Source organism: Comamonas sp. BIGb0124, assembly GCF_003752175.1.
In the GTDB taxonomy this organism is placed as follows: Bacteria; Pseudomonadota; Gammaproteobacteria; order Burkholderiales; family Burkholderiaceae_C; genus Comamonas_F.
Genome location: NZ_RJVF01000008.1, coordinates 455,088 through 511,709, shown reverse-complemented (window position 1 = coordinate 511,709; position 56,622 = coordinate 455,088). Strand labels below are relative to the sequence as shown.

Below are 56,622 nucleotides of genomic sequence, written 5' to 3'. Positions count from 1 at the left end.
GCGCGGCCTCTGTTCGCTGCCGTTTGTGCGCCATTCGGACGGCGAGACGGTGTATTTTCCGTCCAACCTGGTCGAGAACCTGTACGTCAGCAACGGCATGAGTGCGGGCAATACGCTGGCCGAAGCCCAGGTGCAGTGCCTGTCCGAAATCTTCGAGCGTGCAGTGAAGCGGGAGATTCTGAGCGAAGAGATCGCGTTGCCCGACGTACCTGCAGACGTGCTGGCGAAGTACCCCGGCATTCTGGCCGGCATCAAGGGCTTGGAGGAGCAGGGCTTTCCGGTGCTGGTAAAGGATGCATCGTTGGGCGGGCAGTATCCCGTGATGTGCGTCACGTTGATGAATCCGCGAACCGGCGGCGTGTTTGCCTCGTTCGGCGCCCATCCCAGCCTGGAGGTGGCGCTGGAACGCAGTCTGACCGAGTTGTTGCAAGGCCGCAGTTTCGAGGGACTGAACGATCTGCCGCGGCCCACTTTCAACAGCCATGCGGTGAACGAGCCCTATAACTTCGTCGAGCATTTCATCGATTCCAGCGGTCTGGTGTCCTGGCGTTTCTTCAGCGCCAAGTCCGACTTCGAATTTGTGGAGTGGGATTTTTCCGGCCAGGGCGAATCCTCGAACGCCGACGAAGCGGCCGGCTTGTTCGGCATTCTCGAAGAGATGGGGAAAGAAGCGTACGTGGCGGTGTACGACCAATTGGGTGCGACGGCCTGCAGAATCCTGGTGCCGGGTTACTCGGAGGTCTATCCGGTGGAAGACCTGGTATGGGACAACACCAACAAGGCGCTGCTGTTCCGGGCCGATGTTCTGAATCTGCATCGCCTGGACGATGCCGGCCTGACGGCTTTGCTCGAGCGCCTGGAGAACAACGAGCTCGACGAGTACGGCGACATCGCCACGCTGATCGGCATCGAGTTCGACGAGAACACGGTCTGGGGGCAGTTGACCGTGCTGGAGTTGAAGCTGTTGATTCGTCTCGCGCTCAAGCAGTTCGACGAAACACAAGAGCTCGTGGGCGCTTTCCTGCAATACAACGACAACACGGTCGATCGGGGGCTGTTCTATCAGGCCTTGAGTGCCGTGCTCGAGGTGGTGCTGGACGACGACATGGATCTGGACGATTACGTCGTCAACTTTCGCCGCATGTTCGGCGACCCGCGCATGGACGCGGTCATCGGATCGGTCGACGGCAGCGTGCGTTTTTTTGGACTCACGCCGACCAGCATGAAACTGGAAGGCCTCGACAGGCATCATCGCCTGATGGACAGCTACAAGAAACTGCACACGGCGCGCGCTGCAGCGAAGCAAGCCGCCAACGCGTGATCTCGATGGGGGTCGATCGTCCGGCTCATCGGGTCTCGGTCTTCATGTTCAAGACCTGTGTGAGCCGGTGGCAGGTCAATACACGGCCTTGGGTTCCAGCTGTCTGATCTGCTCGGCCTTGATCGCGTACGGCGCGGCCTGCACCTCGCGCTGCTGGCTGCGGTAGAGCGCCACCAGGTTGTCGAGCAGGGGCAGAAGGCGGGGCGACTGCGGCCCATCGGCCCGCTCGGTCAGGGCCAGCGCGCGCAGGAACTGTTGTTCGGCCTGGGCGAAACGCCGCCGGCGGTAGTCCTGCCCGGCCATGAAGTTCAGCGCCTGCGCCTGGCCCAGCAAGGCCTCGGGCACGTCGCCATGCGATTCGTAGATGCCCAAGGCCTTGCGGAACAGGGCCAGGGCCGGCTCGGCGTTCTGCCTGGCTTCGTTCATCTGGGCCAGATTGGCCACGATGCGGGCGGTCTCCAGGCTCAGGGCGTTTTTTTCCTCCACGATCGCAAGCGCTTGCGCCATGAGGGCTTCGGCCTGCGTGTACGCCTTGCGCTGCAGGTGCCACAGGCCGAGTTCGTTCAAGTGACTGGCCAAGGCCGAATCGCGTTCACCTTGGGCTTCGAGCAGCGTCACCGCCCGTCGATGCAGGGGTGCAGCCTCGTCGTACAGACCGGCCTGGCCCAGCACGCTGGCCAGACTGGAGAGGGTGCGCAGAAGCGCTGCGTCATCGACCGGTTGCCGGCTTTCACGCTGGCGCAGCGCCTCTTGCAGCGAACGCCGCGCGGCATCGAGCTGGCCCTGGCTTTGTTCGAACTGCGCCTGCTGCTCCAGCGCATCGGCCCGCAGGGCGGGGGGCAGCTCGCCTGGGGCGGATTGCAGCAGACGCTGGTTGTAGCGCGCGGCCTCGGACGGCTGCCCCTGGTCGGCATACAGTCTGCCGAGTGCCTGAAGCGCTTGCCGCCGCACAGCCGTGACTTCGGCGTCGGCGTCGGCGTCGGCATTGGCATTGGCATTGGCATTGGCATTGGCAGGCACCCGATCCGCAGTGTCCAGCGCCTGCCGGTAGGCATCGATCGCCTGTGAAGGCGGGCCCGACGATTCCAGCGCCCGCCCCAGATTGAGCGCCAATGCGGCGGTATTGGCTTCAAGTCCCTGGCCGCTTTGGCTGGTGCTCAGGGCCTGGCGCAGCAGATCGGCGGCTTCGCCGTCGTGGCCTTGCTTCTGGCGGATGAGGGCCAGCAGATTGAGGCTGCTGGCCACAAACGACTGGTTCTGTCCCTGGCCGGCACGGGCCTGCTCGAGCGCAGAACGTGCCGATTGCTCGGCCTGCGGCCAGTCGCCGGCGCGATAGGCCTGCTGGGCTTGATCGTAGTGCCGTTGCCAGACCTGCATGACATCGACCGGGGCCTTGGCCTGGGCCTTGCCCGGCGCGCCGGCCGCGGTTGCCGAGAACAAGGCCAGGCTCGCGACGAGCAGGGTGGGACCCAGCCAACTCAGCGGTGACGCAGAAGAATGCGCGAGACGAAGCCGTGTGCAAGCCCGCGCGGTGGGGTCGTGTCTCATCGGCCGGCCTGCCGGGATGCCTTGCAATGCCGCTCGACATGCGTCAGGGCGGCAGCAAACGCGGCTCGTGCGCCGGCGTCGACGTGGCTTTCCTCTTCGGGCGACAGTTGCACGTCATCCAGTTGCGCAATGAAGTCGCGCCAGTGTGCGGCCCGTCCATCGGCATGCGGTGCCAGATGGCGAGCGCCGAGACGGCCGTCCAGTCCCAGCCTGCCGGCCGCTTTCAGCAGAAACGCGGCCCCGATGTTGGAGCCCTCGACGGTGTAGAGCCACCCCAGTGCGGTGGGCACGTGATGTTGCGCGGCGAAGGTGAACGACGGCGCAGGCTGATCGGACGGCGGCGCGGCGCCGAGGTCATGCAGGTCCTGCTCGATCAGCGCCAGTCGGCTGCGTTCGGCCAACTGGGGCAGCAGCGCGTTGAGCGCTGGGTCGACAAACAGCGCCTGCACGTCGCGGTGCAGTGCGTATTGGGTCTGCAGGAAAGCCGTGTAACGCTCTCGGTCGGCAAAAGGCTGGAAATCCATGATGCGTTTGTCCAGCCGTTCGTGGATATCGCGGGTGGCGTTTTTGAGCCGGGCGCGACGGCTCGAGGTGGCGGACAAAGCCGCTGCGGATGAAGCGGCGGAAGGTGTGGGATGTGTCATGGTATGAACGGACAAGGAAGAAAAAGGGACGCCAAGGGGACAAAGCGAACGAGCGCGAGCGGCGTCAGAACGTCTTGTTGAAACCCAGGGTGATGCGGTTCTTTTCGTAGTCGTAGGCGTGCGGAATGCTGCTGCGGTTGTTGCGGTATTCGTAGGTCAGCATCGGCGTGAAGCCTTGCCAGGCCCAGCGCGGCGCGGTGACGTTGAGGTAGACGCTGCGCTCGTGGTCGCGCTGGCGTTTTCCGAAGAACGCATAGGTTTCTTCTGCACGTTTCTGGCGGTAGCCGTAGGCGAGGTTGACCGTGAACCGGTTGCCGAAAGCCTTGAAGACGCCAATCCGGGCGATCCGCTCGCCGTAGGCAAACACACGGTTCTGGGCATCGCTTTCGCGATACAGCAGATTGGCGTACAGCACCCAGTCGGGCCGCAGCGCGTAGCTGCCGAACAGGCCGACACCCCGCAGGTCGCCCTGCAGATAGCCGAAATGCGAGCTGAAGTCGCGGTGCTTGTAATCGAGGCTGGCCTCCAGTTGAAAGCGGCGGCTCAGTTGCTGACGCCAGCTGGCGCGTATGCCGGCCGCGCGATAGGCGGTGTAGCGGCCTTCGCGGTCATATTCGAAAGAGGGCAGCAACTGGAATTGCGTGCGGGCCGAGCTGTACTGGTAGCCGAGGTAGTTGACCGATGCCAGGTTGTCGTAGCTGTCCTGGTTGGCGTAGTGATTGCCGTAGTTCAGGCTGCGCAGCACCACGCCGTGGTGGCCGGAGATGGGCCAGAGCTTGTTGATGCTGGCCTCGAAGTAGACCCCGCTGTCGCCGACTTTTTTTCCGGGATTGTTCTGGAAACAGGCACCGTTCCAGTTCAGTGCGCATGGATTGACGACGGTGTTGGCGTTGTTCAGGTTGTCTTCGCGAGCCCAAGCCAGGGTCAGGGAGAATTGCGGCCGGGTGCGGTTTTCAAGGGCCGTGGTGTATTCCTGAATATGGCGTCCGATGACGGGCGGCAAGGCCTGCGCCTGGAGCCGCTTGAAGACGTCCTGCGCCTCGCGCAATTGGTTGTCGACAAACAATGTACGGCCCAGATCGATTTCACTGCGTGTGAACCCCGGGCTGGCCTGCACGACCTTGCGGTAACTTTCGATGGCCGCCTCGTAATCTCCCTTTGCGGCGTCATGGCTGGCCTCGACAAAATCGAACAGCGATGGATCGTGCTGAGGATCGCGTGCATAAATACGAAGCAAGCGGTCGGCCCCGAACCAATCCTGACGGTTGACGGCATTCAGGACTTCCAGGCTCAACTGCTGCAGGCGGTCTTTGGGGTTTTGCGTCAATGCCCGCAGGGCGGATTCATAACTGCTGCCTGCACGCCGCGAGGTTTCGGTCGGTGTGTCGATCTTGTTGGATTGCTGGACACGGCTTTGGTTGTTTTGCCATAACCGGTCAGCAGTGTCCTGCTGGTTTTGAAAGACACTGGTGTTGGGAATGTCGATGGCGGGCGGTTGGGGCGCCGTTCCGGTCTGTGCGTGGGCCCATGAAAGCAAGCTGAAGGCGATCCATGTGGCGCCGATGGCCATCGCTGTCGACGAGGCCGAGCGAGATCCACCTGAGGAACGGAAAACGGAATGGCGCAGAAAAAACATGGTGCGAGAGGCGATGAATAGCCTAAATGAAAGAACCTGCCCGCAGGCAGGTTCTGGAAATCACGCGACACATGGGGAAATGAGGCACGTGATTCAGCCGGGATTTCTAGAGAAAACCGGGCTTACTTGGCCACACCGCCGAAGCCTGCGACATAGCTGGTGCCACTGGTGCCGTTGGCGACGCCGGCAATGGCACTGGTCGTGCCGCTGCTGTAGAAATGACCGCTGGAGTTGCCCGTGCCGCTGGCGCCGTTGCCGCTCAGGCTCGAGCTGCCCGAGAACGTGCCTGTGCTGGAACTGGCGGCAGAAATTCCAAGTGCATAGCCGGAACCAGACAGCGTGCCCGTCAGCGAACCGTACCCGGCTGCCAGCGTCAGATCACCCTGCAGGGTGGTGATGGTCGCGCTGCCATCGAGTGCCAGGAGGCCAGCCGTTGCATAGGTGGTGGCGGTGCTGGGAACGACGAAGCCGGTCTGGTCGCCCACGGCGAAGCCGGCGTGTGCACTGCTGGTTCCTGCACCTTCGGTCGCGATGCCGAAATACACTTCCTGGGTGATCGCCGGCACCTTGAACCAGTTGAAATTGGTGCTGATGGTGCCGCCGTCTTCCACATGGCTGTAGCCGTTGAGCTGGTATTTGGCAAAGCTGTAGCCGCCGTACGACGTGGGGTTGTTCGTGTTGGTGTAGGCCAGAATGCCGCCCAGGTTGATGATTTCACCTGCCACCACGCCGACACCCGGCTTGCCCGAGGTATGGGGGCCTGCATTCACGTCCGAGGCGCCCACATACACGATGTTGTTCGATGGATCGGTCGTGTCGCTGACGACGGTTTGAGCTTGGGCAAAACCGGCGGCCAGCAAGGCGGCGAACATCAAAGTCTTTTTCATGTCGAAATACTCCTGAAGATGTGTGCATATGCACGAGAGGGTTTGGGATGTCTTTCCTTTGTCGTGACGACATGGGGATTAGACGGTTTCATCGTGGCGTGATTCCGGATGCGGCGCAAGAAATTTATTTATCCATATCGCTGGTCGAGTTATTCATTTTTTGGCAAAAGATAACCCCGCATGCGGAATCGTCCGCATGCCTGAAAGGTGAATATAAATACCCGTTTTTTGTTTACTGTTCTTCGGTGAAGGCGATCGAGAAATCCCAGCCTTCTTTTTCGGCGACGCGGAAGTAATAACTCGTATGGGCAGCTTGGCCTTCAGTCGTGAAGGTCACGGTTTCCCCTCGCCTGATGACTTGACCATTCGATAGTCCGCTGAACGACGGTGTTGCCGTGCTGCCGCTGGTCGTCGTCCTCGCCGCGAGATCGACGATGGTGTAGTCACGGTCAAAGGCTGTCAAAGAGAATGTCCGCGCGTTCACCAGATCGGTCGCCCCGCTGTGCCGCGAGGTGCTTTCGAGCGGGAAGAATTTTTGGGTGACGGCGGGGGAAACCCCGCTTTCCAGCAGAAGACTGGGGTAGTTGGCCCGCCCGACAACCGAGAAAGTAGCCGTTTGGGTGTCCGAGTAAGCGATGTAGTCGCTCACCATGAATTGCATCTCGTAATCACCCATGGTCTTGGTCTGAGAAGTCGATGCCGAGTAATAGGCCGTCTTGGTGCCGTCTGTCGCCGTGATCGAGTCTTGCGACGAGTGGTCGGTGAGTTGGCTGCCTGCCGGTTGCCGGGTGATGGTGAATGTGTAAAAAAGCGGGCTGTCCAGGTCGGGATCGAAATAGGTCGCCGTCGTGCCTTGAAGATAAACTGCGCCGTCGGAAGCACTCAGGATGAAAGGCTGGTCCGTCTTGCCTGCGACCGACGATCCATTGATCTTCAAACTCGACGCCACTGGCGCCTGGTTGACGCGCTTGGCGAAGACACTGGCATTCGATAGGGCGTTCGCGACTGTGCTGACTCCGCCATTGGAATCGCGCAGTTGCATCTGGATGGCGTAGAGACCGGGCTTGTCGGCTACGACGTAGGGCTCCGAACTGGCGGTACCGGCGTTCTGCAGCGTCGCGGTGCTGCCGTCCGGACGGTCGACCAAGGTCCACAGGTAGTCGAGCCGATCGCCGTTGCCATCGGTGCCGGTGCCGGTGAATCTGATGCTGTCGCCGACCATCACTCTGGAGAGGGTGGTCGTGACGCCGCTGGCGACGGGCGCTCTGTTCGCGCCGGTCTTGATGGTGTAGGTGGCGCTTGCAGCGACGCTTTCCTGGGCGCCGTCGGAGACGACGAGCTGCACCTGATAAGTCGCGGCGGTGCCCGAGGTCAGCACCAGGGTGTTGCCGGTGACGGTGAGTTGGTTCTCGGGCGAGGCCGTGTTCCAGTAGGTCCACTTCCGCGTGAGGGTGTCGCCATCGACGTCATACGAACGGGTGCTGGTGGCGCTGCAGTAGGCGGCGATCTCGCATTCGAACACGCCGGTGACGGGGCCGATGACGGCCACCGGTGCGGTGTTGACGGCGCCGGCAGGTTGGGTCACGACGATGCTGATCCGCTGGGTGGCGGCGATGTTGTCGTCGTAGACGGTGAAGTCGATGTAGTAGGTGCCGACCGCGTCCGGCACAAAGGTGGCCCGCGCCGTGTTGGCGTTGCTGAGGGTGGCGGTCGAACCGTAAGGCTTCACCAGAGCGCTGTTGTCGCGGTAGGCAGGGAAGGCCCAGCGGTAGTGCAGGGCGTCGCCGTCCGCATCGGTGGTGCCGCTGCCGTCGAGCACGACGGTCTGGCCGCGTTCGATGGTGGTGGGATAGCTCAGCGAAATGACCGGCGCACTGTTGGTGCTGCCGACCGTGATGGTGGCCAGGGCTGCTTCGCTGACCTTCTCGCCCTGGCTGACGACCAGCGAGGCGCGGAAGATGCCGACCGTCGTGGGCAGGAAGGTGGCCACTGCGCGGGTGGCGTTGCTCAGCGAACTCGCATCGCCGTCGGGGCGTTCGGTCAGCGTCCATTGGTAGGTCAGGCTGCTGGCGAGGGCGCCGGTGGGCGCGACGCTGCCGCTGCCGTCCAGGGTGACGGTGGTGCCGCGCGTCACGCTCTGGGTGGCATTGGCGACGATGGCAACGGGCACGTCGGTGGTCGCTGCGATTCGGACGGTGGCCGTTGCGCTGGCCTTGCTGTCGACGACTTGCAGGGTGGCCACGTAGGTGCCCGGGCGGTCGGGCGTGAAGGTGGGTTTGGCGTCCGTGGTGCTGGACAGCGTGGCCGTGCTGCCGTTGGGGACGGTCGAGAGCGACCATTCGTAGCTCAGGCTCCCGCCGTTGGGCGTCGTGCTGGCACTGCCGTCGAGGGTCACGGCCGTGCCGATGTTCACACTGCTTGCATCGGCCGTGGCGACGGCCGAAGGCGGGGTGATGACCGTGGTGGTTTCGTCGCCGCCCCCACCGCCGCCGCAGGCGACGAGCAGCAAGGCGCTGGCGCTGACCAGCCCTGCCATGAAGTTACGGAATAAAGGTTGCATGATGTCTGGCCCTCCTGGGGTGATGGGGCCGGCCGGGGTTTGTTTCCGGCCGGTCTGCGATGAAAGATCGACAAAAAATCGGATGCTCATGTGCCGTTTGCGCCAGGCAGCGATCCGACAGCGATGGGGGCATCAATAACGCAGGGTGACGCTCAGGCGCGCCGTGCGGCCGGGTGCGGGGATCAGTCCCAGGCCCAGCGAGTCGAGGTAGTAGCGGTCGGTGAAGTTGTCGAGGTTGAAGTCGACGCTGACGTTCTCGCTGGCCTCGTAGCTGGCGAAGAAATCGAACACCTTGTACGAATGCCACGGCACCACGGGCAGGAAGCTGCGCGAGGTGTCGTCGTTGTACTGCGGCGTGTTGGTGCGCTGCCCCATGAAGATGGCGCGCAGGCCCAGGGTCAGGCGTTGCTGGAACAGCCGGGTGCCGAGCGTGAAGTTGCCGTGCCAGTTGGGCGGCACCATGTTGTTGACGTAGCTGCCGGCGATGCCGTAGTCGTTGCAGGCTTTGACGCGATAGCTGCCGGTGTGGCAGATCTCGATTTCGTTGTACTTGGTGGCGCCGAACTCGGTGAATGCCCAGCCGAGATCGTAGGAGCCCGAGAACTCCAGACCGTTGAAGGTGGCACCGTCGATGTTGCGCATCACCAGGGCGTTGGAGGCCGAGCTTTCGCTGCCGCCGCTCTCCCACAGATTGGCGGTGGTGCGGGTCAGATAGTCTTTGGTGTGATTGCGGAAGTACGCGAATTTCAGGCGCAGTTTGTCTGTGCTGGTGAAAAGGCCGTCTTTCAGGTAGTTGGCGCCGATTTCCTTGTTGCGGGTGTGCTCGGGCTTGAGGATGACATCGGGCTGGGCCGTGACCGAGAAGCCCTGGGTGCTTTCGAACAGGCTGGGCATGCGGTAGGCCTCGGCATAACGGCCGTAGAACTGCAGGCCGCGGTTGCCGGGCTCCCAACTGATGCTGGCCACCGGTGCCGTGCCGCTTTTCTTGTTGCTGTTGGGGATGGGGTCGCAGGCGCCGTCGCCGTTGCTGTCGGTGCACGACGGGCTGGTGGTATCGGCGAGAACGACATCGCGGTCGTCGTTCGACTTGAACCGTGCGTAGCGCAAACCGGCATCCAGAATCACCGTCGAAATCGGCTTGTACTGCCAGGCGGCGAAGGCGCTGTACTCGTCGCGGTCGCCCGCATGGCCGGCCGATAGCGCGGCGCTCGGCGTGTTGAGCGTCAGGGGCGTGCTTTTCATGTCCTCCCATTGGCCCGACACGCCGTAGCGCAGTTGACTCTCGCCCCATTGGCCGTGCCTGAAGCTCGAGGTGTTTTCCAGATCCAGGCCGGTGCGGTTGTAGGTCTGGCGTTCGTTGTTGTAGAGATCGGGTTCGGTGTCGCTGGGGCTGTTGTTGGTCGATCGGGTGTGGGTGCGCCACAGATTGGCGCGCAGATCCATCAGCGGGTTGTCTTCGGGATTCCAGCGGTAGCGGCTGACGTAGGTGTCGACCGTGACTTCGCTGTTGCGCGGCTGCGAGACGGGATAGAAGTTGGCGAAGCGGGTGATCTGCGACGGCATGATCTCGCTGTATTCGCTGCTGTAGCGCAGATAGCTCAGCTCCAGCTCCTGGTCGTTCGGCAGATAGGTCTTGCCCTTGAGCAGGCCGGTCTTGCTTTCGAAGTTGGTGCCCGGAATGCGTTCGCCCGCCTGAAAAACCGATGCCCCCTGCACGGTGGGATAGACCGCGGTGTAGAAGGGCGTCCGCACGGTGTCGGATGTGTCGACCCATGCGCTGGGGCCGTGCGTGCCGGCGTAATAGTTGCCCTGATGGCGCTCGGCGTAGGCGCCGACCAGGTCGATCTTTTCCCAGCGCTTGGCCGCGGCGAGGCTGCCGGCCCAGCTCTTGGGCTGGAGCGTGGAGGGGCGATCCATGCCCTCGGGGTAGCCCCATTCGGTGGGCAGCGCATGGCTGCCCGAGCACAGGCTGGCCGTGGCGCAGTCGGTGCGGTAGACCGGGTTGGCGCCAAAGGTGCCGCCGGTGTAAAGACCTGCCGGTGTGCCGGCTTCGACGGGCGAACCGCTGTTGTTGCCGATCGCCGTGCCGCGCAGGCGGATGCCGAAATCCTGGCCGGGCCGGATGATGTCGTCGGCATCGAGGGTGCGCATGCTGACCAGGCCGCCGGTTGCACCCGTTCCCTGCGCAGACAGCGTGGGCCCCTTGTCGATCTGGATTCCGCCGATCAGGTCGGGGTCGATGTAGCTGCGCGAGGCAACGCCCGAGTAGCCCCGGTAGACCGTGGTTTCTTGCCGCGCACCGTCGACGAGGATGGGCACGCGGCCTTGGCCCTGCATGCCGCGGATGTTGACGTCGAGCCCGCCGCTGTTGCGGTTTTCGCCCACCAGCACGCCGGTCGTGCCCTTGAAGATGTCGCCGACCGACGTGCCGCGCGATCGTTCGATGTCGTCGCGCGACAGGTAGCTCGAAGATCCGGCCTTGCGCCAGGCGTCGTCCTTGCGTTCGTCTTCGAGCGAGGTGGCGCGGACTTCGACCGTCCCCATCGTGACCGAGGCCTCACGACCGACACCCGACGCCTGGCCCGGATCGGCAGGCGATCCGTACTCGAGCACGAACCCGGATGCGGTCGACCGTGCGACCAAGCCCGTGCCGGCCAGGATGCGGGTCAGACCCGCCTGCGCCGACGCGCTTCCCTGCAAGCCCGGAGACGTCTTGCCCTCGACTTGCTCCGGCATGAAGGACAGTGCCAAGCCGGCCTGGCGAGCGTATTGATTCAGCGTCGCGCTCAGCGGGCCCGGCGGGATGTCGAAGCGCGACACGGCCGGGCCGCCTGCCGCAGTCTGCGCCTGGGCACCGGCCGGAAGCCCGGCCAGGCAGGCACAGATCGCAAGCGTCAGCGAACCGAGCAGGGCAGTCGGCGCTCGGCTGGGACGGGCAGCCCGAGATGGACGGCGCCGCTGCGCAAAGGGCGAGGGGCCGAGGGTTGGTCGTATGTGCATGATTTTTGGGTCTCTTCATACACATGCCGAACGAGCCGGCCAAACCCGACAAAAAAAGATCGAAAAATCTGAATTATTTCGAAGCTCTTCTGACGTAAGCCCACAAAGCCGTGCGCGTGACGACCTCGATCGGCAGGGCTTCCACCAGCAGCGCGAGCAGTCGCGTGGTGTCGGCCAGCCGGTAAGTGCCAGAGACACGGACATTCACCAGGTCGTCGTCCCATCCGAGATAGCCCGGCCGATAGCGGCTGACCTCGGCCAGAAAATCCGTCAGCTTCATGTCGTCGACCACCATGATTCCGGAGGTCCAACTGAACGGATCCAAGCCCTGCCCATGATTGGCCAATCCCTGCCTTTGCACGCCGCTGCGCGTGATGAACCACGTGCTGTCGGCCTGTGCCAGGGTGGCCGTGCGCGTGATCGACGAGTCGCGCCATCCGGGGAACATGCGCACCGTGCCGTCCTGGACACTCAGCCGGCTCGACGCCTGCCGAGGCAACAGTCGAACCGCGAAGTCTGCCCGCGGCGCCTCCATCAGCCCTTGATCGGTCAGTACCCGCAAGGGAAGCTGGGGCGACGACGATCCGCCGGCTGCGGCGCGGATGAACACTTCCCCTCGATCGAGCAGGACGGTACGCTGCAGCTCGCTGAACCGGACCCTGACGGCGCTGTCGGTATTGAGGGTCAACAGCGTGCCGTCGGGCAGCTCGATGTCCCGTTGCTGCCCGGTTTCGGTGGCGTAGTCGGCCCGCCATCTTTCCCAGGGCAGATGGCGCTCGGTGAACCAGCCGACCGGTGCCGCAACCAGAAAAAACGCGGCGAGGCGGCCCATGTTCTTGCGGCGCTCGAGATTGGTGCCCGCGTACTTGAGTGCGTGCACATAGGTCTTCTTGTCTTCGGCGGGCAGGCGCGCGATGTTCTGGCGAAGCAGCCCGGAGGTCTGCTGCACCGCTTGCCAGGCCTGTTCGTGTTCGGCCCGCTCGTGCCGCCAGGCGTTGCAGCGCTTCTGAAGATCGAAGTTGTCGGGCTGGGACTGCAGCTTGACCAGCCAGTAGATGGCCTGCCGCTCGAGATCGTCGTCGTGTCGACGCAAAGGCACGCTGACAAAGGCGTTCATGGCCGCGCCTGTCCTGCAACCACGCCATCTCGCAACATGCAATGGCACCTGAACAAACCCTCGGCAATGTATCGCTCTATCGTGCGGACGGTGACGCCCAGTTGCGCCGCGATTTCGGCGTAGCTCACGCCTTCGATCTGCGAGAGCAGGAACGCCGTCCGCATATTGGGCTTGAAGGTGTCGATGAGACGCCCGATCAGCTCGAGGGCTTCGAGGATCAGCGCTTTTTCTTCGGGGGAGGGGGCATAGACCTCCCGGCGAAGGGCGAGCGCATCGAGGTAAGCCTGCTCGAGCACCTGACGGCGTGACCAGTCGACGATCAGGCCTTTGGCGATCGTCCTCAGGTACGCACCGGGTTCACGCAACTCGGCAAGGCCGGCGTGAGCGGCCGGCCCGCGGGTGAGCACACGGACAAAAGTTTCGTGAGCCAGATCGGCCGCCTGGCTTGCATTGCCGAGCTTTCGGTGGAGCCATGCCAGGAGCCCATGGTGATGACAGCGGTACAGCCCTTCGACAGGATCGCATGCAGTGCTCAGGACAGTCATGACAAGGGGGCCTCCAACGAGATCGGTGAGAAAACGTTTGCAAAATATCACAATTGGGATTGATTATCATTAATTGATTGGTTTTCACTTCTCGGTGTAGGGCTTCTGCGGGGGGAGGGTCATCAAGGGTGCTTGAGTGCTTGATGGCCAGGGCGTTTTTGACGGAGGCGGGGCATTTCTCGTGTTGTACTGTGGTCGGTCTTGCCGTGTTTCAGGCCGATAGATGCCTCATAAATTGGTCAAATAGTATTGATTTGACCAATTTATGTGGCAGTTCTTCAAAACCGAAAAATCAAGAAATGCCATATTAAATTGGCAAAAATGGGCATTTTGGCTAATATATGTGCTATGTCTAAGTCTTCATTGCCCGCGTTCCCGACAGTGCTCAAACAACTTGCTCTGTTCGGCGAACGGGTGCGGCTGGCGCGCGCGCGTCGCGGGCTGCGGACCGAGCTGTTTGCCGAGCGGGTGGGTGTGTCGCGCGAGACACTGCGCCGTATGGAGAAGGGCGATCCGACCATCGCGATCGGCACCTATCTGCGTGCATTGAGGGTGTTGGGGCTAGACAAGGACATCGACCTGCTCGCCGCGGACGACGAACTGGGTCGCAAGTTGCAGGATCTGGCGATCACGAAGCCTCGCCTGCGCACTGCTGCCAGCGCGTTCAGGAACTAACGGCATGGCACAGGACAACCGGCAAGCATGGGAAGTTCATCTCGATGCTTCAGAGCTTGGGGGTCTACACCGCGTGGGTACGCTGTATAGGCATGACATGCGGACGGATCTTGCCGCGTGCTTTGCATATGACGCGGACTGGCTGAAATCGGGACTGGCGTTCATGCTGGACCCGCGCCTGGAATTGTGGCGAGGCGAACAGCACCCGCCCGTTGATTACCCGGCGTTCGGGGTCTTCATGGACTCGGCGCCAGACCGCTGGGGCCGGGTGCTCATGGAGCGTAGGGAAGCTGCGACCGCGCACCGTGAGCAACGGCGAATGCGCAAGCAGCAGGAAATCGACTTCCTTTTGGGTGTGTTCGATCAAACCCGAATGGGCGCCCTGCGTTTCAGGGACATCCGGGGTGGGCCTTTCCTCGACGACAGTCCGCACGCTGCTCCGCCCGTGACGAATCTCCGGGAACTTGCCTACATCAGTCGACGGGTCGAAGAGCCCGGTGTAGAGAACTTGCCGGAGTACGAACGATGGTTGGCCATGCTTGTGGCACCCGGCTCGTCGCTTGGCGGCGCGCGACCCAAGGCCAACTTCGTCGATACCGATGGGCGGCTGTGGATCGCGAAGTTTCCCGCGCGCGATGATCGCTACGATGTCGGGGCCTGGGAATTTGTGCTGCACCAACTGGCGCAGCGTGCAGGTATCCGGGTTCCGCCTGCGCGGCTGGATGCATTGAGCGAACGCTATCGCACGTTCTGTGTCAGCCGCTTCGATCGGATGGGCGAAGTGCGGCGCATGTACGCTTCTGCAATGACCTTGCTGGAGCGGCGCGATGGCCAGGATGGCGGCAGCTACCTTGACCTGGCCGAATTCATCAGCGACCAGGGTGCCCGTGGCCATGTCGCCGAGGATCTGGCACAACTGTTCCGCCGATTGTTGTTCAACATTCTGGTCGGCAACCGTGACGATCATTTTCGCAATCATGGTTTCATTCGCGAGGCATCCGGCTGGCGGCTCGCGCCAGCCTTCGACGTGAATCCCAGCCTGTCCAAGCAGGACCATGCGATTGCGGTCAATGAGCAGAGCACCATTGGCGATGTGACCCTTGCTCTGGAGACCGCCGAGCTCTATCGACTGACAAGAGCACAGGCGCAAGCCATGCTGCAAGAGGTGCGCGGTGTCGTGGCTGACTGGCAGGAGGTCGCGCAGCACTTTGGCTTGACCGGTGTGGAAGTGGCTCGGATGCAGGGAGTGATGCAGACATAGGCTCGACAACCGGACGATCTTTAAGCCAGTTAACCGGCGTTGCGCACCCATGTCAAATGCGCCGGAGATGGGTTAACTCTGATTTTCGTCACAAGCAGGGCTGCCCTGCATCCGCGCCCGCAGGTAATCAGCCAATCTTGCGTCGGTCGCATAGACGTAGCATCCCTTCATGCCCCGCGTCATGAGTGTGCGATACGTGTTTTTGATGATCATGTCGGCCTGCCGCGCAGCCTCGGCGGGCTGCTCCTTGGACATCTTCACGAAGCCCTTCATGGTCTTGTCGTGCCGGTCACGGGCTCTGGGAACGGATTTCAGCGTGTCGCCGTCCATCACCAGGTCGGGGCCGATGATCACTCCCACGTAGTCGACTTCCAGCCCTTGGCAGGTGTGAATGCATCCAACCTGTTGAACTGATTCCGGTGCCACGATCCAGAGACTGCCATCTTGGTCCAGGTTCCACTGACGTTCATAGTCGCCGATAACCAGATCCATGTGTTTGGGGCTTTTTTGCTAGCCCAGGGCCAGCAGTAGCCGGCCACGACGCGCGCGCGATTGTTGCCGTTCGTCGCCTCGATCGCCGCATGGAGCTCGGCCGGGTCATCGAACACCTGGAAATCAAACGGGATGTCGTCGAGCGTGTGGTTGGCTGTCGGTCGAATCTGCAGAACGTCGTCCACCCACGCAAGGTAGCCATCGGAGCCGGCACAGCGGAACTGCGAGGTCAAGGAATATTCCTCGACCTCGGCTCCCCGGGCCACGGCAAAGTCGCGAATGACCGATTTGGAACCGACATCCTTGAGCGTCACGCGCTGGTCTTCGTCGATGAAGAAGATGCTGCACTTCGCGGCGTCGATCAGTTCCTTCACCTGGTGGGTACCCAGGTTGCCGTAGAAACCGCTCTTCTCCGTCAATCGGTGTGCCTCGTCTACCACCAAGACGTCGAAGGCATCTCGTTCGGTCTCAGTAAACGAACCAGATCCGCCGAACAGATTGACGAGATGTGCGTTCTCCGGTGTCTGGATCAGCTTGTCGCTGTAGACCGCACGCGGAGCGGCATTCTTGGAAATGTACTTGACCGTCAAACCCTCACGCAATGCAGCCAGCAAATTGACTGCCACGACCGACTTGCCGGTCCCCGGCCCGCCTTCGATGATCACGACACGAGCCTTGCTCGAAGCATTGGCTTTGTGGCACGCCGCCTTGGCTGCCTCGAAGACCATCTTCTGATCGTCGATCAATGCGAATTCTTCGTTGCCCTTGAGCAACTTGCCGACGACGTCCGCGAGCGCCTTGGAGGGACGCAGGCGACCCTTCTCCAGGTCGAACAGTATTTGACGACCTCGTCCATGCCGGATGTGCTGCTTGATGAACTCGCGAAGTCGCTTGCGGTCTTCATCGCCCTTCAGGAACAGAGGGGCTCGCTCGATATACGGTTGGTAAAGGGGCGCATCGATGACACCGTCGGCTGCGTAGTTGTGCAAGTATGCGCAAGGACGCAATTGAAGTCCGCCGTCGTAGACAGCCTCATTAAAGCCTTCCAAGAAAGCCGTGTACGACCAAGCCTGGTAGCTTGGATGGATGCGCACTTGATCAGGTCGGCTACCGCCTCGCAGCAGAACGATCGCATCCCGATCTGTCGCATCCACCGATGACCACTGCTTGAGTTCAACGACGATCAAGCGCCGCGAGCCGTCGTCGGCATGCCCTGCAAGGATCACGTCGATGCGCTTGGCTGTTTGCGGAAGGATTGCGGGAGCTGGTCGTATTTTGTGCTGGTGCCGCGCGATGTCTCTACGGGGTACTTGACTGCATTGGCGGCCAGCTTGCTCGCAATGGCTGCGTTGAGATCGACCCCGAGCACGTCAGCCAGTCGGATCAGGTAGAGGGTGACATCGGCGAGTTCGTCGCGTACGGCCTTGGCCGTTTGGGGCGCGGATGCGGCAGTGTGCGAATCGGCTTCAGTCATCCACTGGAAGATCTCGGTCAGCTCGCCGACTTCGCCGGAGAGAGCCATCACCAGGTTCTTGGGCGAGTGAAATGGCTGCCAGTCGCGCTCATCGGCAAATTGCCTCAGGGCTTGTGTTGCACCGTCGACGTCCATCAGATTCTGTTCCACGTCATACCCTTTCTGGACATATTGTGACCGACTCCAAGGGCTCGGCATGCCAAAAAGCCTTCGCGTAACAAGAGGGGGCTTCACGAGCCTGCATCACATCGTGAGTGGCTGGCGGATCAGGGGGGCTTCCATGAAAAGCGCCCTCCACGCCGCGCAGGAATGCCTGAGTTTCTCAGTGACGCATGGCGGTTGGCCCGGACCCGAAGTTCAGCTTACTGCGTATCGGATTCCACACGTGCAGCCTGTGCCAGTGCGCATTGCTCCAGCACTGAAAAAGCCTTCAGCGCAGACGGCCCCATGACGAATGGATGCGGATCGTTAAGACCGCGACTGTTGAGCCGTGCCATCTTTTCGATCGAACTGTCTCGGTTGGGGTGGTTTGACAAGAAGACATCCACGCCTTGTTTTGCGGCGATTTCACCCATGCGGGCAGCGGATCCAGCGTATTGCCGCAGTTTCACATCATCCGGACCAAAATTGAATCCGGTGCCGCCCCAAAGGGCCGCTGTGTGCCGCACGCCCTTGTCATCGACCTTAAAAATCAAGGAAATCGTTCCTGGTGTATGGCCTGGAGTCTCCAGAATTCGAATATCCGTACCGGGAATCTGAAGGACCTCTCCATCCTTGACGACGATGTCCCGTAACGGGCGAGGTCCCCAATTCGGGTTTTCGATCCGTTGGGCAGGATCTTCGAGCAATTGCCAATCGGCTTCACTCATGGCGACACGGGCGCCGTAGGTTGTCGCGATGTAGTTTTGTCCACCGTAATGATCCCCGTGCCCATGCGTGATGACGATGTATTTGATCTTTTCGGGGTTCAATCCCAGAGTCAAAATTCCAGCGCTGATGATTGACTTCGATTGGCGATCGGAGTTCATGGCGTCGATCAGGAAGTACCCATTGTCTGTACCCAGCAGCCAAGCCGATACCTGTCGATTGCCGACAAAGAAAAGATTGTCGAAAACCCGCATGGGCGGCAGCGGCGGAAGGGCTTCGCGTGTCGACCGTTCCGGACGAGGTCGTGCGGGATCGGATTCCCGTTGCCCAGCGACGATCAGACGCTTCGAGAGATCGCAAAGATCAATCAGGCCGGGGAAGTCTTTTCCGTCCCTGATTCCGGCCGACGAATACGCTTCAGCTGTCCGATTTTTTAGGGTATCTGCATGAGATACCACGGCCAAAGACGAAAGTATTCCGAATACAAGACATGCCTTGGCATGAAGAGAAGGGGAAATCGACAAATCGGTGCTCCTGTATTTATCTCATCGAAGTGGAGGAATGAATTGCCCACTGCAGGGCATCGATGACCTCCTTGCGGCTATCGGTCGCCGGCTCGATATTTTCGATCGGACTGACGACGTGCCGCCCCCTGACAGAGGCTCTTTACACAAAGAACTGTCGAATCGAGCAAGGATACGGAGCGTGCCTCTTCTACAACCGCGTCAAAATCCAGTTGGCATCGAATACCTTGCGCCTGTCTCAGGCGCCCTGCCTCTTGGCTGCGTGGCGTGGTGTACCTGAAAACGAGGAGGGTGAGTCGAACAGCGGTTGGCTCGTCTCTTGTACGGCCGATGCGCAGAGCGAGCGACACCCGAGTCGATCGACTCACTCAGTCCGTGGCTGCCATGCGGAAAGCATGTCGAGCGCCTGGTCGTAGTTGCCCGTGGCTTGGGCCGTTCGAAAGAATTTAGCGCGTTCCACGATGATTTCCTTGGGCGTGGGTTTGCCATGCAAAAGGGCAAGCGTCTCGTCGAGGAAGTCTTCGAGGGGCATGGCGTGGTCGTCACTTTCTTGACCAAACAACATCGTGCGCACGCCAGGGGGCGCCAGCTCAATCACGCGCACGGAAGTCTCGGCGAGCTGAACGCGCAAGGCCTCGGTGAACGCATGGACGCCCGCTTTGGTGGCGCTATAGGTCATGGCGATGGGGAAGGGAACAAATGCCAATGAAGAGCTGACGTTGATGATGACGCTGTCGCTTTTCAGAACGAGTTGGGGCAAGAACGCGTAGGTCATGCGAATGGTGCCCAGAAGGTTGATCGCAACGGACTCTTCCGCACTCTTCAGTGAATCAGGCTCCAAAGCCTTTTCGCTCAACATGATGCCCGCATTGTTGATGACTACATTCAAGTCAGGGTAGCGCGCGGCGGCCAGCTCGCTCGCCTGGACGATGGACTGGGCGTCGGCCACGTCCAGTTCGATCGCTTCGATACCCGGGTGATCGGTCGTGATCTGCTCGAGCAGCGCCTTGCGTCGGCCTGCGACGATCACCTTGTTGCCCGCCTGATGAAAACGTATCGCTAGCCCGAGCCCTATGCCCGAGGTGGAGCCCGTGATGAGAATCGTATTGCCTGAGGTCTTCATGTGTCTCTCCGGATCGATGAAAAGGGTAAGATGCTGACAAACGGACAGATGTCCGATCGGCAAAGATTAACGGACAATTGTCCGTTTGGCAAAAATTTAACCCTTCGGCAAGGAAGACATTTGGCGCAGCCACTCAAAACGGATCGCCCGTCACGCGCTGACGCGCTACAAAATCGCGAACGCATCCTGTCGGTGGCACTTGCGGAGCTGACCGTTTCCGCAGACGTGCCACTGAGCGCGATCGCGAAGAAGGCTGGCGTAGGGCAAGGCACCTTTTATCGGCACTTCCCGACACGGGAGAGTCTGGTGATAGAGGTCTATCGCTACGAGATGCTTCAGGTCGCCAAGTTTGCGGAGGATCTTCTCCACACGCGTCAGCCCGACCAAGCCTTGCGTGAATGGATGAGTCGCCTTGCCGAGTACGCCATGACCAAGGCGGGTCTGGCCAACGCAATCCGCGAAGTATCGATCACGCAGGACTGCAAGGGCAAGACCGGCTACGCCCCGGTTATCGCCGCCGCTCAGTTACTGCTCGATGCCAATGAAAGAGCAGGGACCATCCGTGCCGGTATCACCACCGATGATTTCTTCTTGGCGATAGCAGGGATATGGCAGATCGATTTCAAGGAAGATTGGCGGCCGCGTCTGACTTGGCTCATCGATTTCGTGATGGCGGGACTGCGCGCGGGCGCGCCGCTCAAACCCGCTGCTTAGCCGGCTTTGTGTTCAGTATGTCGGCACATCGTCTCGGCCCACTCGATGAGCGCCTGCATCGACCGGCCCAGGGCATAAGCAGTCGATCAGGTTGTTTCATTCTGAGAACCGCAGCGAGCCTTTCGCCGCACACAGTTGGCAATTGATGACCCTCTTCAACTGGCCTGTTAAGGAGAAATAGCATGAAAATCGGGATCATCGGAACGGGCAACATTGGCGCGTCCCTGGCTCGCAAGCTGCTGGCAGCAGGCCATGAGGTCAGCGTCGCCAATTCTCGGGGCGTGGATGGCGTTCGTCAGTTCGCAGACGAGATCGGTGCGCAAGCCGTAGACGTTCGCGGAGCGGTCAAGGGTGCCGACGTCATCGTCCTTTCCATTCCGCTCCCAGCCGTCCAGTCGCTGCCGGCGGATTTGTTCGATGCGGTCGCCACCGATGCCGTCGTCGTCGACACCGGCAACTACTACCCGGACCTGCGCGACCCGCACATTCCGGAGATCGATGAAGGAAGTCCTGAAAGCCTGTGGGTCGCACGGCAAATCGGGCGTCCTGTGGTCAAGGCGTTCAACAACGTGCTGGCCCACACACTCGCAGAGTTGGGACAATCGGAGGGGGCTCCCGGCCGTCTTGCCGTCGCTGTGGCCGGGGATGACCTGCGCTCCAAGGTCATCGTCATGGAACTTGTCAATCAGACGGGCTTCGATCCGGTCGATGCGGGCACACTCGCCGAGTCCTGGCGCCAGCAGCCATCAACCCCTGCGTATTGCTGCGACTACGATGCGCAGGCCATGCGCAAGGCCCTGGCTGCGGCTGCTCCTGGCGTTGCGGCCACGATCCGCGATCAAATGCCGGCCTTGTTCGCCAGACTCGGACCCACTCCCACCCACGCCGATATCGTCGCCGCGAATCGTGCGGTCAACGTCGTTGTTGCCGGCGAACAGGCATCCTGAACCGGTCGATCAGCCTGTGGGGGCGGCAGGCTATTGCCGTTACCGCCCTCTGACGCTGCGAGCCTCGTTGGCGAGGGATAGCCCGACAGACTCGCTTTCTTGTGCGTGCCATGTCTCCAACGCAAACACCCCTTGATACCGAACGCCTTCACTGCTGTCCGGGCTCATCAGCGCAAGGGCGCGGTCGATGCAGTCACGCGCGGCATCGAGGGTGCTGCTCATCACCGCGTCGGATGCGGAACTGTCCTGGTCGGTCGTCCGCGTCATGACCTCGAGGCTGGCGAGAATGCCCGCAGCCTGCATGATCTCTTCCTGCGCGGCACCCGACATGAGATGCACGCCGTGCTGCGAGTAGGTGACCACACGATCGGCCACTTTGGCGGCGTGCCGGATCATGGTCATGATGTGTTCTTGCGCCTGTAGCAAGGCATCTGCTTCTGCGCCTTCGAAGAAATGACCGATCACGAACAGCGTGCCGGTGAGGCGGTTCAGATCGGCTTCGATCAGAGCACAGAGATCGTTATCGGAGAGCTTCTGTGCGGCGGGTGTGGGCGGTTTTGGTTGAGTGGTGTGGGTCATGCTGCGCCTCCATTTTGGAAGGCGCAGACAGCCATCGCGACGCTGTTGTCAGCGTTGGCGGCGGGTAGTGTGGAGGCGACGGATTTGCCTTGTACAGGCGGGGCAGGCACAGCACGGTGGCTGGCATTGAAGATGACGGATGTCACCATGGTGGAGGCTCCTACGTGAGACTTGAAGCCACACGCGCCCTGTTTTCAAGCAAAGCGGGTGGACGGGATGTTGAAAACACGTACGTAGCCGTGCGGCCAGCCTTACGGACTGACCCATCCCGTCCATAAATTTTGGATGGCGCGCAGACGCGCCATCGGCCAATCTGGACGTGACAAAACCTCGCTTCGGGGAGGTTGCACCGCTACGTATCAGGTGTTTTCAAGCACCAGCCCTTTCGGGATTCGTGGATTGTGGCACGCGCATGGGGTGCGGGCAAGAACGGCGACGGCTGGATGCCGTCCCTGCCCGTCGGGGCCGCTCAGCGTGTGTATTCGCCGTTCGCTTCGGGCTGATACAACACCCGCGTGAGCCGGGCCTGGGCGAGCAGGCCGTCGGCCTGCCGCCAGGCGGCGGTGTCGCCTTCGCTCAGGCCGAGCAGGGCGGTGCCCACGGGCGAGAGCACCGAGATGGCGCCGCGTGCGGCATCGGCATCCTGCGGCCAGCAGAGGGTGATCTCTTGCTCGCTGCCCAGGGGCGACAACTGCTGCACCTGCAGCCGGCTGTTGAGGGTGGCCACCTGGGGCGGCACGGCCTGCGAGGGCACGATCCGGGCCAGGTCGATCAGTTCGTCGAGTGCCGGGTTGTCGCCCAGCGGCTCGGGCGTGCCGTGTGCGTCGAGCAGTTTCTCGAGGCGAACCTGGTCGAGCTCGGTGATGGTCCGTTGGGTGAGGGGGGTCGCGGCGATGGCGTGGTCTGACATGGTGTGATCTCGATCGAAAAAAGAGGAACGCGTGCCGGGGCGCGCCGGCCTGGCCGGCGCTGCCTTCGGCAGGGCGTCTGAGTGAGAAAGAAAGGAAACCGAGCCCGGCGATATCCACGCGCAGAGCGTGGAAGAAAGATGACCGCCGGGCCTAGGAATGTGCGGCCAGCAGGCGGTGAACGAAGCGTGCCGCGCGGCCTGGAGAGGCGGCGCGGACAGGGGTCGTGGACCGGCAGGTGACGAAAAGGGCGTTCATGGGCAAGAGCCCCATGCTAACCCGATTTGGGTGCAACGGCAAAAACGGCCTGCGCGATCCCGGTGAGCGATCGCGCCTCGTTTGGGTCAGTCGTCGATTCGGGCCGGTTCGTAGAAACGAAAACCTTTGGCCCTCAGGGTACTGACCGGCAGCATGCGGCCGCAGGCCTCTTGCACCTTGCTGCGCAGGCGCCTGATCTGCGTATCCAGCCGGCGCTGGTCGTACGACAGGAAATCCTTGCCCATGGCCTCGACAATGGCGCGCCGCGTGACGCATTCGGCATCGCTGATGAGCACGCGCAGCACGATGTAGTCCTGCTCGGACAGATTGATCGCCACGCCGTTCGAAGAGATCAGCTGGCGCGGGCTGGCCGACAGTCGCCACCATGAGGGATTCTCAGGCAGCAATTGCGAAGTGACCAGTGCACCCTCGTCGAACTTTCGGTCGGTGATGTCGCGGGCAACGCCGATGCGCAACTGGCGTTCTTCGGACCAGGTCGCGGACCAACTGATGTAGACCACCGAGCCGTCCTTGCGGATGTAGCGGTTCTCGAAATAGCGCTGCTGGTAACCGTCCATGACACGGTCGATGGACTGTTCGGTTCTGTCGAGGTCGTCTGGATGCACCAGGTCGAGCATGCATTTGCCGACCATTTCTTCAGGTGTGTAGCCGAAGATGCGCTCGCAGGCACCGGTGGCCGAGACGCATATCGCTTCTGCGGTGACCGCGCAGATGGCATCGAGCATGAGGTCGCCAAAATCGCTGAAAGGCGCAACCGCCTCGGGTTTTTTTGTTGCGTCGTCCATCACAGGCTCTTTTGGTCACCTGCATCGTGCTCGAAGGGGGCCCAGTTGAGGTACTTCCACCGAAACATACAAGAATATTTTCAAACAATTGACGCTGGCCGCTCCCGGTGCATCGATGCATCGGACGCGCGGCCCTGGAGCGCGGGCTCCGGAACGCAGGATGCCATCGACAGGCTGATGAGTGAGTGGTGCTCTTGGCGCAGTCGAAGGCCCAGTATCGTAACAAGCATTGCCGGTGGTGGCGCTCTTGTGCGCTGAGTATCCACTCCAATTGGCCGACGATCGGCTGGACGGTTATCGCTGGCTGGGTTCACGGGGCCCGGCATGACGACGGTTTATGATTTGGGGATGGAGAAAACACCCCGATCGAACGCCAAAGTCTTTGGCATCAGTGCTGTGCCCATGTTGGGCACGGGCCTACCGTTTACCGTACTGGGCGTGACGACGGCCAACATCACGTTCCTGATCGTCGGCGTGGTGTTTCTGGTGGTCGGTACGGCGCTGAGCGCCCTGGGCCTGAAAAAGCAAAAAAACAGCGCCGATTCGTAGACCGCGTCCATCCTTTTCGTTCATGCATCGCGTTCGGTCGGCAGTGTCCTCGACGCTGCTTATTCCGCTGGCCGTACAGACCGTGGGTGACGCATTGTTTCCGGCGGTGGCCGGGCGCGGCGGGCATGCGTCCGAAATCCTGGCAAGCTTTGGGTTCCGCAGTATGTGCAGGCCGCCATGGACAAGCTGACGGGTTTCTACCGCCGGACGCTGTGAGCGGGGGCGGGAGAAGCGCGTTCGGGCGAGGGCTCGTCTAGGCCGGCTCGCGGCAGGCGGCGGCGGGTGAGGGTGGGCTCGGCCTCGAGCATGCGGCCGCTGCGTTCGACCGCGCCGGCAGCGAGTTCGCCGATCAGGCTGGCCTCGGGCAGGTTGTGCCAGTATTTGGTGGGCATTTCCCGGCGCATCATGGCGAGCTTGAGCCGCGCGGGATTGAAGATATTGGCGTAGTAGACCAGCCAGAGGGCTTCGCCTGCATCGGCCGGTGGGGCATCGTCCCGGCGTGCGCCGTCGGTGAAGGCCAGGGTACGCCCATCCCAGTGCACGCAGCGCCGGGGCGTGAGGATGGCCCAGTGCATGGCGGTGAAACGCCGCATGAAGAACGGGGCGATGGCTTCGACGATGTGGTGGCCGGGCTCGAACCAGGCCACGTGCAGCATGGGCTGGCCTTGCCGCTCGACCTGACGGAAACGGACAAAAGCCTTCATCTTGTGCATGTCCCGCCGCACGGCGCGGGCCATGAGCTGCAGTCGCTGCACATCTGCATCGAGCGGGTCGTGACGCAGCGTGGGTTCCCGCTGCAGACGCCAGAGCAGGCGGTAGATCAGCCCCAGCCGCAGAGGATCCTCGTGCAGCAGCGCTTCCTGGCAGAGTTCGATCATCGGCTTGGGGAAGCGCAGGGACGAAGCGGATTCCGAGGCCGAATCCGACGGGGCCCTGGAGACCGGCCAACCGGCCGTGTCGGAGCCGGTTGGCCGCGTGTCGGCCGGCTCGGGTGTGCCTGCGAACAGATCGGCAGGGCCCTGGTCCGACGCGACCTGCCACAGCACCTGGTCGGGTGAGATGCCTTGCATCAGCAGGCCCCGTGCGGCTCGCCGGAAACCGGGCCAGTCGGTGGCGTGGTCGAGCTGAAGGGTGTGGAGGGTCATGGCGTGCGCATAAGATGCGGATGGCGTGGCGTCGAGGCTGCCGGGAATCAGAACAGCGAGGCTTGCCGTGCCGGTGCCGGCAGGGTGCGGCGCGGGCTGGGACGGGCGGCTGGACCACCCAGGGCCGTCTGGCGCAGGGCGGCGACATCGAGCTTGCGGGCGGGGCGGTGATCGGCCACGACCACAAAAGGCATCACCTTGCGCAGCGGAATGCGCAGGCGCTGGAGATCGTCGCTGCGCAGGGCGCGCACCCGGCGCGAGGCGCACAGGATGTCCACGCTGCGCACGCCCAGGCCGGGTACGCGCAGCAGCAGCTCGCGCGGCGCGGTATTGAGGTCGACCGGAAAACGCTCGGCATGGGCCAGGGCCCAGGCCAGCTTGGGATCCATTTCGAGCGACAGCATGCCGCTGGGGGTTTCGGTCTGCTCGTCGAGCGGGCGCGGGGGCACGATTTCGTCGTGCCGATAGCCGTAGAAACGCATCAGCCAGTCGGCCTGGTAGAGGCGGTGCTCGCGCATCAGCGGCGGGGCGACCAGCGGCAATCCGCCGGCGGCGTCGGGAATCGGGCTGAAGGCCGAGTAGTACACGCGCCGCAGGCGGTAGCCGCCGTACAGGCTGGCACTGGTGGCGAGGATGGTGCGGTCGTCGCTGGCGTCCGCTCCCACGATCATCTGCGTACTTTGTCCGCCGGGCGCAAAACGCGGGGCGGCTGCGCGTCGCGTGCGCTGGGGCATCGACACGATGGGGATGGTGCGGCGGCCGGTGGTGGCGTCACGGTTGCCGGTGCCGCTGCCTGCGGGCATGGGCGAAGCGCCGGCGGGACTCTGCTCGAGCCGCTGCTGGCGGTTCTCGTCGATGTGCAGGGCCATGCGCTGCATGGAGCCGCGGATGGCCGTGGCGTCTTTCTCGGGGGCCAGCGCGCTCAGGCCCTGTGCGGTCGGCAGCTCGATGTTGATGCTCAGCCGGTCGGCGTAGCGGCCGGCGCGGGCCAGCAGTTCGGGCGATGCGTCCGGGATGGTCTTGAGGTGGATATAGCCGCGAAAGTCATGGTCTTCGCGCAGCACCCGTGCGACTTCCACCACTTGCTCCATGGTGTAGTCGGGGCTCTGGATGATGCCGCTGGAAAGGAACAGTCCTTCGATGCAGTTGCGCCGGTAGAAATCCAGCGTGAGCGCCACCACCTCGTGCACCGTGAAGCGGGCGCGTCTGACATTGCTGCTGACGCGATTGACGCAATACAGGCAGTCGTAGAGGCAGAAGTTGGTGAGGAGGATCTTGAGCAGCGAGATGCAGCGGCCATCGGGTGCATAGCTGTGGCAGATGCCCATGCCTTCGGTCGAGCCGATGCCGCGGCCGCCCACCGAATCGCGCCGCTCGCTCCCGCTGGAAGCGCACGAGGCGTCGTATTTTGCTGCGTCGGCCAGGATGGCGAGTTTTTGATGTTTGTCCACTGTTGGAATGTACAGTCATGCTGGTTTTTTGTCCAGTTATGATGGCGGCGATTCCACCCCGCCTGAAACGGGCGCGGGCAGCGGGGTTGCCCAGGGCCATCGGCGGCGTATGGCCACGGCCCTGCATTGCAGCGAGCGTGGGATTCATCGATATGAGTCGATATAAAGTTTCGTTTATGGACTCTTGTCTTGTTTTTTGATTTTTAAGAGATCATATATGAAACCTATTTTTAGGTTATTGACTTGGCTTCATATATGACTCCATAATTCAAATAATTGTCTTTTATGATTCATATATGAGTCCTTAAGGAGTTCTTTTGGCTGCTGAGACATATCTGCTCGAGATCGGTGAGCGTCTGACCAGGCTGCGCTTGAGCCGGAATCTGACTCAAGCCACGCTGGCACGCGAGGCGGGGGCTTCCGTGAGCAGCATCAAGCGTCTTGAGGCGGGTGAAAACACCTCGTTGGACACTTTTCTGCGTGTCCTCGGGGCGCTGGGCCTGGACGAGCGGCTGTCGGCCGTGTTGCCCGATCCCGAGGTGCGGCCGGTCGAGCGCGTGCGGCATGGCGGCCGCGAGCGCCGCCGTGCGCGTGAGAAGGCCGTGCCGGCCAAGGCGACCGATTGGGCCTGGGGCGAAGAGGACGAGGCATGACGGACGCGACCGTTCGGTTGTGGGGCCGGGACATCGGGGCCGTGAGCTGGCTGGCGGATCGCGAGGTCGCGGTCTTTCAGTACATGCCGGATTTTGCAAGGAGCCCGATCCAGCTGGCACCGATCACGATGCCGACGGCGGCCCATCCCTACGAGTTTCCCGCCCTGCCCAAGGACGCCTTCAAGGGCTTGCCGGGCCTGCTGGCGGATTCGCTGCCGGACAAGTTCGGCAACGCGCTGATCGATGCGTGGCTGGTGGCGCAGGGCCGGTCGGCGGGCAGTTTCAATCCGGTCGAGCGCCTGTGCTACATCGGCACGCGGGGCATGGGGGCACTCGAGTTTCATCCGGTGCTGTTCAGCGGGGCACGCCGTTCGCGCCAGGTCGAGATCGACGCGCTGACCCGGCTGGCCAACGACGTGCTGAATCACCGCGGGCAACTCGCCGGTGTGCTGAAGGGCGAGGACGATCACGAAACGCTCGAAGACATCCTGCGTGTCGGCACCTCTGCGGGCGGCGCGCGGGCCAAGGCCGTGCTGGCGTGGAACGAGACGACCGGCGAGTTCCGTTCCGGGCAGGTCAAGGCCGGCGAGGGTTATGCGTACTGGCTGATGAAGTTCGACGGGATCTCGAACAACCGCGACAAGGAGCTGGCCGATCCGCAGGGCTTTGGCCTGATCGAATACGGCTTCTATTTGCTGGCGGTCGCTGCGGGCATCGACATGAGCGTCTGCCGGATTCATCGCGAGGGCGGGCGATCGCATTTCATGACACGGCGATTCGACCGGGATGCGAACGGCCGCAAGCTGCACATGCAGTCGCTCGCGGCCCTGCGGCATTTCGACTTCAATGCGGCCGGTGCATATGCCTACGAGCAGGCCGTGGAGACGATCCGGCAACTGCAACTGCCGGCGTTCGATGTCGAACAGCAGTTCCGGCGTGCGGTGTTGAACGTGCTGATCCGCAACCAGGACGATCACGTCAAGAACATCGCTTTCCTGATGAACCGCGAGGGCGAGTGGCGGCTGTCGCCCGCTTTCGATGTCAGCTATGCCTACAACCCGGCGGGCAGCTGGACGCAGCAGCACCAGATGAGCCTCAATGGCAAACGCGACCACTTCGAGCTCGACGACCTCCTGCAGTTCGGCGCCTTCTGCGGCATGAAGCCCGCGAAGGCGCGCGACATCATCGAAGGCATTCACGAGCAGGTCGAGAACTGGATGGCGCATGCCGATCGGGCCGGTGTGCCCGAGAGCCTGGCGGCCCGCCTTCACCTTGCCATGCGGCGGGATCTGGTCAACCGGCAAGCGGGGCGGGTGGCCCGTCGGTAGGGGGCCGCCGGTGCGGCATCGCGGTCATGCCACGGCCGCTGTCCGGACGAAGGCCTTCATGCCGGGGAGCGGCCGTCGCCGGCGGGCGGGGCGCCCAGATGCGCCAACAGGCTCTGCATGGGGGCCGACAGGGCATCCCAGTCACCGAAGCACAGGCACAGCCGGCGGCGGGCCCAGTCGTCGGTGAGAGCGAGCGTTTGGTAACCCAGTCGACGCCGATAGCGGCTGGCGATGCCCTGAGGCACGATGCCCAGGCCGATGCCGTGGGCCACCATCTCGCACAGTCCTTCGAAGGTCTTCATGCGGATGCGCAAGGCGAGCGGACCTCCGGCCGTGCGCGCCTGTTCGTCGATGTGATCCTGCAAGGCATTGCCGGGGGCCAGGCCGACGAAAGGCTGGTCGATCACATCGGCGAGAGCGACCGCGCTGTGTCGTGCAAGACGATGGTCCGGGCCGGCGATCAGCACCAGGTGATCTTTGGCGACGGGATGCAGATGCAGGCCGCGGGCGTCGACCGCATCGGAAACGATGCCGGCTTCGGCCAGACCGGCCGAGAGGGCGGCGACGATTTCCGCGCTGGTGCGTTCCTTGAGCTCGACGTGCAGGCGTGGCCGGCCGGCCAGCCAGGGCGCAAGCCGGGGCGGCAGAAACGCCGTCAGCGCAGCGGTGTTGGCATACAGGTTCAGGGTGCCCCGTGCCCCGGTGGCGAAGTCGTGCAGCTCGCCTTTGAGCAAGGCCTGCTGGCGCAGGATCAGTCGTGCATGATGGGCCAGCGCTTCACCGGCTGGCGTGGCGACCACGCCGCGGGCATGGCGCTCGAGCAGTGCGACGCCGGCATCGGCCTCGATGCTGCGCAACCGTTCGCTGGCCGATGCCAGGGCCAGATGGGCCTGCATGGCGCCTTGCGTGATGCTGCCGGCATCGACGACGCAGAGAAAGAGTCGGAGGTCTGCAAGATCGAGCCGCATGGTGACACCTCATTGCCACCCTTCGGGAAATCCGAAGGGTGATGTGCAAAAACCGCATTGTGCCTAGCGGTTTGTCACGTTCCAATCAGGGCATGAACGAATCTCCTCTTTTCCTGCTGATGCTGACACTGACGTTCCTGACCGCGGGGCTGGTCAAGGGGGTCACCGGCATGGGGCTGCCGACGGTCGCCATGGGCCTGCTCGGCACGAGCATGGCGCCGGCGGGCGCGGCGGCGATACTGGTGATGCCGTCGCTCGTGACCAACATCTGGCAGTTGCTCGGCGGTCCGGCCACGGCGCAGTTGCTGAGGCGTTTCTGGCCCATGATGCTGGCTGTCATGCTGGGTACGGTGGGCAGCGCGGGGTTGTTGGTGCGTGTCGATCCGCTGTGGTCGGGGCTGGCTCTGGGCATCGCCTTGGTGGTGTATGCCGTGTATGCGCTGGTGTCGCCGGCACTGTCGATTCCGTCGCGCGCCGAGCCCTGGCTGTCGCCTTTCGTCGGTCTGCTCACCGGGGTGGTCACGGGCGCGACCGGGGTGTTCGTGATGCCGGCCGTGCCGTATCTGCAGGCCTTGAGACTCGACAAGGAAGAGCTGGTGCAGGCGCTGGGCCTGTCTTTCACGGTATCGACCGTTGCGCTGGCGGCCGGGCTGTTGGCGCAGGGCGGGTTTCGGCTCGACCAGCTCGGGCTGTCGGCCCTGGCAATCGTTCCCGCCTTGGTCGGCATGGGGGTGGGCCAGGCCATCCGGACGCGCATTTCTCCGCGGATCTTTCGGCGGTGTTTTCTGTCGTTCCTGGTGCTGCTGGGGCTGGAGCTGGCGTCCCGGCCCTTCTTCTGATGCCGCGGGCAGGTGACGGCGAGAGCCGTGGCATCGATCGTGCCCTTTGGCAAGGCGATTGATTGTCTTATCCAGACATTGTGTTTGTCATGTCTGTATTTGCAATTCAATCGACAGTGCCTAATATCGGGACATCCAACAAAGATGCTCATGGACACGACTCTCTATTACCTGTTCGATCCCTTGTGTGGCTGGTGCTACGGTGCCGCGCCGGCGATTTCCGGCTTGCGCGATACGCCGGGCGTGAACATCGTGCCGCTGCCGACGGGGCTTTTTTCCGGCGAGGGCGGGAGGCCGATGGACGACGGGTTCGCGGCCTATGCGTGGTCGAACGACCAACGCATCGAACGCCTGACCGGACAGCGCTTCACCGAGGATTACCGTCGCCTGGTGCTGGACGACCGGCAGCAACGCTTCGACAGCGGTGCGGCGACGCTGGCGCTGACGGCGGTGTCGTTGACCGCGCCGGGCAGAGAGCTGGATGCCCTCGCGGCCGTCCAGCATGCGCGTTACGTGGATGGCCGGGATGTGACCTCGATCGAAACGCTGTCGGCGTTGCTGGGCGCGCTGAGCTTGGACGAGGCCGCAGCCCGGCTGGCGCAGGCCGACGCGGATCTGCTGAATGCCGCGCGTGCCCGCATCGACCAGGCGCGCGCGTGGATGTACAGCTTCCATGCGCGCGGCGTGCCGACGTTGATCGCCGAATCGGGCGAGAAACGCTGGATGCTGGATCTGGCCCGGGCCTATGCCGAACCCGGCAGTCTGGCGCTGCAGTTGCAGCCGGCTTGAGCGGCGCATGCCCCGCGGCGTCTGGCCGCACGGGATACAGTACGCCCTGGCTCTATGCGCCTGCACGTGCAGGCGCGCCGGCTCGAGGAGTATGCAGACATGATCGACCATCTGGACCACTTGGTGCTGACGACGGCGCACGAGGCCGAGTGCATCCGTTTCTACACCCAGGCACTGGGCATGCGTTTGGAATCGTTCGTCGGCGGCACGCCGCCGGTCGATCGCAAGGCGTTCACCTTCGGCTCGCAGAAAATCAATCTGCATGTCAAGGGGCGTGAGTTCGAACCCAAGGCCCATACGCCGGTGCCCGGAGCGCTGGATCTGTGTTTCATCGCATCCATTCCGCTGGACGCGGTGGTGGAGCGGCTGAAGGCTCAGGGCGTTCCGATCGTCGAAGGGCCGGTGATGCGCACGGGCGCCACAGGCAAGATCCGCTCGGTTTACGTGCGAGATCCGGACTTGAACCTGATCGAGATTTCAGAGCCGGTGCGCTAGACCGGTCTTGCAGGGCGCGGCATGCGCCGGCAGGCAGTCAGTGGCAGTAGGAGCCCGGCTGCAACTGAGTGGCTTCGAAGGCCTGCAGGCTCAGGCGTTGCTGGCGATGCGCCTGCCCGTCGTCGGAGGCCGACCATTCGGCCAGTAGTGTTTGCACGGCCTGCGCATCGCGCGCATCCCCCGAATGCAGCGTGGCCTGGTCGGCGAATGCCGGGCGAAGTGCCGTCGGCAGCCTGCGGTAATAGGCCCAGTCGGGTGCCGATTGCAGACGGTCCAGCAGATCGGCGTCGGCCAGCAGGCCATCGCATTCGAAGGCCGAGAAGGCCGACAGAGCGGCGATGGTGGACGGCAACCATTTGATCTGCACGTCGTAGGCCTGTGTCGCGGGCAAGGCATAAGGGCTGCCCTGCGCGGCACACACGGTTCGGCCCGCCAGTGCGAGCTTGGGCGACAGGCTCTGCTGCGCGGGGCGTGCGAGCACCACCACATCGCCGCGCGGCAATGCCGAAGACGCGGCGCTGCGGACCACCATGCTGCCTGTGCCGTCGTCGCCTGCCAGGCCGAGCAACAGATCGACCGGGTCGACGTCGACGGCGATGAGGCCATCGGAATCGGGGGCCTGCGGCACGGTCCGGAGTTCGACCTGCAGGCGGTGCGCCAAGGCTCGGGCCAGCGCCAGGTCGTATTCGTCGGGTTCGGGCCGGGCCTCGGGATCGGGTGACGGACGCCGGTAGGCCCGGACGCCGACGGTGATATGGCCCTGCTCGCGGATGTGCTGGATCAGCGGACCGGCTTCGGGCAGCACTTCCGGATTCTGCCGCGCACCGGTGGCTGCATACGCGCCTGTCAGCCACCACAGCAGTCCGGCAGACAGGAGCGACAGCACCACGCCGTACGCGTAGCGCGGCCTGGGCGTGTTCGGCGGGGCGTGGCGGGAGGGCAGGTGTTGCGGGTTTTCGGCCATGGGGCTGTCTTGGCGGAATGCGCCGTGGGTGGGGGCGAACTGCGGGCCGGCGTTTACGCAGCCAGCGCCACCTCGCCGCCCATGGCTTCGATCACATCGCGGCGCAGGGCGGCGAAATGGCTGGATGTGCGGTCGCGGGGATGGGGCAGGTCGACCGTGATTTCGCGGGCGATGCGGCCGGGCGAGGCCTGCATGACGAAGATCCGGCTGCTGAGGAAAATGGCTTCTTCGATGTCGTGCGTGACCAGCACCGTGGTGACCTGCCGGGCCTGCCAGATGCGCAGCAGTTCGTGCTGGAGCTTGATGCGGGTGAGTGCATCGAGCGCACCCAGCGGTTCGTCGAGCAGCAGGATGCTGGGCTCGGTGGCCAGTCCGCGTGCGATGGCTCCGCGTTGCGCCATGCCGCCCGAGAGCTGGTGCGGATAGGCGTTTTCATAGCCGGCCAGTCCCACCAGTTCGAGGTTGTGGCGGACGGCCGACTGCTTGCGTGCCGCGGGCCAGCCCACATTCAGCAGGGCCAGTTCGATGTTGCCGGCCAAGGTCAGCCAGGGCAGCAGCCGGTGGTCCTGGAACACGATGCCGCGGTCCAGCGAGGTGCCGGTGATCTTGTCCGGGCCGACGTGGATCTCGCCCGAGTGGTCGCGGTCGAGGCCGATCAGCAAGCGCAGCAAGGTGGATTTGCCGCAGCCGCTGGGCCCCAGGATGCTGACGAATTCGCCAGGCTCGACGGCCAGGCTGACATCGTGCAGCACGGGTTGGCGGCGGCCGGGATAGGTTTTGCTGACGTGCGAGACGACCAGGGAGTGGGACTGTCGGGTCATGGTGCAGATGAGTCGATGTGGGGCAAGGCGTGGAAAGCGAGGGTGTGCGGTCGGTGGGGTCGGGATCAACCCTCGAAGCCCTGCTTCCATTTGAGGGCGCGTTTCTGCACCAGGAACATCAGGCGGTCGATGGCGAAACCCACCAGGCCGATGGTGACCATGCAGACCAGCAACTGGTCGGTCAGCAGCAGAGCCTGGGCCCGGAAGATCAGGAAACCGATGCCGACCTGGCCGGCGATGCCCTCGGCCACCACGACCAGTGCCCATGCGAGACCCGCGCCGTAGCGCAGGCTGACCATGATGTTGGGCAGGGCCGAAGGAAACAGCACCTTGCGGAACAGCTGCCAGCGGTTGAGCTGCAGCACGTCGCCGAGTTCGATGTATTGCCTGTCGACGTTGCGGATGCCTTGCAGGGTGTTGAGAAACACCGGGAAGAACACCGATTTGGCAATCACCAGAATCTTGGCCGGCGCGCCGATGCCCAGCCACAGGATGATGAGCGGCAACCAGGCGATGCCGGGGATGTGGCGGATGCTGTCGAAGGTCGGCCCGAGGAATTGCTCGACCTTGCGCGACAGGCCCGCGGCCACGCCCAGCACCAGCGCTGCCACGGCACCGTAGACGAAGGATTGGCTGACGATGCCGATGCTCTCGAGGAAGTCGTGTGCGAAGGCGTCTTCGGTCAGCAGGTTGACGAAGGATTGGGCGGTGGCGGCGGGCGAGGGCAGGAAGACCGGAGGAACCCAGGCGTAATGGCTGGCAGCCTGCCAGGCCGCCAGGATGACCAGCGGCAGCACCAGGCCGAGCCAGCGCACGGGTTGTGCCGAACGAGGTGCCGTGGCCGCGGTATCGCCTGCAGGAGGCGAGACGGCTGCCGCAGCCTGGAGGGCTGCACCGGGTGACAGGGAGGAAGGGGGCGTGCTCATGCGTGGACGGAGTAGAGGGGCGACGGAAACCGCGCCGGGCTCGCGACGAGCGTGGCGGACGGGCGCGGTCGAAGAGGTCGGGAGAGCGGCGTGTGTGCCGTGTCTCAGCGGGTGCGGTAGGGCGAGTAGGCGCCGTTGCCGAAGAAACGTTCGTCGACCAGGGCGTGGATGCGGTCATCCGAAAGGCGATGGTCGGTCAGGATATCGTCGCCGTTGGCCACATACCAATCCTGGAATTCCTTGATGGTCACCCGGGTGTTGTTGGCGTCGCGTTCGCCTTCCATGAAGAAGAACTGCGAGGCGTCGGTGATCTGGAACTTGGCGACATCCTCGGGCACGCGGGTGGCCTTGGCGACGATCTTGGCGGCTTCGTCCGGGTGATCCTGGACCCACTGCTTGGCGCGTTCCTGAGCGATCAGGAAGGCCTGGACGGCCTGCGGGTAACGGTCCGCGAAATCGCGCATGGCGAAGTACGAGACCCGGCCGGCGCCGCGTTCGTAGACGCCCTGGGTGGGGGTGCGGCCCACGACCTTGACCTGCCCCTTGGTGTAGAGGGCGGCCGCGCTCGAAGTGCCCAGATGCATGGCGGTGGCGTCGATGGCGCCGCTCAGCAGCGCAGCGACGGCGGCATTGCCTTGATCGATGGACTGGTAGCGGATGCGGCCTTGCTGGGTGCGGCTGTCGAGCGGCAGGCCGGCCTTGGTCAAGGTCTCGAACGGCGCCGTCCAGTAGCAGCTGACACGGCTGCTGCCGAACTTCTTGCCGTCCAGATCGGCGATGGAATTGACTTCCTTGTTGTCGGCACGCGCAAGGATGGGGGTGCGGTTGCCGTCCGAGGGCTGCGATTCCCAGACGATGACGGCATCGAGGCCGCGTGCGGCATGAACCACGGCCGGGTAGATCATGCGCTGGGCGATGGCCACGCCGCCGTTGTTGAGCAAGGCCGCTTCGGCACCGCTGAGCTGCGCGGAACCGGGAGCGACGAGCACGATCTGGTGGATGCCGACCTTGTCGTATTCTTCTTTCAGGATGCCGGTCTCATGGGCGACGGCCGTCATGGGATTGAGTTGCAGACGGATGGTCTGGAGAGCGGGATGCGCGGGAACGGCAGCCGGTGCGGCATGCGCCTCGGAGACGGACAGTCCGTAGCCTGCCAGCCCCAGACTGGCTGCCAAGCCGATGCCGAGTACGGTATTGCGCAGGCGGGACGGCAAGGAGAGGTAGTCGCTCATGGTGTGGGGTTCCAGGTGTCGAGGTGGGATGAATGGGACATGGAAGCTGCGGTCGCGCAGTCCCGTCGCCATGCATGTTCCGATCTCGACGGCGCAGCGTCCAAGAAGGATTTCTGCGTTGTTTATGTCGAATGCCGAGCGATGGGGCCCACCCGGCGGCAACGGTCATGCGATGCGCCAGCGTTCGAGGGCGTCGGGGTCGAGCTCGACGCCCCAGCCGGGTCGGTCGTCCAGCGCGAGCCGGTTGCCCTGGAGCCGGACCGGCTGGGTGACGACATCGCCCGCCAGTTCGCCGTCGATGCCGCCCGCGAAAGGGCCTTCGAGCAATGGACCGCCCCACGCCGTGGCAAGGTGGGCCACCGACAGCGTGGCCAGGCTGGTACTGGGATGATTGCCGGGGCGGATGCGCCAGCCGGCAGCGCTGGCGAGGGTCCAGAGCTGGCGGATGTGCCAGGCGCCGCCGTTCTTGGCCGTTTTGGTCTGCACGCCGGTGGCCGCACGCCGTTGGGTGGCGCCGAACAGGTCGTGGGTGCTGCCGATGGATTCGTCGAGCAGCAGGGCTACCGGACTGCGTGCAGCCAGTGCGGCCGCACCGTCGAGATCCCAATGGGCAAGGGGTTGCTCGGCACCGTCGATGCGGTAGGGGGCGAGCTCGTGCAGCAGGCGCAGGGCATCGTCGAAGTTCAAGCCGCCATTGGCATCGACATACAGGCTGGCGTCGTCGCCGAGCGCTTCGCGGACCGCGGCGACGTTGTGTACGTCTTGCCTCACGTTCTTGCCGACCTTCACCGTGTAGGTGGTGAATCCGCGCTGCTTGAAGCGCAGGGCTTCTTCCACGGTCCGGGCCGGATCGTCCCGCAGAGTCAGCACGCAACAGACGGGAATATCGGCGCGGGCCCGGCCGCCCAGCAAGGCGTACACCGGCAGATTCAGCAGATGCCCCTGGATGTCGAGCAGGGCGTCGAGCAGCGGGCCCTTGGCGTAGAGCCTGCCGTGCAGCGCATCGTCCAGGCTGGCCGAGATGGCGGCGATGTCGAACGCGGAGCGGCCGAGGAGGCGAGGTGCCAGATGGGATTGAATGGCTTCGACAAGGCCCGAGAGCGTCTCCGCGCTGGCCTGCCGGCGCCATGCCTGCGTCTCGCCCAGGCCGACGACGCCTTCTTCCGTGGTGACGCGGACGACGAGTACATCGACCGATTCGCGGCGTGGACCCACGGCGATGTGCAGCGGCGTGCTCAGCGCGATACGCAAAGGAAAGACCTCGACCGACCGGACCTTGCCGGCGGTGTGGGAAAGGGGCACGGTCGGCAAGGCGGATGTCGTCATGGGTACTCGGGCCCGTAGGGGCTATTTGCGCAGAAGGCGCGGATTGAACACGTCGTTGAGTCCGTTGCCGATCAGCATGAAACTCATGACCGTGACGAAGATGGCCAGCCCGGGCAGTGCCGTCATGTACCAGGCGGTCCGCAGTACCGAGCGGCCGGCGCCGACCATGCTGCCCCAGGACATCACGCTGGGATCGCCCAGTCCGAGGAACGAGAGCGAGGCTTCGGACAGGATCACCTGCGCCACCAGGACCGAGGACGCGACCATCACCGGCGCGACGCTGTTGGGCAGGACATGGCGCAGGATGATGCGCACATGGCCGAAGCCGAGGGTGGTCGCGGCGCGCACGAACTCGAGTTCGCGCACCCGCATGGCTTCGGCCCTGACGAGACGGGCGATCTGCGGCCATGAGGTGGCCCCCAGCGCCAGTGCGATGCTGAAGGTGGAAGGGCCGAGGACCATGACCAGGGCGATGGTGAACAGCAGGCGCGGCATGGTCAGGAAGACCTCGGTCACGCGCATCAGCACGTCGTCGAGCCACGAGCTCCCGAAGTAGCCGGCAACGACGCCGATGAGCACGCCGAGCAGCACTGCGAGGGCTGTCGCGCTCACGCCGATGAGCAGCGAGACCTGTGCGCCGTGCATGAGCGCTGCGGCGATATCGCGGCCCATCATGTCGGTGCCGAGGGGAAACTGGGCCCGTGTGCCGGGCCACAGGGTGGGCGGGCCGACCATGTTGCGCGGGTCGGAGGGAAACCAGAACGAAGCGGAAAGTGCGCAGGCGACGACGAGGATCAGCAGCAACAGGCCGAAGCGTGTGGCGTGCGATCGGGCCAGGCGTTGGCGTAGACCGGCGTGTTTCATCGTTGGCGGCTTCCGATGCGAGGGTCGAGCACGACGTAGAGCAGGTCGACGATCAGGTTCATGAGGACGACCAGAAAGGAGCTGCACAGGAAGATGCCGAGCAGCAGGTTGAGGTCGCGGGAAAAAACTGCGTCATAGGCCAGGCGGCCGATGCCGGGCCAGCCGAACACGGTCTCGATGACGACGGCACCGCTGAGCAGGCCGCCGAGCTCCAGCCCGGTGATGGTGACGATGGGCAATGCCGCGTTGCGCAGGATGTGCGAAAAGATCAGACGCCATTCGCGCAGGCCCTTGGCCCTTGCCGTCCTGACGAAGTCCAGTCCGTAGACCTCGAGGATGGCCGAGCGGGTGATGCGCACGTACATCGACAGGAAAAACAGGCTGAGCGAAAAGGCGGGCATGAGCAGGTGCCGGCCCAGATCGCGTGCGTACGCGAACCAGTTGGCATGGTCGGCCCCCACGGTGCCCATGCCTGCAACCGGCAGCCAGCGCAGGTGGATGGAGAAGATCACGATCATGATCAGGCCGATCCAGAACAGCGGTGTGGCGAAACCGATGGTGGAGACGACGGCAATGGCGCCGTCGAGCGCGGATCCCCGGTAGCGCGCAGCCAGCACGCCCAGAAGGACGCCCACGACCAGCGCAAAGACGATGGCGGCCAGCGAAAGCAGCAGGGTCGCCGGCAGGCGCGTCATGAGCAGCTCGGAGACGGGCATGTTCTCGCGGAACGAGTAGCCGAGGTCGAAACGGGCCAGGGCGCCGACGTAGTTCGCGAACTGCTGCCAGCGCGGCACGTCGAGGCCGTAGAGCGAGCGCATCTCTTCCATGTACTCGGGCGTGGCGCCGCCGGATTCTCCTGCCACCACGTCGACGGCATCGCCGGGCGCCAGTTGCAGCAGGCCGAAGGCCAGCAGGACGATGATGAGTGCAGTGGGGATGACTTGCGCCAGCCGCCACGCGATGTAGCTCAGTCGGTTACCCATGGGTGATTGCGGATTCGGTGAGAGGTGGAAACGGGCTGCGGTCGGTCTTGGATGGAGGCGGCGGGGATCACTGCGAGAGCCAGACGTCCGTGAGTGCCGTGTCCGCGCCGTCGGGGTGGGTGTTGAGGCCCTGGACCCGCTGGTTGTAGACGCTGACATGGACCAGCTCGTACAGCGGAACCAGGGGCAGCTCCTTCTGCACGATCTGCTGCACTTCGAGGAATGCCTTCCGGCGCTTGGCGGGATCGAGTTCGGCCTGCACCGAGGCGATGAGCGTGTCCACGCGTTCGTTGCGGTAACCCGAGGCGATCACGTACGGAACCCCTTTTGCCGCACGCTCGGACCACAGCAGCCGTGTAATGCCGAGTTGCGGCTCGATGAAGGCGGAGATGATCAGGTTGTTGAGGTCGAAGTCGTATTCGCCGTAAATCGCCTTGATGAAGGACGGATTGTCGCGAGCGACCACCGTCAATTCGATGCCCACTCTTGCCAGGTTCTGGCGGATGTATTCGGACGAAGCGAGGTAGACCGGGAAAGCCTGCTGGTCGATGCGCAGCCGGAACCGCACGCCGTCCTTGCCGCGGGGATGTCCTGCCTGGTCGAGCAGGGCATTGGCGCGGGCGAGGTCGAGCGGATAACGGGCGACATCGGTCGAGTAGTACCGGGCCACGCTGGGGATGGGGCCCGTGGCCACCTTGCCGAAACCGCTGACCACGGTGTCGACGAGGCCCTGGCGGTCGAGGGCATGGGCGATGGCCTGGCGGACACGGACATCGGCAAGCAAGGGGTTGCGCAGGTTGAACTCGAGCACCTGGATCTGCGACTTCCAGTCGTAGCCCCGTGTTTCGACCTTCAGGTGGGGGATTCGGCGCAGGCGTTCGACATCGCTGTAGGGGATGGGGTCGTAGGGCGCGTAGAGAACCTCGCCGGCCTCGAGTGCGGCGGCCCGTGTGCCTTCGTCCCCGATGTACCTGAAAAACAGTTTGTCGAGATACGGCTTGCCGGGCTGCCAGTATGACGCGTTCCGCGCCAGTTCGATGACCTCGCCCCGTTTCCAGGCGACAAAACGGAAGGGGCCGGTTCCGATGGGCTTGTTGTTGTACGGGTTCTGGGCGATCTCCGTGCCGTCGTAGAGATGGGCCGGCAGCACGATCGATTCTGCCGAGCCCAGCGACTGCAGTACCACGGGAGAAGCGAGAGAAAAACGGAAGACGGCTGTGTAGGCGTCGGGTGTCTCGACATCCTGCAGGTTGGCGAAGGTGGAGCGTCCGCGCGAGTGGCGTTTTTTCCAGGCTTCGAGCGCCGAGTACTTCACATCGGCCGACGTGAAGGGCTTGCCGTCATGCCATTTCACGCCCTGGCGCAGCTTGAAGGTGAGGGTCCGGCCTTCGTCCGAGTAAGCCCACGAGGTGGCCAGCGCGGGGATCGGTTCACCCTTTGCATCGTACGAAACCAGGCCATCGAACACCTGCGATGCGACGACCGAGTTGGCGTACAGGTTGTGAACGACGTTGATGAGCGAAGTCGGTTCGGGAAACAGACTGGCCACGAGGGAGCCGCCGGGTGTGGGCGCGGGGCTGGCCGGCTGGGCGGAACCGGGCAGGCTCACTGCCACGAGGAATGCCGACGCGAAGATCCGGGCAAGCGTTCGCCTGGCGATGGAGGAAGTCATGGCGTGAGGTTTGAATGCGTGGCTGAATTCACCGCAATCGATGTCGTTGTTCATGCGTCGGTGCGCATGCCACGCTGCATGGGCGTCGTTGAACAAGACCTCGGCCGGCGGCCAGTCGCGGAGGACACGGAAAGAGGCCGCATGCTAGTCCGCTTCGCATTCATCCCGTTGATCGATTTACGCCTTAGTTCATTTGGAATTCACTCGAATGAAAAGCAGATTTGAATAGACGTTATGCGCAGTTAGGATAAATCCGGATGCCCTCTAGCATTTGCCGCTCATTGGCCCAAGGGGTCGAAAATTTATTTTTGGAGTGAAAATAGAGTGGCAATCTCGTTGAATCGCCGAAAGCTGGCCTTGGCAATGGCCAGCGCCGGTTTGCTGGTGGGTGCGCCCGATGTGGTTTTTGCTCAGGAACAGATCCGGCGAGGCGGGACCCTCTATGCGGCGATCAATCCAGAGCCGAATTCGCTGACCTCGACCTACAACAATCAGTATGCGAACCGCGCGGTGTCGGCCAGCATCTTCGACGGGCTGGTGTACTACGACGATGCCTACCGTCCCCAGCCCCGGCTGGCAGAGTCTTGGACGGTTTCGCCGGACGGCAAGAGCATCACCTTCAAGCTGCGCCAGGGCGTGAAATGGCATGACGGCAAGCCCTTCACGTCGGCCGATGTGAAGTACTCCGCGCTCGAGGTCTGGAAAAAACTGCATTCGCGTGGCCGCTCGACTTTTGCCACGCTGATCGATGTCGAGATGCCGGATGCCCATACGGCCATCTTCAGGCTGGAGTCGCCCTCGCAGGTGATCCTGAATGCGCTGGATGCCGCCGAGTCGCAGGTGTTGCCGGCCCATCTGTACAAGGATACGGATGTGCGCACGAACCCGCTCAACAACCGGCCCATCGGGACCGGGCCGTTTCGCTTCAAGAGCTGGACCAAGGGTCAGTTCGTCGAGCTCGAGCGCAATCCGGATTACTGGGACTCGGGCAAGCCTTACCTCGATCGCATCATCTACCGCTTCATTCCGGACGAAGCCGGGCGTGGTGCGGCGCTCGAATCGGGCGAAGTTCAATATGTGCCTTACTCGGGCGTGCCGTTCTCGGATGTCGAGCGACTCAAGAAGAATCCCGATCTGCGTTTCGACAGCCGCGGCTACTCGTATGCCGCGCAGACGTATTTCCTCGGTTTCAATTTCCGCTCGCCGATCCTGTCGAATGTGAAGGTGCGCCAGGCGATTGCGCATCTGGTCGACCGGCAACGGCTGATCGACACGGTCTGGTATGGCTTGAGCAAGCCCGAATACAGCGTGATCCCGGAGTCGCTGACGGCGTTCTATACCCGCGACATTCCGCGTTACGAGCTGAATGCGAATGCCGCCAAGAAGCTGCTCGACGAAGCCGGTTACCCGGCCAAGGCGAACGGGCAGCGATTCCAGATCCGCCTGTACACCGACCCGACCTCGGAGCGTTTTGTGTTCGCGGGCGAGTTCCTGCGCCAGGAGTTTGCCAAGGTCGGCATCGAGGTGGTCTACATCCCGCTCGACAATGCGACCTTCCTGAAGAAGGTCTACACGGACTATGATTTCGACATCATTTTCCAGGGCTTCGGCATCATGGTCGATCCCCAGATGGGGCTGACGCGGGTCTATTCGTCGAAGGCCCAGCAGCCGGGCGTGCCTTACGCCAATGCGTTCGCCTACGCGAGCGAGGCCACCGACCGCATCATCGAAAGCTACCAGCGGGAGGCCGTGCCGCAGAAGCGCGTGGAGACTTTCCACCAGTTCCAGCGCCAGGCCCTCAAGGACCTGCCGATGCTGCCGGTCATGCAGGCCCCTTTCTTCACGGCCTACAACCGCAAGCTCAGGGGGCTGGATTTCTCGCCGACGGGCGTGCATTCGGGTTTCCATACGGCCTGGCTCGAGCCCTGATTTCCGATCGTCCGATGGGTGCGCATCGGCCTTGGAGAGGCGGTGCGGCTCATGCCCCAATGTTCTTTACGCGCCGGTCTCTCGACTGCGCCGCTGCCTGACTCATGACTACTGCCACCGTTTCTTTGTCGACCGAGGACGCCGAATCGCGCACGGGCCGATACACCTCGCCCATCGCACATGCCGGATTCTCCGGACAGGATCTGATCGCGGCGGCACGCCGCCTGTCGCCGCTGCTGGGCGCAGGGGCCTCGGCCCGGGATCAGGCCCGCACCTTGCCGCATGCCGAACTCGATTGGGTGCGGCAAGCCGGTATCACGGCGGCACGGGTGCCCAAGGCATTCGGCGGGCCGGATCTGCCGTTCTCGAGCATTGCGCGGGCCATGATCTGGCTGGCCAAGGGCGATCCGAGCGTCGCGCAGGTGCTGATCCCGCATTTCACGTCGGTCGAACGCATTCGGCTGACCGGCTCGAGTGCACAGCGGGAACGCTATTTCGCGGGCTTGCTGCAGGGTGACCTGATCAGCGGTGCGACCGGCGAACTGGGTGGCCAGTTCGCGACGGACATGACCACCCGCCTGCAGGCCACGCCCGATGGCCTTCGTCTCAACGGACGCAAGTTCTACAGCACGGGCGGCCTGATGGCCGATCGGCTGCGCGTGACGGCAAAGGACGATAGCGGCGATACGGTTTCCGTGATGGTGCCGAGGACCCGGGCCGGCATCGTGCAGCACAACGACTGGGACGGCATGGGGCAGCGGCTGACGGCCAGCGGCACCACCGATTTCGAGAACGTGCGGGTGCGCGAGGACGAGGTGATGTTCTACAGCAGCGCCGAACGCAAGAAGCGCAATTACCAGCCTGCCGCGACGCAGATGCTGCATTCGACGATCGAGGTGGGCATCGCGCTGGCGGTGCTGGACGATGCGATCGCCTGGGCCCACCGGGGCGCCAGGCCAAGGCCCGATTCGGGTGTGCAGCGGTCGGTCGACGACCCGTATGTACAACACATCATCGGCAACATCATCGCCCATGCACACGCCGCCGAAGCGGTGCTGCTGCGGGCCGCGGCCTCTGTCGACGAGGCCGTGGCGGCCTGGCACGACGGCACGACCGGCGAGGCGCTGGAGCAGGCCCTCGTCGATGCTTCGATCGCCACGGCCGAAGCCAAGATCGTCTGCAACGGCGCGGCGTTGCGGGCCGGGGAGCTGATCTTCGACGTCGGCGGCTCGTCGGCGACGCTGGGGCAGCACAACTTCGACCGCCATTGGCGAAACGCCCGCACGCACACGACGCACGATCCCATCAACCACCGTTACCGGGTGGTCGGCACCTACTACCTCAACCAGGTGCCGCCGCCCATCACGATGTACGACTGACCGGCCGCGTGCCGGGTCGTCCGAGCCTTTCACACACTGCGCATCATGACAACGACCCCCAAGAAAATCCGGCTCGGTGCCTTCATCCAGGACGCGGGCCACCACATCGCGGCGTGGCGGCTGCCCAGTGCGCCCGAGGGCGCGGGCATGAACTTCGAACACTATGCCCAGTTGGCGCAGCGTGCCGAGCAAGCGAAGTTCGACATGGTCTTCCTCGGGGACCAGATGACCTTCCAATACGAGGAAGACGAACACATCGGGCGCACGACCCGCACTGTGACGTTCGAGCCGCTGACGCTGCTGTCGGCGCTGGCGGTGAATACCCGGCGCATCGGGCTGGTGGCGACGGCTTCGACGAGCTACAACGAACCTTTCAACGTGGCCCGCAAGTTTGCGTCGCTCGATCACATCAGCCACGGACGCGCGGGCTGGAATGTGGTGACGTCGTGGACGCAGGGCGAGGCACGCAACTTCAATCTGGATCAGGTGATCGAGCATGGACTGCGTTACCGCCGTGCGCGCGAGTTCGTCGACGTGGTGACGGGACTGTGGGACAGCTGGGAGGACGACGCGCTGCTGCAGGACAAGGAGTCGGGGCTGTTCTTCGATCCCGGCCGCCTGCATGTGCTGGCGCATCAGGGCGAGTTCTTCAAGGTGCGTGGCCCGCTCAACATTGCGCGGCCGCCGCAGGGCTATCCGGTCGTCGTTCAGGCCGGTTCGTCTGCGGATGGCCAGCAATTGGCGGCAGAAACGGCCGAGGTGATCTTCACCGCGCAGCGCTCGCTCGAAGAGGCGCAGGCCTTCTACCGCAGCGTGAAGTCGCAGATGCAGGGATATGGACGGCATCCCGACGATCTGAAGATCATGCCGGGCGTGTTCCCGGTGGTGGGGGAGTCCGAAGCGCATGCAAAGGAAAAATTCCAGCAACTGCAGGAGCTGGTCCATCCCGAGATCGGCTGGCCCATTCTGGCTCGTCATCTGGGTGGATTCGATCTGTCGTCGTATCCGCTGGACGGGCCCGTGCCCGATCTGCCGTTGACCCAAGGCAACCAGAGCCGGCAGAAGCTGCTGATCGATTTTGCCCGCAGGGAAAACCTGACGGTGCGGCAGCTGTACTGGCATGTCACCGGAACCCGAGGGCACTGGGCCATCTTCGGCACGGCCGAACAGATCGCCGACCAGTTGCAGGAACGCTTCGAGCAAGGCGGGGCCGACGGATTCAACATCATGGCACCGTGGTTGCCGGGCGGGCTCTTCGAGTTCATCGACCATGTGGTGCCGGTTCTGCAGCGGCGCGGCCTGTTCCGCACCGCGTACGAAGGGGCCACGCTGCGCGAGAATCTCGGGCTTCGCCGGCCGGCCAACCGGCATGCCGCCGGGCAGGAGCGCGCATGAGCGGCGGCAAGCCGGGCGCCGTGCCACGGCGCGGCATGCACCTGGGCGTTTTTGTCGAGACGACAGGCCGGCATCTGGCTGCCTGGCGTCATCGGGATGTGGCGCCTCATGCGCCGATGTCGCTCGACCACTACCGTGCGGTTGCGGCCGAGGCCGAGCGCGGGCTGTTCGATCTCTTCTTTCTGGCCGATGGGCTGGCGATTCGCGATCGCTCGGCCGAACGCCTGGGCCGCAGCCCGAAAGCGCATTTCGAGCCGTTGACCTTGCTGTCGGCCTTGAGCACGGCCACGCGCCATATCGGGCTGGTGGCCACGGCTTCGACGACGTTCAACGAGCCCTTCCATGTGGCGCGCAAGTTCGCGTCTCTCGACCACCTGAGCGGCGGGCGTGCCGGCTGGAACATCGTGACCTCGTCCAGCAGCACGGAGGCGGAGAATTTCGGCTCCGCTCCGATTCCGCCGGCCGCCAAGCGCTATCAGCGCGCCGACGAGTTCGTGGAGGTCGTGACCGGTCTGTGGGACAGCTGGGACGACGACGCGGTCGTGGCCGATCAGCAGTCGGGTCGCTACTTCCATCCGCAGTCGCTGCATGCGCTGGAGCACCGCGGCGAGCACTTCCAGGTCCGTGGACCGCTGAACGTGACCCGGACCCCGCAGGGCCGGCCGCTGCTGGTCCAGGCGGGCTCGTCCGACGCGGGCATCTCGTTCGGCGCGCGTCATGGCGAAGTGATCTACACCGCCCAGACGACGCTGGGCGACGCGCAGGCATTCATCCGGAGAATCAAGGGCTTGGCGCAAGACCATGGACGCCGTGCAGACGACCTGCGGGTGCTGCCAGGGCTGTTCCCGGTCGTGGGGGCCAGTCGCAGCGAGGCTCAGGAGAAGTTCGACTACCTCCAGTCGCTCGTGCATCCGGAAGTCGGGCTGGCGCAGCTCGAACATCACCTGGGCGGGGTCGATCTATCGGCCTATCCGCCCGATGCGCTGTTCCCCGAACTGCCCGAGGCGCAAGGGGCGACGAGCCGTGCCGCGTTGCTGGCCCATGTCGCGCGCCGCGACGGCCTGACGATACGCGACCTGTATCTGCAGGTGGCCGTGGCACGCGGGCACCCGGTCGTGATCGGCACGGCGTCCGACATCGCCGATTTCATGCAGGCGTGGTTCGAACAGGGGGCGGCAGACGGCTTCAACATCATGCCGGGCTGGTTGCCTCAGGGCTTGGGCGAGTTCGTCGACCGGGTCGTGCCCGAGCTGCAGCGGCGCGGGCTTTTCCGCACCCGCTATGAAGGCCGTACGGTGCGCGAGCTGATGGGCTTGCGCCAACCCGCCAGCCGTTTTGCGGCGCACGCGTCTGCCGTGTGACGGCGACTCGAGACTTTGCAGGAAACAGATATGGGATCGATCCAATCATTGACTTCGGCGCGTGACTACGAGGCCATTGCCCGCGAACTGGCGACAGATTTTCGCGTCGGTGCAGCGGCACGTGACCGCGACCGAGTGCCGCCGCTCGCGGAGCTGGAGCGGATCAAGGCCAGCGGTCTGCTCGCCGCGCGCGTGCCTGCGGCTTATGGCGGTGCGGAAATCGACTTGCCGAAGTTTGCCCGCATTCTGGTGATCCTCGCGCAGGCCGATCCCAATATCGCCCAGGCCGTCGCCCCCCAGTTTGCGAACCTGGAGAAGCTGCGGATCTACGGCACCCACGAGCAGAAGCTGCACTACTTCGGTCTGGCCCTCGACGGTGTGCTGATGGGGAATGCGGCGGCCGAGCAGGGCGGCAATTTCATCGGCGATGTGACGACCACGCTGTACCGCGCCGGCAGCGAGTGGCGCCTGAAAGGCCGCAAGTACTACAGCACCGGTAGCATCTACTCGGAACTGATCCTGGTGACGGCGGCGCACGAGCAGGGTGGCCGGGCCGCGGTGTTTGTACCGCGCAACCGCGAGGGCGTCTCGGTGCTCGACGACTGGGACGGCATGGGCCAGCGCACCACGGCCAGCGGCACGACGATCTACGACGATGTCCTCGTACACGAACACGAGGTGTTGCGCATTCCGGCGTTTGGCCAGCGGCGCACGCATGAAGGGGCCTTTGCGCAATTGATGCATTCGGCGATCGATGCCGGCATCGCCCTGGCCGCCCTGGCGGATGCCGGTGCCTATGGCCGCGAGCAGGCCCGTGTGTTGCGCGAGAGCGGTGTGTCGAGTGCCACGCAGGATCCCTATGTGCTGCACACCATCGGCGAGATGGCCATCGCGGCCCATGGGGCCGAAGCGCTGCTGGGGCGGGGTGCCGCGCTGCTCGAGCAGGCCCTTGCGGCCAGCCTGGCAGGCGACGCCGATGCCAACCGGCTGCTGGGCGAGGCCTCGATTGCCGTGGCCGAGGCCAAGTACGCGACGACCGAGGCCTCGATCCGCGTGAGCGAAATGCTGTTCCGGATCGGCGGCGCGTCGGCGACATCCAGAGGCCTCAACCTCGATCGCCACTGGCGCAATGCGAGGACGCACACCACGCACGATCCGGTCTCGTACAAGGCCAGGGCCGTGGGAGACTTCTACCTCAACGGCAATCTGCCGCCGATCAACACCAAGATTTGAGGCCCGGAATGGATTTGGGATTGAGTGGAAAAACGGTGATCGTCACCGGTGCGAGCAAGGGCATCGGCTTGGCCGTGGCGCGGGCCTTTGTGGCCGAGGGCGCACGTGTGGGCCTGGTTGCCCGCAGCGCAGAGGCTCTCGATGCGGCGCAGGCCACGCTTCGTTCGCTCGGCGGCGAGGTCGCCGTGGTTGCCGCGGACTTGCGGGTGGCCGATCAGGCCGAACAGGCAGTGGCTTTCATCGAAGCCCGACTGGGGCCGGTCGACGTGCTGGTCAACAGTGCCGGAGCGGCACGGAAGCGTGCGCCCGAGACGCTGGATGCGGCCGCATGGCGAGAGGGTCTGGACGCCAAGTTCTTTACCTATATCCACACGCAGGATGCCGTGTTGCGGCGCTGGATGCCGCGTGCATGCGACCTCGGCTACGACGGCAGCGTTTCGCCGGACAGCGATGTGGGCGTGGTCGTCAACATCATCGGAACGGGCGGCCGGCTGCCCTTGTCGACCCACGTGGCCGGCGGGGCGGCCAATGCGGCGCTGATGAATTCGACACTCGGGCTGTCACAGCATTACGCGCGCCACGGCATTCGCCTGAATGTGGTGAACCCGGGCTACACGTTGACCGACCGCCTGCAGAACTCGGTGGAGACGGAAGCGCAGCGGCTGGGCATCGACGAAGAGGCTGCGCTGGCCCGGCTGAGCAACGAACTGCCGTTGCGCCGCTTTGGCCGTCCCGACGAGGTCGCCGGCGTGGTCGTGTTTCTGGCCAGCCGGCAGGCCAGTTATGTGGTGGGTTCCATGGTCTCGGTCGACGGCGGGCACCGGCCTATCGTCTGACGGTGCGCGGCAGGCCGGAGGGCGGTGTGAAAGCCGCCGCGCCGGCTGCCGAATGCGCTGGCCCCGGGGTTCTAGGTTCTTGTCAGGCCGCCGCCTTCACCAGGGCCCGGGTGTAGGGATGCCGGGGCGAGCCGAGTACCTGATCCGCCGGGCCGGCCTCGACCACGTCGCCGTCCTTCATCACCATGATGTCGTGCGCCATGGCCGCGACCACTGCGACGTCGTGCGTGATGATCAGGTAGCTCAGGCCATGCTCGCGCTGCAGCCGTTGCAGCAGCGTGATGACCTGTTTCTGGATGGTGACGTCCAGCGCGCTCGTCGGTTCGTCGAGAACCAGGATGTCGGGCTCGACGATGAGCGCCCTGGCGATGGCGATGCGCTGGCGCTGCCCGCCGGAGAACTCATGCGGGTACCGCCGCAGCAGACCGGGGAACTGCGCGTCCGTGAGGCCGACTTCCTCGAGTATGGCGTTGATGCGCTCGCGCCGGGTCTGGCTGGAGAGGTGGGGATGATGGAACTGCAGGCCTTCGCCGACGATGTCGGCCACCGACATGCGGGGCGAGAGCGACGAGTAGGGATCCTGGAACACGGCCTGCACTTTGCGGCGCAGGCGTTTGCGGGCTGCTCCCGATTCTCGCCGGGCCTGGTTCCACGAGGTGCCTTCGACGGTGAGTTCCCCGTCATGGCGTACCAGTCCCAGTATGGCCGATGCCAGCGTGGTCTTGCCCGATCCGGATTCTCCGATGACGCCCAGCGTGCGTCCGGGGCGCAGCGTGAAATCGGCGCCCCGGACGGCGGTGAAGCGGCGGGACTTGAACCAACTGGCGATACCCTGACCCGCCACCGCGTAACTCACGTGCAAGTTGTTGCATTCCAGACGCAGGGGCTGGGCCGCGAAAGCCTTGTCGCCGTCGTCCACGTTGCGGTCGGGCCGGCTGTTGAGCAATTGGCGTGTGTAGGGATGTCGGGGCGACCGGAAGATGTCTTCGGTGTTGCCCTGTTCGACGATCCGGCCATGCTGCATCACCACGACACGGTCCGCAAACCGGCGGACCAATTGCAGGTCGTGGGTGATGAGCAGGACCGAGAGACCGTTCTTCCGCTGCAGCGCGGCGAGCAGATCCAGGATCTGCAGCCTGAGCGTGACATCGAGTGCAGTCGTCGGTTCGTCCGCCAGCAGCAGCTTGGGCTCTCCGGCCAGGGCCATGGCGATCATGGCGCGCTGGCGCTGACCGCCCGAGAGCTGATGGGGGTAGCTGTGCGCGCGCCGGGCCGGCTCGGGAATGCCGGTTTCAGCCAGGCGTTCGACGGCCAGCCGCCAGGCCGAGCGGCTGTCCAGCCCTTTTCTGAGTCGATAGACTTCGGCGATCTGATGGCCGACCGTGTAGAGTGGATTCAACGCCGTCATCGGCTCCTGGAAAATCATGGCCAGCTCCGTTGAGCAAAGGTCCCGCACCTCGTTCTCGGACAGGGCCAGCAGATCCTTGCCGTCGTAGTGGGCCGAGCCGCCGACGACAGAGCCCGGCAGCAGTCGCATCAGGCTCATGGCGCTGACGCTTTTCCCGGAACCCGACTCGCCGACAAGAGCCACTTTTTCCCGGTGGGCGACGGAGAACGAGATGTCCTTGACGACTTCCTTGTCGTCGAAGCGGATGTTCAGGTCTTTGACATCGAGCAGGTTCATGGGGGATGCGGTTCCTGGACGGAGATCGGTAAGGGGCGGTGCGTCGCGGCAGGGCTTCGAGGCCCCGTCGAAGGAGTGGCTTCGTCGGCGCTCGGCACATGCGGCGCGCGGCATGCATTTGCATGGGCAAAGCGACGCAGCCCATCAATTTACGGAAGCCATGGGCCCGGCGCAAATGACGATTGCTGATTTGCATCATCGATTTGTGTTGCCGATCGCCGGGCGCCGGTGGCGATGGGCCCGAGATCGGGCGAGGCGCGTGTCGGCAGCAAGATCCGCATGAGCTAACTTGAATCCCGCATAGGCCGGGCCCCCCGCGCAAGACCCTGGCGGCGGACAATAAAACGTTTCATCGCGTCCGTCGTGTGCCTTGTGCCGAGCGCAGGCGGCCGGACGCGGACGTTCCTTCCTCTCTACCTTGCGATATGACTGCAACACAACATGCCGTGATCCGCGGCGACCGCGAGGCGGTGGATGCCGCCCGCCTGCTGGCCGAAGAAGCGCGCGAAGGCGCGGCCGAACGCGACGCGAACCGGGTGCTGCCCTGGTCGCTGCTCGACCGATTTTCCGCAGCGGGGTTGGCGGGCATCACGGTTCCCCGAGCCCATGGGGGCGCCGACGTGAGCGTGAAGACGCTGGTCGAGGTGTTCATCGAGCTGGCCGACGCCGATCCGGCCTTGGCCCAGATTCCGCAGAATCACTTTGCAGTGATGGAACGGCTCAGATTGCATGGCACCGCCGAGCAACAGGCTTTTTTCTACCCCCGCTTTCTGGCCGGTGACCGTCTGGGCAATGCCACGGCCGAGCCGGGCGACAAGCGGCCCAACGAACACGCCACGGCCATCCGGCCCGATCCGGCGGGCCGGGGCTACCGCATCACGGGCCGCAAGGTGTATTCCACGGGCGCCTTGTTTGCGCAGTGGATTCCGGTCTCGGCGGTCGACGAACGGGGCCAGGGGTGGGTGGTGTTTGCGCCGCGCGAGTCCGCAGGGATCGAGGTCATCGACGACTGGGACAGCTTTGGCCAGCGCACCACGGCCAGCGGCACCGTCGTTTTCGACGATGTGCCGGTCGATGCGCTGTACGCGTTCCCGAGTGCCGCACAGGTCAAGGGACTGGATACCACGAGCTCGGTGTCGCAGCTCATCCATGCCGCCATCGACCTGGGCATTGCGCGGCGGGCCATTGCCGATACGATCCGGATGCTGAAGGCCAATGCCAACCCGGCACGCGGCAGCGGTGCCCGCAGCGCGACGGAAGACACGCTCACCTTGCGGGAGATCGGCAAGCTGAAGCTGCATTACACCGCGGCCGAAGTCTTGCTGACGCGTGCGGCGCAGGCGGCGGATGCGGCCCGGGTGGCGCAGGATCAGGCGCTCATCGAACAGACGCTGATCGCCGTGACGGAAGCCAAGATCCTGACCACCGAGATCTCGCTGGAGGCCGGCAGCAAGCTGTTCGAGCTGGTGGGTACCCATTCGACGCTCAACCGCTACGCGCTGGATCGGCACTGGCGGAATGCGCGCACCCATACCTTGCACGACGGCGTGCGCTGGAAGTATGTCGCGCTGGGGCAATACCACCTGAACGACCTGATCCCCGACCCGTGGGCATTCGGCCATCCCTACCGCCCGCGTGTGGCGGCCGAGTGAGCCGACGCGGGGCCGGGCAGGGCCGGGCGGTAGGTCGCATGACCGTCCGCTGCGTCGGCCGTGGGCGGAGTCTCAGAAGAAGCTGCCGGTGGGCAGCGGGGTGCCGTTGATTTCCAGTTGACCGATGCTGCGGGCCTTGTAGGCCGTGGGATTGTGCGACGCCAGCGTACGGGCGTTGCGCCAGTGGCGATCGAGATTGGTCGACCGGATGGTGGAAGAGGCGCCGCCCGCATCGTAGATGGACGAGGCCGAACGGATGGCCAGGTCGTCCACGATGACCTTGGCCTTGGCGGCCAGCAGGGCACCTTCGCGCAGCAGATCCTCGCTGGGCAGACCCTGTTCGCGTGCGGCGCCGATGCGGTCCTGCACGTCGGCAGCGGCCAGCACCACGCATTCGGCGGCAAAGGCTGCACTCGACAGATTGCCGGCAACCTGCTGGATCAGTGAATCGTCTGCCGGCCGGTCGCCTGCGCCGTGGTAGAAGTTGCGGCCGCGGCCCTGGACGAGCTGGACCGTGTCGGCCAGCACGGCCCGGATGATGCCGGCGTTGATGGCGGTCAGGAACAACTGGGCCAGGGTGCTTTCGTGCGGCCGGCTGTAGGCCTGGCCCGGTTCGTCGAGGATGAACTCATGGGGCGCGACGGCCACGGATTCGAAGACGGTGGTGCCGGTGCCCGTGAGGCGCTGGCCGGCGCCGTCCCAGTCGTCCACACGGGTGATGCCGGCGCGGTCCGCGGGAACGATGACGGTGAGCGAACGGCGCTCCTCGTCGACCGTCCGCACGACGATGTGATCGGCATACAGACAGCCTGTGCTGTAGTGCTTGATGCCGTCCAGTACGTACGAGGGACCCGCCTTGCGCAACACCGACGGTCGAGGCGACCTTGGTGCGTCGGTGTTGGCGAGACCGAAGACGAGGCCTTGCGCGGCCAGCCGCTGCCATTGCACATGCTCGGCGGTGCGTGGCGTGCGCGCGATGCGTTCGATGAACACGAAGTGATTGCGCAGGATGTGGGCGACATTGGAGTCTGCGGCTCCCAGGGCGATCACGGTTGCAAAGAGCTCGCGCAGCGTGGCGCCGCCGCCGCCATCGGTCGTGCGCAGTCTCAGTGCGCCGAGCTTTTCGGCCCGGAGGGCTGCGATCTGTTCGTGCGGATGGATGCGCTCGAGGTCGCGCTGCGACGCGCCCTGAGCAATGCGGTCGATCAGCGCGCGCAGGCGCTCGGAGCCGGCCGTGACGGGTGAAGTCGGCTCGGAAGCGGGGTGGTCGGGAGGGCGGGTCATGGCGTTGTGATTAGGGTGCGTGGCGGGTGAGTGGGGCTGGCAGGTCGGCCCGCAGAATGCAGGCGTCTTCGGCCTCGGTGATGAAGAGCGCACCCGGCTCGGCCTTCGACCAGGCCAGGTTGGTGACGATGCGGCCGGCCGGACTGTCGATCCGCAATTGCGGCTGGGCCCAGCGGTCGAAATGCCATACCGCGCCGAAGCCGGCGTGGGCGACCAGCAGGCCGCCGTCGGCATCCAGCGTGATGCCGTCAGGCCCGCCCGGGCCGCCATGCAGGTTGGCGAAGACGCCGACCTTGCTGGTCTGGCCGTTGTCGTGCAGCGGATAACGCCAGATCTGCTGGGCGCGGGTCACGGCCACATACAGCAGTTGGCGTTCCTCGTCGACCACCAGGCCGTTGGGACTGGGGATGCCCTGTGCGAACAGCGTCAGCGTGCCCTGGGCCGAGAGCCGGTAGACGCGGCCTGTCGGGTCCTGCAGCCCGGACTGGCCCTGGTCGGTGAAGTAGACGTCGCCGCTGCGCGTCAGGTACAGGTCGTTCAGGCCTTTGAAGCCTTCGGACAGATAGCGTTCGAACAGCGGCTGGACCTGGCCGCTGGCCGGGTCCACAGACAGCAGGCCACGCTTGTAGTCGGTGATCAGCAGGCTGCCGTCGGCCCGGACTTTCAGGCCGTTGGGCCAGCCGTCGTATTCGGTGACGAGAGTCCATTGCCCTGCCGGATCGATGCGAAACACGCGGCCGAAGGGGACATCGACCACGTACAGATGGCCCTGCGCATCGAACGCAGGACCCTCCAGCAGCGAGTGGATGGCGCGGCCCTGGGCGTTGACGCGGGTCCATTCGTTCTGGCGCGGGGTTCTGTACGCGTCCGGCAGGCGGGTGTGGACGCGGGCGGCGAGCTGAGGAGGCGGGGCAAAGAAACTCATGGCGGATCAAAGGGGTTCGATGCCGGCTTTCTGGGTGACGCGCTGCCAATAGGCCTGCTCGCCCTGCGTCTGCGCGATCAACTCACCCGAGCTGATGCCGCCCGGCAGCGAAGCCTGCGAAACCAGGTAGGCCTGGTACTCGGGCGATTGCTGTGCGCGGCGGAAGGCCTGTTCGAGGAAGACCACGGCCTGCTGGGGCGTGCCGCGCGGCACGGCGATGCCGGTCCAGGTCCAACTGGTCGGTGCATCGAGCGCGGGCAGTCCGGCCTCGGTGTAGGTGGGGATGTCGGGGAACACCGGCGAGCGCTGTCCGTCACGCGAGGCGATGGCCAGTGCCCGCAGGGCACCGCTCTGCAGGTAGCCGGTGAAGGAGGGGGTTCCCGAGACCATCAGCGTCACCGTGCCCGAGAGGATGGCCATGACCACTTCGTTGGCGCCCTTGTAGGGGACGTGGGTCAGCCGGATGCCGGCGGCCTGCTGGAAGGCTTCGCCGGCCAGATGGGGCGGACTGCCGACGCCGCCCGTGCCGTAGGTCAGGTTCTCCGGATTCTTGCGCGCATCGGCCAGCAGGTCCTGAAGCGTCTTGTAGGGCGAGTTGCCGGCAACCACCACCACATCGGGTGTGCGCAGCACGGTGGTCACGGGCAGTACCTCCTGCTCGGGCGTCCAGGGCAGATTCTTGAACAGCTGCCTGACGTAGGAGTAGGTGGGGTTGATGGCCAGCAGGGTGTAGCCGTCCGCCTTGGCGCGGGTGACCTGGGCCGTGCCGATGTTGCCGGAAGCCCCGGGCACGTTGTCGACGATGATGGTTTGGCCGATCTGGCGCGAGACGATTTCCGCAAGCTTGCGGATGACGACGTCCATGCCGCCGCCAGCGGGGTGCGGCACGACGATGCGCAGACGTTGCGAGGGGTAGGCTTCGCCGGCTGCCAGGGCCGCATGCGGCAGCGTGGCGAGCAGAGGCGCTGCGAGGCCGCCGAGCAGGGTGCGGCGTTTCAGGGTAGGGATCTGAGTCATGGAAAGAAAAGGCAAGTGAAGCGGGCGTCGGCCCGGTCTCGAATGTTCAGGGAGTCAACCCGCGGCCTCGAGCAGACGTTGGGTGTAGGGATGGGACGGCGAGGCGAAGAGCGTGCGGGCGTCGCCTGCCTCGACGATGTCGCCGTCCTTCATCACGATGGCGTGGTGGGCCATGGCCCGCACCACATCCATGTCGTGGGTGATCAGCACATAGCTCAGGCCGTGCTCTTTCTGCAGTTTCTGGAGCAGGGCCAGGATCTGTTTCTGGATCGTGACGTCGAGTGCGCTGGTCGGCTCGTCGAGCACCAGCACCTCGGGTTGCACGATCAATGCGCGGGCAATGGCCAGCCGCTGGCGCTGTCCGCCCGAGAACTCATGCGGCTTGCGGTCGAGCAGTTGCGGAAACTGCGATTCGTGCAGCCCGACGTCTTCGAGCACCTCGACGATGCGCTGGCGCTGGTTTTGCGCGCTCAGTCCCGGCTCGTGGAAGCGCAGGCCTTCGCCCACCAGTTGGGCCACGCTCATGCGGGGCGACAGCGACGAGTAGGGATCCTGGAACACCGCCTGCACGGTGCGCCGTTGCGCCTTGCGCGCGGCGGGCGGGGCACGGCGGGCGTCGTCCCAAGTCCTGTCGTTGATGCTCAGGCGGCCCTGATGGCGCAGCAGCCCGAGCACGGCGTGGGCCAGCGTGGACTTGCCCGAGCCGGATTCGCCGATGATGCCCAGCGTCTGCCCTGCGGCGACTTCGAAGCTGGCATCCTTCACCGCGACGAACTCGTGCCGCGAGAGCAGTCCGCGCAAGCCGGGGCCGCTGACGCGGTAGCCGACCCGCAGGTGCCCGGCCCGCAGGCGGACGACGCGTTGCCGGGCCTGCGCCACGGTTTCCGGGGCATCGGTTTCGACGACGTTGCGAACGGGCTTGCTGTTGATCAGCTTGCGGGTGTAGGGGTGCCGGGGCGAGGCGAAGATCGTGGCGGTGTCGCCCTGTTCGACGAGGTGGCCTTTTTCCATGACGGCCACGCGGTCCGCGAAGCGC

General features: G+C 64.2%; 52 protein-coding genes (2 of these 52 running past the window's edge). 19 read left to right on the top strand and 33 right to left on the bottom strand.

Features of this window, described 5'->3' with window-relative positions; genetic code table 11:
* On the top strand, nucleotides 1–1,321 hold the 3' portion of the coding sequence (locus EC845_RS03500; RefSeq protein WP_123295811.1) for an OsmC domain/YcaO domain-containing protein. 887 nt of this gene lie to the left of the window's left edge; the window shows 1,321 of its 2,208 coding nt (coding positions 888–2,208); its start codon lies off the left edge, out of view; its stop codon occupies nucleotides 1,319–1,321.
* A gap of 75 nt (nucleotides 1,322–1,396) precedes the next feature.
* Here EC845_RS03500 and EC845_RS03495 read toward each other — a convergent pair whose 3' ends face one another.
* From EC845_RS03495 to EC845_RS03455, 8 genes are all read right to left on the bottom strand, one after another.
* A complete protein-coding gene (locus EC845_RS03495) occupies nucleotides 1,397–2,869 on the bottom strand; it encodes a tetratricopeptide repeat protein (RefSeq protein ID WP_123295810.1) in 1,473 nt (490 codons plus the stop codon).
* On the bottom strand, nucleotides 2,866–3,513 hold the full coding sequence (locus tag EC845_RS03490) for a biliverdin-producing heme oxygenase (protein WP_123295809.1): 648 nt from the start codon (nucleotides 3,511–3,513) through the stop codon (nucleotides 2,866–2,868). The genes EC845_RS03495 and EC845_RS03490 overlap by 4 nt, the downstream gene beginning before the upstream one ends.
* A 64-nt stretch (nucleotides 3,514–3,577) precedes the next feature.
* A complete protein-coding gene (locus EC845_RS03485) occupies nucleotides 3,578–5,149 on the bottom strand; it encodes a surface lipoprotein assembly modifier (RefSeq protein WP_123295808.1) in 1,572 nt (523 codons plus the stop codon).
* Between the two features lie 122 nt (nucleotides 5,150–5,271).
* On the bottom strand, nucleotides 5,272–6,036 hold the full coding sequence (locus EC845_RS03480) for a hypothetical protein (protein WP_123295807.1): 765 nt from the start codon (nucleotides 6,034–6,036) through the stop codon (nucleotides 5,272–5,274).
* A gap of 232 nt (nucleotides 6,037–6,268) precedes the next feature.
* The gene (locus tag EC845_RS03475; protein ID WP_148077234.1) at nucleotides 6,269–8,596 is read right to left on the bottom strand and encodes a PKD domain-containing protein; all 2,328 of its coding nucleotides are present in this window, start codon (nucleotides 8,594–8,596) and stop codon (nucleotides 6,269–6,271) included.
* Between the two features lie 132 nt (nucleotides 8,597–8,728).
* Nucleotides 8,729–11,596, bottom strand: a complete 2,868-nt coding sequence (locus EC845_RS03465) for a TonB-dependent receptor (protein WP_123295804.1) — start codon at nucleotides 11,594–11,596, stop codon at nucleotides 8,729–8,731.
* Nucleotides 11,597–11,669: 73 nt separating this feature from the next.
* Nucleotides 11,670–12,713, bottom strand: coding sequence for a FecR domain-containing protein (locus EC845_RS03460; RefSeq protein ID WP_123295803.1), 1,044 nt, complete (start codon nucleotides 12,711–12,713; stop codon nucleotides 11,670–11,672).
* Nucleotides 12,710–13,258, bottom strand: coding sequence for a sigma-70 family RNA polymerase sigma factor (locus tag EC845_RS03455; protein WP_123295802.1), 549 nt, complete (start codon nucleotides 13,256–13,258; stop codon nucleotides 12,710–12,712). Before EC845_RS03455 ends, EC845_RS03460 begins: the two co-directional genes overlap by 4 nt.
* A 348-nt stretch (nucleotides 13,259–13,606) precedes the next feature.
* On the opposite strand from EC845_RS03455, the gene EC845_RS03450 reads away from it, so the two are divergent.
* Nucleotides 13,607–13,933 (top strand): helix-turn-helix transcriptional regulator, encoded by a 327-nt coding sequence (locus EC845_RS03450; protein WP_199739713.1) that lies wholly within the window; start codon nucleotides 13,607–13,609, stop codon nucleotides 13,931–13,933.
* A gap of 4 nt (nucleotides 13,934–13,937) precedes the next feature.
* Nucleotides 13,938–15,194 carry a type II toxin-antitoxin system HipA family toxin gene (locus tag EC845_RS03445; protein WP_123295800.1) on the top strand — a complete coding sequence of 419 codons (1,257 nt, stop codon included), beginning with the start codon at nucleotides 13,938–13,940 and terminating at the stop codon, nucleotides 15,192–15,194.
* 72 nt (nucleotides 15,195–15,266) lie between these two features.
* Here the strand turns inward: EC845_RS03445 and EC845_RS22785 are convergent, their stop codons facing one another.
* The 5 genes from EC845_RS22785 to EC845_RS03425 all read right to left on the bottom strand — a co-directional run bounded on the left by EC845_RS22785 (nucleotide 15,267) and on the right by EC845_RS03425 (nucleotide 19,674).
* Complete coding sequence (locus EC845_RS22785; RefSeq protein ID WP_370451249.1) at nucleotides 15,267–15,647, bottom strand: DNA/RNA helicase domain-containing protein; 381 nt, start codon at nucleotides 15,645–15,647, stop codon at nucleotides 15,267–15,269.
* Nucleotides 15,545–16,912, bottom strand: coding sequence for a DNA/RNA helicase domain-containing protein (locus EC845_RS22780; protein ID WP_370451232.1), 1,368 nt, complete (start codon nucleotides 16,910–16,912; stop codon nucleotides 15,545–15,547). Before EC845_RS22780 ends, EC845_RS22785 begins: the two co-directional genes overlap by 103 nt.
* Nucleotides 16,909–17,295 carry a nucleotide pyrophosphohydrolase gene (locus tag EC845_RS03435; RefSeq protein ID WP_199739739.1) on the bottom strand — a complete coding sequence of 129 codons (387 nt, stop codon included), beginning with the start codon at nucleotides 17,293–17,295 and terminating at the stop codon, nucleotides 16,909–16,911. The genes EC845_RS22780 and EC845_RS03435 overlap by 4 nt, the downstream gene beginning before the upstream one ends.
* A gap of 227 nt (nucleotides 17,296–17,522) precedes the next feature.
* Nucleotides 17,523–18,551 (bottom strand): MBL fold metallo-hydrolase, encoded by a 1,029-nt coding sequence (locus EC845_RS03430; protein WP_148077233.1) that lies wholly within the window; start codon nucleotides 18,549–18,551, stop codon nucleotides 17,523–17,525.
* Between the two features lie 364 nt (nucleotides 18,552–18,915).
* Nucleotides 18,916–19,674 carry an SDR family oxidoreductase gene (locus EC845_RS03425; RefSeq protein WP_123295797.1) on the bottom strand — a complete coding sequence of 253 codons (759 nt, stop codon included), beginning with the start codon at nucleotides 19,672–19,674 and terminating at the stop codon, nucleotides 18,916–18,918.
* A gap of 120 nt (nucleotides 19,675–19,794) precedes the next feature.
* Here EC845_RS03425 and EC845_RS03420 point away from each other — a divergent pair, with 120 nt between their 5' ends.
* Complete coding sequence (locus tag EC845_RS03420) at nucleotides 19,795–20,388, top strand: TetR/AcrR family transcriptional regulator (protein WP_199739712.1); 594 nt, start codon at nucleotides 19,795–19,797, stop codon at nucleotides 20,386–20,388.
* Nucleotides 20,389–20,570: 182 nt separating this feature from the next.
* Nucleotides 20,571–21,335, top strand: coding sequence for an NADPH-dependent F420 reductase (locus EC845_RS03415; RefSeq protein WP_123295796.1), 765 nt, complete (start codon nucleotides 20,571–20,573; stop codon nucleotides 21,333–21,335).
* A 39-nt stretch (nucleotides 21,336–21,374) separates the two neighbouring features.
* Here the strand turns inward: EC845_RS03415 and EC845_RS03410 are convergent, their stop codons facing one another.
* The 4 genes from EC845_RS03410 to EC845_RS03400 all read right to left on the bottom strand — a co-directional run bounded on the left by EC845_RS03410 (nucleotide 21,375) and on the right by EC845_RS03400 (nucleotide 23,886).
* Nucleotides 21,375–21,914, bottom strand: coding sequence for a hypothetical protein (locus EC845_RS03410; RefSeq protein WP_123295795.1), 540 nt, complete (start codon nucleotides 21,912–21,914; stop codon nucleotides 21,375–21,377).
* Complete coding sequence (locus EC845_RS22270; protein WP_158615601.1) at nucleotides 21,911–22,063, bottom strand: hypothetical protein; 153 nt, start codon at nucleotides 22,061–22,063, stop codon at nucleotides 21,911–21,913. The genes EC845_RS03410 and EC845_RS22270 overlap by 4 nt, the downstream gene beginning before the upstream one ends.
* 320 nt (nucleotides 22,064–22,383) lie before the next feature.
* Nucleotides 22,384–22,824, bottom strand: coding sequence for a GreA/GreB family elongation factor (locus EC845_RS03405; RefSeq protein WP_123295794.1), 441 nt, complete (start codon nucleotides 22,822–22,824; stop codon nucleotides 22,384–22,386).
* 342 nt (nucleotides 22,825–23,166) lie between these two features.
* Entirely contained in the window at nucleotides 23,167–23,886 is a 720-nt protein-coding gene (locus EC845_RS03400; RefSeq protein ID WP_123295793.1) for a PAS domain S-box protein, read from the bottom strand.
* 324 nt (nucleotides 23,887–24,210) lie between these two features.
* On the opposite strand from EC845_RS03400, the gene EC845_RS03395 reads away from it, so the two are divergent.
* The gene (locus EC845_RS03395; protein ID WP_148077232.1) at nucleotides 24,211–24,435 is read left to right on the top strand and encodes a hypothetical protein; all 225 of its coding nucleotides are present in this window, start codon (nucleotides 24,211–24,213) and stop codon (nucleotides 24,433–24,435) included.
* A gap of 197 nt (nucleotides 24,436–24,632) precedes the next feature.
* Here EC845_RS03395 and EC845_RS03390 read toward each other — a convergent pair whose 3' ends face one another.
* Nucleotides 24,633–25,580 carry a TIGR03915 family putative DNA repair protein gene (locus EC845_RS03390; protein ID WP_123295791.1) on the bottom strand — a complete coding sequence of 316 codons (948 nt, stop codon included), beginning with the start codon at nucleotides 25,578–25,580 and terminating at the stop codon, nucleotides 24,633–24,635.
* Nucleotides 25,581–25,627: 47 nt separating this feature from the next.
* A complete protein-coding gene (locus EC845_RS03385) occupies nucleotides 25,628–27,031 on the bottom strand; it encodes a putative DNA modification/repair radical SAM protein (RefSeq protein WP_123295790.1) in 1,404 nt (467 codons plus the stop codon).
* Between the two features lie 317 nt (nucleotides 27,032–27,348).
* On the opposite strand from EC845_RS03385, the gene EC845_RS03380 reads away from it, so the two are divergent.
* Nucleotides 27,349–27,684: a helix-turn-helix domain-containing protein gene (locus EC845_RS03380; RefSeq protein ID WP_123295789.1), complete on the top strand. Its 336-nt coding sequence runs from the start codon at nucleotides 27,349–27,351 to the stop codon at nucleotides 27,682–27,684.
* Nucleotides 27,681–29,012: a type II toxin-antitoxin system HipA family toxin gene (locus EC845_RS03375; protein WP_123295788.1), complete on the top strand. Its 1,332-nt coding sequence runs from the start codon at nucleotides 27,681–27,683 to the stop codon at nucleotides 29,010–29,012. The genes EC845_RS03380 and EC845_RS03375 overlap by 4 nt, the downstream gene beginning before the upstream one ends.
* A gap of 56 nt (nucleotides 29,013–29,068) precedes the next feature.
* Here the strand turns inward: EC845_RS03375 and EC845_RS03370 are convergent, their stop codons facing one another.
* Complete coding sequence (locus EC845_RS03370) at nucleotides 29,069–29,980, bottom strand: LysR family transcriptional regulator (protein WP_123295787.1); 912 nt, start codon at nucleotides 29,978–29,980, stop codon at nucleotides 29,069–29,071.
* A 92-nt stretch (nucleotides 29,981–30,072) separates the two neighbouring features.
* Here EC845_RS03370 and EC845_RS03365 point away from each other — a divergent pair, with 92 nt between their 5' ends.
* The 3 genes from EC845_RS03365 (at nucleotide 30,073) to EC845_RS03355 (ending at nucleotide 32,103) form a co-directional block, all read left to right on the top strand.
* A complete protein-coding gene (locus EC845_RS03365; RefSeq protein ID WP_123295786.1) occupies nucleotides 30,073–30,819 on the top strand; it encodes a sulfite exporter TauE/SafE family protein in 747 nt (248 codons plus the stop codon).
* Between the two features lie 150 nt (nucleotides 30,820–30,969).
* Nucleotides 30,970–31,608 (top strand): DsbA family protein, encoded by a 639-nt coding sequence (locus EC845_RS03360; protein WP_123296337.1) that lies wholly within the window; start codon nucleotides 30,970–30,972, stop codon nucleotides 31,606–31,608.
* A gap of 99 nt (nucleotides 31,609–31,707) precedes the next feature.
* Complete coding sequence (locus tag EC845_RS03355) at nucleotides 31,708–32,103, top strand: VOC family protein (RefSeq protein WP_123296336.1); 396 nt, start codon at nucleotides 31,708–31,710, stop codon at nucleotides 32,101–32,103.
* A gap of 37 nt (nucleotides 32,104–32,140) precedes the next feature.
* Here the strand turns inward: EC845_RS03355 and EC845_RS03350 are convergent, their stop codons facing one another.
* The 8 genes from EC845_RS03350 to EC845_RS03315 form a co-directional block, all read right to left on the bottom strand.
* The gene (locus EC845_RS03350; RefSeq protein ID WP_123295785.1) at nucleotides 32,141–33,067 is read right to left on the bottom strand and encodes a hypothetical protein; all 927 of its coding nucleotides are present in this window, start codon (nucleotides 33,065–33,067) and stop codon (nucleotides 32,141–32,143) included.
* 53 nt (nucleotides 33,068–33,120) lie between these two features.
* Nucleotides 33,121–33,888, bottom strand: a complete 768-nt coding sequence (locus EC845_RS03345; protein WP_123295784.1) for an ABC transporter ATP-binding protein — start codon at nucleotides 33,886–33,888, stop codon at nucleotides 33,121–33,123.
* A gap of 65 nt (nucleotides 33,889–33,953) precedes the next feature.
* Nucleotides 33,954–34,814 carry an ABC transporter permease gene (locus tag EC845_RS03340; protein WP_123295783.1) on the bottom strand — a complete coding sequence of 287 codons (861 nt, stop codon included), beginning with the start codon at nucleotides 34,812–34,814 and terminating at the stop codon, nucleotides 33,954–33,956.
* Nucleotides 34,815–34,918: 104 nt separating this feature from the next.
* Nucleotides 34,919–36,046, bottom strand: coding sequence for an ABC transporter substrate-binding protein (locus EC845_RS03335; RefSeq protein WP_123295782.1), 1,128 nt, complete (start codon nucleotides 36,044–36,046; stop codon nucleotides 34,919–34,921).
* A gap of 165 nt (nucleotides 36,047–36,211) precedes the next feature.
* Nucleotides 36,212–37,372, bottom strand: coding sequence for a mandelate racemase/muconate lactonizing enzyme family protein (locus tag EC845_RS03330; RefSeq protein ID WP_123295781.1), 1,161 nt, complete (start codon nucleotides 37,370–37,372; stop codon nucleotides 36,212–36,214).
* A gap of 21 nt (nucleotides 37,373–37,393) precedes the next feature.
* On the bottom strand, nucleotides 37,394–38,236 hold the full coding sequence (locus tag EC845_RS03325; protein WP_123295780.1) for an ABC transporter permease: 843 nt from the start codon (nucleotides 38,234–38,236) through the stop codon (nucleotides 37,394–37,396).
* The gene (locus EC845_RS03320) at nucleotides 38,233–39,219 is read right to left on the bottom strand and encodes an ABC transporter permease (protein ID WP_123295779.1); all 987 of its coding nucleotides are present in this window, start codon (nucleotides 39,217–39,219) and stop codon (nucleotides 38,233–38,235) included. Before EC845_RS03320 ends, EC845_RS03325 begins: the two co-directional genes overlap by 4 nt.
* 67 nt (nucleotides 39,220–39,286) lie before the next feature.
* Entirely contained in the window at nucleotides 39,287–40,891 is a 1,605-nt protein-coding gene (locus EC845_RS03315; RefSeq protein ID WP_158615600.1) for an ABC transporter substrate-binding protein, read from the bottom strand.
* Between the two features lie 18 nt (nucleotides 40,892–40,909).
* Here EC845_RS03315 and EC845_RS22265 point away from each other — a divergent pair, with 18 nt between their 5' ends.
* From EC845_RS22265 to EC845_RS03285, 7 genes are all read left to right on the top strand, one after another.
* A complete protein-coding gene (locus EC845_RS22265; protein ID WP_158615599.1) occupies nucleotides 40,910–41,116 on the top strand; it encodes a hypothetical protein in 207 nt (68 codons plus the stop codon).
* A 138-nt stretch (nucleotides 41,117–41,254) separates the two neighbouring features.
* The gene (locus tag EC845_RS03310; protein WP_123295777.1) at nucleotides 41,255–42,820 is read left to right on the top strand and encodes an ABC transporter substrate-binding protein; all 1,566 of its coding nucleotides are present in this window, start codon (nucleotides 41,255–41,257) and stop codon (nucleotides 42,818–42,820) included.
* A 104-nt stretch (nucleotides 42,821–42,924) separates the two neighbouring features.
* Nucleotides 42,925–44,199 (top strand): acyl-CoA dehydrogenase family protein, encoded by a 1,275-nt coding sequence (locus EC845_RS03305; RefSeq protein WP_123295776.1) that lies wholly within the window; start codon nucleotides 42,925–42,927, stop codon nucleotides 44,197–44,199.
* 45 nt (nucleotides 44,200–44,244) lie between these two features.
* Entirely contained in the window at nucleotides 44,245–45,594 is a 1,350-nt protein-coding gene (locus tag EC845_RS03300; RefSeq protein WP_123295775.1) for an LLM class flavin-dependent oxidoreductase, read from the top strand.
* Complete coding sequence (locus tag EC845_RS03295) at nucleotides 45,591–46,955, top strand: LLM class flavin-dependent oxidoreductase (RefSeq protein ID WP_123295774.1); 1,365 nt, start codon at nucleotides 45,591–45,593, stop codon at nucleotides 46,953–46,955. The genes EC845_RS03300 and EC845_RS03295 overlap by 4 nt, the downstream gene beginning before the upstream one ends.
* Before the next feature lie 30 nt (nucleotides 46,956–46,985).
* Nucleotides 46,986–48,188, top strand: a complete 1,203-nt coding sequence (locus EC845_RS03290; protein WP_123295773.1) for an acyl-CoA dehydrogenase family protein — start codon at nucleotides 46,986–46,988, stop codon at nucleotides 48,186–48,188.
* A 20-nt stretch (nucleotides 48,189–48,208) separates the two neighbouring features.
* Nucleotides 48,209–49,024, top strand: coding sequence for an SDR family NAD(P)-dependent oxidoreductase (locus tag EC845_RS03285; RefSeq protein WP_370451231.1), 816 nt, complete (start codon nucleotides 48,209–48,211; stop codon nucleotides 49,022–49,024).
* Between the two features lie 82 nt (nucleotides 49,025–49,106).
* Here EC845_RS03285 and EC845_RS03280 read toward each other — a convergent pair whose 3' ends face one another.
* The gene (locus tag EC845_RS03280; protein ID WP_123295771.1) at nucleotides 49,107–50,708 is read right to left on the bottom strand and encodes an ABC transporter ATP-binding protein; all 1,602 of its coding nucleotides are present in this window, start codon (nucleotides 50,706–50,708) and stop codon (nucleotides 49,107–49,109) included.
* Nucleotides 50,709–51,133: 425 nt separating this feature from the next.
* Between EC845_RS03280 and EC845_RS03275 the strand changes: the two genes are divergently transcribed.
* Nucleotides 51,134–52,360: an SfnB family sulfur acquisition oxidoreductase gene (locus tag EC845_RS03275; protein ID WP_123295770.1), complete on the top strand. Its 1,227-nt coding sequence runs from the start codon at nucleotides 51,134–51,136 to the stop codon at nucleotides 52,358–52,360.
* 72 nt (nucleotides 52,361–52,432) lie between these two features.
* Here the strand turns inward: EC845_RS03275 and EC845_RS03270 are convergent, their stop codons facing one another.
* The 4 genes in view from EC845_RS03270 to EC845_RS03255 are tightly spaced (at most 54 nt apart) and all read right to left on the bottom strand, a layout consistent with a single transcriptional unit that may run on beyond the window.
* Nucleotides 52,433–53,644 (bottom strand): acyl-CoA dehydrogenase family protein, encoded by a 1,212-nt coding sequence (locus tag EC845_RS03270; protein WP_123295769.1) that lies wholly within the window; start codon nucleotides 53,642–53,644, stop codon nucleotides 52,433–52,435.
* 10 nt (nucleotides 53,645–53,654) lie between these two features.
* A complete protein-coding gene (locus tag EC845_RS03265; protein ID WP_123295768.1) occupies nucleotides 53,655–54,569 on the bottom strand; it encodes an SMP-30/gluconolactonase/LRE family protein in 915 nt (304 codons plus the stop codon).
* Between the two features lie 6 nt (nucleotides 54,570–54,575).
* Complete coding sequence (locus tag EC845_RS03260) at nucleotides 54,576–55,586, bottom strand: tripartite tricarboxylate transporter substrate binding protein (protein WP_123295767.1); 1,011 nt, start codon at nucleotides 55,584–55,586, stop codon at nucleotides 54,576–54,578.
* A gap of 54 nt (nucleotides 55,587–55,640) precedes the next feature.
* Nucleotides 55,641–56,622, bottom strand: the 3' portion of a protein-coding gene (locus EC845_RS03255; protein WP_123295766.1) for an ABC transporter ATP-binding protein. It continues 659 nt past the right edge of the window; the window shows 982 of its 1,641 coding nt (coding positions 660–1,641); its start codon lies off the right edge, out of view; it ends in the stop codon at nucleotides 55,641–55,643.

Coding starts and splice junctions, on each gene's coding strand:
- EC845_RS03495 (WP_123295810.1), bottom strand. CDS start 2,869: ATGAGACACGACCCCACCGCGCGGGCTTGCACACGGCTTCGTCTCGCG.
- EC845_RS03490 (WP_123295809.1), bottom strand. CDS start 3,513: ATGACACATCCCACACCTTCCGCCGCTTCATCCGCAGCGGCTTTGTCC.
- EC845_RS03485 (WP_123295808.1), bottom strand. CDS start 5,149: ATGTTTTTTCTGCGCCATTCCGTTTTCCGTTCCTCAGGTGGATCTCGC.
- EC845_RS03480 (WP_123295807.1), bottom strand. CDS start 6,036: ATGAAAAAGACTTTGATGTTCGCCGCCTTGCTGGCCGCCGGTTTTGCC.
- EC845_RS03475 (WP_148077234.1), bottom strand. CDS start 8,596: ATGCAACCTTTATTCCGTAACTTCATGGCAGGGCTGGTCAGCGCCAGC.
- EC845_RS03465 (WP_123295804.1), bottom strand. CDS start 11,596: ATGCACATACGACCAACCCTCGGCCCCTCGCCCTTTGCGCAGCGGCGC.
- EC845_RS03460 (WP_123295803.1), bottom strand. CDS start 12,713: ATGAACGCCTTTGTCAGCGTGCCTTTGCGTCGACACGACGACGATCTC.
- EC845_RS03455 (WP_123295802.1), bottom strand. CDS start 13,258: ATGACTGTCCTGAGCACTGCATGCGATCCTGTCGAAGGGCTGTACCGC.
- EC845_RS03450 (WP_199739713.1), top strand. CDS start 13,607: ATGTCTAAGTCTTCATTGCCCGCGTTCCCGACAGTGCTCAAACAACTT.
- EC845_RS03445 (WP_123295800.1), top strand. CDS start 13,938: ATGGCACAGGACAACCGGCAAGCATGGGAAGTTCATCTCGATGCTTCA.
- EC845_RS03435 (WP_199739739.1), bottom strand. CDS start 17,295: ATGGACGTCGACGGTGCAACACAAGCCCTGAGGCAATTTGCCGATGAG.
- EC845_RS03425 (WP_123295797.1), bottom strand. CDS start 19,674: ATGAAGACCTCAGGCAATACGATTCTCATCACGGGCTCCACCTCGGGC.
- EC845_RS03415 (WP_123295796.1), top strand. CDS start 20,571: ATGAAAATCGGGATCATCGGAACGGGCAACATTGGCGCGTCCCTGGCT.
- EC845_RS03410 (WP_123295795.1), bottom strand. CDS start 21,914: ATGACCCACACCACTCAACCAAAACCGCCCACACCCGCCGCACAGAAG.
- EC845_RS22270 (WP_158615601.1), bottom strand. CDS start 22,063: ATGGTGACATCCGTCATCTTCAATGCCAGCCACCGTGCTGTGCCTGCC.
- EC845_RS03405 (WP_123295794.1), bottom strand. CDS start 22,824: ATGTCAGACCACGCCATCGCCGCGACCCCCCTCACCCAACGGACCATC.
- EC845_RS03400 (WP_123295793.1), bottom strand. CDS start 23,886: ATGGACGACGCAACAAAAAAACCCGAGGCGGTTGCGCCTTTCAGCGAT.
- EC845_RS03395 (WP_148077232.1), top strand. CDS start 24,211: ATGACGACGGTTTATGATTTGGGGATGGAGAAAACACCCCGATCGAAC.
- EC845_RS03390 (WP_123295791.1), bottom strand. CDS start 25,580: ATGACCCTCCACACCCTTCAGCTCGACCACGCCACCGACTGGCCCGGT.
- EC845_RS03375 (WP_123295788.1), top strand. CDS start 27,681: ATGACGGACGCGACCGTTCGGTTGTGGGGCCGGGACATCGGGGCCGTG.
- EC845_RS03370 (WP_123295787.1), bottom strand. CDS start 29,980: ATGCGGCTCGATCTTGCAGACCTCCGACTCTTTCTCTGCGTCGTCGAT.
- EC845_RS03365 (WP_123295786.1), top strand. CDS start 30,073: ATGAACGAATCTCCTCTTTTCCTGCTGATGCTGACACTGACGTTCCTG.
- EC845_RS03360 (WP_123296337.1), top strand. CDS start 30,970: ATGGACACGACTCTCTATTACCTGTTCGATCCCTTGTGTGGCTGGTGC.
- EC845_RS03355 (WP_123296336.1), top strand. CDS start 31,708: ATGATCGACCATCTGGACCACTTGGTGCTGACGACGGCGCACGAGGCC.
- EC845_RS03350 (WP_123295785.1), bottom strand. CDS start 33,067: ATGGCCGAAAACCCGCAACACCTGCCCTCCCGCCACGCCCCGCCGAAC.
- EC845_RS03345 (WP_123295784.1), bottom strand. CDS start 33,888: ATGACCCGACAGTCCCACTCCCTGGTCGTCTCGCACGTCAGCAAAACC.
- EC845_RS03340 (WP_123295783.1), bottom strand. CDS start 34,814: ATGAGCACGCCCCCTTCCTCCCTGTCACCCGGTGCAGCCCTCCAGGCT.
- EC845_RS03335 (WP_123295782.1), bottom strand. CDS start 36,046: ATGAGCGACTACCTCTCCTTGCCGTCCCGCCTGCGCAATACCGTACTC.
- EC845_RS03330 (WP_123295781.1), bottom strand. CDS start 37,372: ATGACGACATCCGCCTTGCCGACCGTGCCCCTTTCCCACACCGCCGGC.
- EC845_RS03325 (WP_123295780.1), bottom strand. CDS start 38,236: ATGAAACACGCCGGTCTACGCCAACGCCTGGCCCGATCGCACGCCACA.
- EC845_RS03320 (WP_123295779.1), bottom strand. CDS start 39,219: ATGGGTAACCGACTGAGCTACATCGCGTGGCGGCTGGCGCAAGTCATC.
- EC845_RS03315 (WP_158615600.1), bottom strand. CDS start 40,891: ATGACTTCCTCCATCGCCAGGCGAACGCTTGCCCGGATCTTCGCGTCG.
- EC845_RS03310 (WP_123295777.1), top strand. CDS start 41,255: ATGGCCAGCGCCGGTTTGCTGGTGGGTGCGCCCGATGTGGTTTTTGCT.
- EC845_RS03305 (WP_123295776.1), top strand. CDS start 42,925: ATGACTACTGCCACCGTTTCTTTGTCGACCGAGGACGCCGAATCGCGC.
- EC845_RS03300 (WP_123295775.1), top strand. CDS start 44,245: ATGACAACGACCCCCAAGAAAATCCGGCTCGGTGCCTTCATCCAGGAC.
- EC845_RS03295 (WP_123295774.1), top strand. CDS start 45,591: ATGAGCGGCGGCAAGCCGGGCGCCGTGCCACGGCGCGGCATGCACCTG.
- EC845_RS03290 (WP_123295773.1), top strand. CDS start 46,986: ATGGGATCGATCCAATCATTGACTTCGGCGCGTGACTACGAGGCCATT.
- EC845_RS03280 (WP_123295771.1), bottom strand. CDS start 50,708: ATGAACCTGCTCGATGTCAAAGACCTGAACATCCGCTTCGACGACAAG.
- EC845_RS03275 (WP_123295770.1), top strand. CDS start 51,134: ATGACTGCAACACAACATGCCGTGATCCGCGGCGACCGCGAGGCGGTG.
- EC845_RS03270 (WP_123295769.1), bottom strand. CDS start 53,644: ATGACCCGCCCTCCCGACCACCCCGCTTCCGAGCCGACTTCACCCGTC.
- EC845_RS03265 (WP_123295768.1), bottom strand. CDS start 54,569: ATGAGTTTCTTTGCCCCGCCTCCTCAGCTCGCCGCCCGCGTCCACACC.
- EC845_RS03260 (WP_123295767.1), bottom strand. CDS start 55,586: ATGACTCAGATCCCTACCCTGAAACGCCGCACCCTGCTCGGCGGCCTC.